Source organism: Vibrio sp. 10N.247.311.49 (genome assembly GCF_041467655.1).
Lineage (GTDB): Bacteria > Pseudomonadota > Gammaproteobacteria > Enterobacterales > Vibrionaceae > Vibrio > Vibrio crassostreae_C.
In genome coordinates, this window is sequence record NZ_JBFSVA010000002.1 from 1 (window position 1) to 57,671 (window position 57,671).

The window sequence follows — 57,671 nt, forward strand, 5'->3', positions numbered from 1 at the left end:
CACCATCGTAGGTCACACCTTCAACCGTTAGGTTATCACCTTCAATGTCGGTAGCACCAGAAAGGAGGTCAGCGTCGGTGAATACAAGAGTTCCGTCTTCCTCGATTTCAAACGTTTTATCTTCAGGAACAGGCGCGTCATTAATCGGGCGTACCGTTAAATCAATTGCGCTGCTAATCGTTTCTTGGCCGTCACTGATGTCGAAAGTAAGGTCAAGTTCACCATTAAAATCAGCTGAAGGAACAACGGTGAAAGTACCATCACCATTGTCTTGAACTGTTGCATCATCACCAACTTGAACGTTAGAAGCAACAAGCTCGTCCCCATCTACATCACTTGCGTATTCGAGTAATTGTTCTTGAGTGAATGTTATGGAGCCATCTTCATCCATGATGTAAGCCAGATCTTGTTCAGCTTCTGGCGCATCATTTTCACTTTCCACTTTGATTTTAAACGTTTCGCTTACCGTTTCAGAATCAAAGTCATCCTCTACTTCGCTAATGGTCTCTTCGTCAGAAGCTTGAACATCAACTGCAAACGTCTCTTCTACTGTTTGTGAATCTAGCTCATCACCAACTTGTTGGTCACCCGACTCTGAAGATGTCGCACTCGGCGCTGCTGAAGTACGCGCAGCTTGGCCTTGTTCTTCATTACCTTCAGCATCTGCTCCACCTGTCGCAGACTCTGCGTTATCGCCACCTACTGCTTGAGCGCCAGCACCTGCTCCGCCACCACTGCCAGCAGCATTGTCCGAGCCAGCTTCCGAAGCCGCACCACCGACTACATTGGATTGAGCTGCATCAGAATCTCCATCGCTTTCTGGCGTCTCTTCTTGAACAGCCGCACCAGAAGCCGACGCATCTTCAGCATTACCTGCGCCACTCGGATTGTCTTCTAAAGCCTGATTAACCTCGTCGGCCGCATCCGTGTTTTCAGCACCCGTCGCTATTGTCGACGCAATCGTATTTTGTTGATTTTGTTGATTCTGCTGTTGGGAGGGCGTACCCGCGTCGTTCGTGTCCGTTTGTTCTACCGCGTCATTGAGAGCTTCATTTTGGTTGTTTTGGTTATTTTCGCCTGCCATTACAGCCTCCGTTGCTACTAGCTAACTGATCGTATTTAGAGGCATTAAAGGACACCATTTTGAAAAACCAAGTTTTTATACAACATTTTTCATAATTTCTTTTTAAAGAGAAAGAATCAAAAAAAATTTGAAAACTGCCTTTAAAGATCCTTAGTTATTGTGATTAAAGCAATTAAGGGAGTGGAGCGATGATAGACATGACGAATTTGTTGCGCTCGGTCGACAACAACCACAAAGGGCTGCAATTGCTATTAGGCGACTTTTACAATGACTTTTCTGACGCAGCCCTAAATATAGAAGCGCTTCATAAAGGTAATCGTTTTGATGAACTCAACAGTTACTCAAAACGATTGAAGACCATCTTAACGTTGCTTTGCGACCAAGACCTTCCGCCAAAAATGGCCAAATTGGAACACTTGAGTAGACACGAGTTTCCTGCGCCGGAAGATCTAATAGAGGATGTAAAAACTGAATTGCACAACGTCAATCGACAAATCAACCACTTGTTGGATATTAAGGAAGTAATAGATGGCAAGTAACCGAGGTCAGTCATGAGCAATAACCAAATAGAACATCACCTCCGAAAAGCACTCGTTTCCAATAACGAGGCTTCTAAGGTCACAGCTGATGACACTATTGTGCTTGCTAGTGCCATGACCAGCGTTCACAAAACGTTGCTCATTATATTCTTGCTCGCTTTGGTCGCTATTGCGGTGGCGTCACAAGCACGTATCGATATTGTTGTTTCTGTACGTGGAGAACTGCTATTGGAATCGGATGTTGAGAAAGTTCAACATTTAGAAGGCGGGATATTAGAAGAATTGTTAGTCAGAAAAGGGGAAGTCGTTTATGAGGGCCAACCTATCGCTCGAATACGCTCACTTGACCGTAACACTCAACTTGATACCGTCAATACTGAAATTATTCAGATAGAGCTCGATAAGATTCGTTATGAAAGCTTACGCGACATGATAGAGCCTAACTTCGACGCTTTCATTGAGAAATACCCTGAGCAAGTTCAGGTCAACATGAATACCTGGAGACAAGAATTCTCTAAAAACCGTTCAAATGAAGAACTCATTACACACGATATTAAGCACAAGAACTCGTTGATCAGTTCAATGTTAAAGCGTCGCAAAAGTTCAGAGAATCAACTCTCTCTGATACGTAAGCAGCTCAACATCAAAAACACCCTCTATAAAGAAGAGATGGCGTCTTATGTCGACGTTCTTAACATGAAAGTACAAGAGTCGAATATGGTGCGTGAGATTGAGAACCTTGACGAATCTGTGATGAATGAGCGTTTCCAACTCGACAAACTGGAAAAGCAACACCGTGACTTGGTTGAGAATCGAAACTCTGAGTACCAAGCACAAATCATTCAAGCGAACAAAGACCTCAAGCTAAAGCGAATCTTACAACCGCAGCATTCCGACAAGGTTGATCGCCTAGTCGTCTACTCGCCAGTCGATGGTGTGGTCGATAAACTTCACTTCAATTTCCGTTCTGCTGTGATTCCGCCAGGAGAAAGTATCGCCGATATTGCCCCAATAAATAATTCGTTACACGGTGAAGCGAAGATCCCACGTAAAGACATGGGATTTGTCGAAATTGGTCAGGCAGTGAAAGTAAAAATGGATACCTATAACTTTGCAAAATACGGGTTTGTTGAGGGAACCATCGCCTCAATCAGCCGTTCATCATACGAAGAAGAAGACGCTGAATTCTATTTAGCTGAGATTGAAATTGACCGAAACTTTCTTGAACGAGGAGGCACTCAATACAAGTTATCACCTTACATGGAGTTTACCGCTGATGTGAAAACAGGCTCGCGTCGCGTGATCGAATACGCTGCGAAACCGGTGATGTCAGCCATCGAGGATGCTTTCGATGAGAGATAATCAATGAGCGGTAAACCTTCGTACAATATTTCCATACCCGCCCTACGTCTAAGCATACTATTTAGCGTGGTATTGGCTGCGCTCGCTTTCTATTTATACTTTTCTTGGTCAAAAATAGATTCAGTCGCACAAGTGCAAAGCGCCCCACTGCTCATACAAGCCCAGAAGCTTAATCAGACCATAGAACAAGATATTCAAACTCTGCAACAGTGTTTAAGTACCAACACTTGCGGCACTAACGAATTCAACCTGGTTAACTTGAAGCTTGAAATTGATGAATTTCGCTCTTTAGCCTCGTTGAACAAAACCGAGTTCAGCTTGGTTGGGGCAACTGAATACACACAACTGGAATTGGCGATTAATCGTTTCTCCGATAGCGCAAAAACACGTAACGACGTATTAGGCTTGTACCTTTCATTGACCAATAACTATCTGCAGATGGACGACAACTATCGCACCATGTTTAACAACCATGCAAATGACTTAATGTCAGAAAAAAACGAGTTCTTTATCTGGTTGTTTATGGTGGTCGTGATATTGGCTGTGATTACGATTCTATCCAACTCAGTTGCTATGTTGAAGCTAAAGAAATCCAGTTCTAACGAACGCGAAATCGACTATGAATTCGATGCCCTGTATCAAGAGCTGAAGCAGCTAGATTTACAACGTCTTGAAGAGCTTCTTAATGAAGTTAGCATCAACCCCAAGCAGCGTCAGATTTACTCTCATCTCAAACTTATTTTCAGTAAATTAGAAGACCAAAAGCGCAATAACGATCTCTACAAACAGTTGTATGCGCTGATCGGTTATGAGATTCGCGGAATTACAAACACCATCAACGGTGGCGTCCAATATCTGGTTCAAGAAACCGATGAAAACGGCGTGTTGATGGCGAACGATATTACCTCTGCGTGTAGCACACTATCTGAGTTAGCAGAAAACTATAATCGCTTGATATCACAGGGTACGGAAAGCAAGTCGAAAGAGTTCTCTTTACTGAGTGTGTTATCTGAATTAATGATTCATATCAGTGCCAAAGTACAACGTAATGAAAGCCAACTTGACTGTTTTATCTCTGACAACTTACCCAATCGTGTAGAAGGTCAATCCACCAGCTTGTTCTGGATATTGTTCCTGCAGCTTTCCAATGCCATTCAACTCAAATCAAATAAGAAACTGTTTGTAACGATTGAATCGGGTGCGGCTTCAGACATGGAAAATACCCGTGTCACCATCAACCTCAACTTCTTATCAACACTGGATGTTTCTGTTGCCAAGCTCAACAAACTCCATTGGAGCGCACACAAAGACCATACAGCCAGCACAGATGACTTAGCGAAAAGCGTTCTGAAGGATTACGGATATTACGAGAGCCACTGGTTCCAGTCAGGGGCTCAGGAACGTTTTCAGATCGAGCTTGATCTTAAGGCTAAGAACTTCCACACAGAGAAAACTCGCTTTGATGGCAAGCGTTTACTCTTGTGTGCTAATACTCAAGTTCGCATCGATGTGATGAAGAAAATGCTCAGTAACTTGGGGCTTGATATCACCGAGATTCGCACTGCAAATGAGCTTTTCTCAGCGGCGAAAACGTTCGGTGATTACGATGCGATTATGCTCACCGATACCTTTGAACCCAACAAGCTGCCGTCGTTGAGCAAGACGGTGAAATCTCAGCTTAAGAACCACCCAAATACCAAGTTACTGTTGTCAGTGACCAACACTCAGCAAGCACAAGAGTGTCATAGCTTCGTCGACAAAATCATCAACGCTCCTGCTATCCCTTACGAGTTCATTCCAAACCTACTCACCATTATGGAAGCGGAAGCATCGGAAGAACAGATGGAAAACAGCTCATTCCTTATCGTAGAGGATGACCGAGTTCAACAAATTTTACTGAAACGAATCTTGACCAAACAAGAATATGAACCAGACATGGTTGGCGATGGCGCCGATGCCGTGAAGCACTTTATGAACAAGCGTTCTGACATCATCTTCATGGATTGCATCATGCCGGGTATGGGTGGCATCGAAGCCACAAAACGCATTCGCCAATTCGAACAAGAAAACGAGAAAAACCCTTGTACCATCATAGGTGCAACCGCATTGACCAGCAGTAACGAACACCAGGCTTGTATTGAGGCCGGAATGGATTACGTAATCAGCAAACCTTATAAAAGCGACCAAATCATCAAGGTGATCAACAAGTATGTGGCGGTACAAAAACTTAACTAGCAGCATCATAGCTGCGCTTACATTAAGCACGACACCTTCAGCATCGGCGACTACCCTGCTTGAGGCGGTAGAACTCGGTCTGCAGAACAGCCTTTCTCTTCGGGCGAGTGATAAAGGGGTCGAAGAGAACGAGTACAACATTGGTATCAGCCGCTCAAAATTTCTTCCTTCCCTCAATGGTGCTGCCGATACCACATGGAATGAAAATGAAACCTTGCTATCAAGTGTGCCTGATGAAACTTCAAGCTATAACTCGAACAGCTACAGCCTTTCCCTTTCTCAATCGATCTTCAATCTGGGCGATATTTTCAAATATGGGACGGCAAAGCTCGACTTCAACATTGAAGAGATTAAACACGAGAACAAAATCCAAAGCACTATTTCAGAAATCGGCTCTCAATACTTTGAGTATTTGAAAAACAACGCACAAATTAAAGCGACCAAGGTAGAGCTTAAGTCGTCTGAGACGCGTGAACATCAAATGCGACGCAATGTGGAACTCGGCAATACAGCCGCCAGTGAGCTTTACGAAGTGATTGCTCAGAAAGAAGGTGTGTCGAATCGATTGAGAACCTTGCAGAAAGACCGTCGCGTCATTCTCAACGGGCTATCGATTCAGATTCAATACCCTATCACTCCGTCTCAAGATATCTACGAAAGTGTGCCTTTAAAAGAGATAAACGAAACCGAACAACGATCAATCATGGATCAAGCGTTAAAGCTCAACAACGACTTGTTAGTGGCTAAGAAAAACGTCGAGAGAAGCCGCAGAAGCTTAAAAGAGAGCGGTTCGAACTTCTTACCGACCGTATCGCTTTCAGCCAGCTATCGACACGATGACGCCAATAACTTCGACAAAACCGACATTACAGCGACAGGCGAAAGTAACTCAACCAGTGTTGGGTTAAACCTAGCAGTTCCTATCTTGTCTGGTGGCTCTGATTACTACGGCTATCAAAAATCATCGACGGCCATCGAACGTACTGAGCTGCTTTACCAAGATTCGCTTTACACCACACGTAACAGTGTGAATACCTCCGTGCTCAACATTAACGATTTCTCGCAGTCTATAAGCAGTTACGAAAACATCATTCGCGCCAACTACGCGTCTTATAAAGGGATCCAAAGAGCCTACCAATTGGGCACGCGTACTATCACCGACTTGCTGGCGGCGGAAAGTAAACTATTCAGCGCCTTAAGAGACTACGAAAGCGCACGATACGACTACATCATCGAGACCATCAAGCTTGAGCAAATTAAGGGAATACTCTCAATTCAATCTATCGAAAGCGTGATGCAATTAATGAGCGATATTGAGGGACGAGACAATCAAGATTTGGTGCCTAAACATCTTCTCTCAACGGAGTCGTTGAGGAAAGGAGGTCGCAATGCAAACTGAGCAGTTTTCGCAAAAGATCAACATGGCAGATAAGTGTTATCTGACTTTCTCAACGATAATATCGACCCTGTTTGGTTTGGTACTGCCCTTCTCCATTCTGATCATTTTTGACCGAGTGTTACCCAACCAAGCACAAGATACTCTGTTCTTATTGTTCGCGATTATCTTGATTTCTATCTTCCTCGACTATCACTTAAAAAATCAGGAAGAGAAGATTTCCTCTGTCATCATGAGGCAGTTTGAGACCAACTTAACCAATAAGGTATTTCAATCCATCTGTTTGGCGGAAATCTCTAAGTTCCGACGTTTGGAGCCAGGCGAATACCTAGAACGAATCTCAACCATTCCTGAATTGAAAACCTTCTTTGGTGGCGAATCGGTTCGAGCGCTTATCAACCTTGCCGTCAGCGTGATCACTATCCTCATCATAGGACTCATCAACATATGGGCTGGCATTATCCTTCTGATTGCCTCTGTCATCTTGGCTATTTTTGCGTGGAGCCTTTCCAAACAAAAGATTGGTAGTTTGCAGAATAAGTCAGACATCGAAGGGTTAACTACCTCCAAAATCATTGAGATCATCTCTAGCCCGCTTGATATCAAAGCTCGAAATATGGAATACCGCGTTGAAAGCCTGATGACACAAATGGTCGAAGAGCGCGAAGTTGAGAACATCAAATATGAGCAAATCGAGTCGAACTTTGGCTTGATTTTGGCGCTCATCCAACAGCTATCCATTGCTTGCGTTGTTGTGGTACTGGCAACGGCCGTTATCAATATGGAATCTAGCCAAGGCATCATGGCCGCGATCATCATGCTAACCAACCGTTATTTTGCGCCTTACCAACAAGTGATGCGCACCGCGAGCCGTTGGGAGTTAAACAAACTCCATATTCAGCGTATCGTTGACCTCCTTGAATTGGCCGCCTCTGTTAAACACCAACATGAAACAACAGAAGTAGAACGTATCTCGGTTAAGTATTCTGAAAAGCAGCGTATCGAGTTCGAACTCGGACAAGCCTATTTGCTGACAGGGAAAAGTGGTTCAGGTAAGACCCACCTCGCTAACTGTATTACGCGTCAGAACAGTGATAGCAAACTAGATATCATGATTAACGACACGCCTTTGGATGACGTCAATTACAACGTTTGGCGTAACAGTGTTCTGATGGTTGATAAGACCAGTTCGTTCGTAGAAGGGACGATTATCGATAACCTCACCTGTTTCCGCCCAAGCTTGAATAACACGGCGTTTGCACTGTGTGAAACCATGAACATCAAAGCCCAAATTGATGGGCTTCCTGCCGGTTTTTATACAGAACTCAAAGGCCATATGCGTAACCCATTCTCACGCCAAGTTGGCTACGCCCTATTATTAGTTCGCGCCCTGCTCGCCAGTAAGCGCGTATTGATATTTGATGACATCGACTGTGTGTTTGATGAGGAATTTGCACGAATGGTTCTCACCAGTACGGCTTATCGAGCCAACGACAAAATCTTGATCATCGCCAGTAATAAAATGGACAAGCTTAACCATCGCCTCAAACGCGTAAAACTTACCGGAGGTGACCAATGAGTATCTTAGTCGACTTCAATAATGTACCGCAACGTGTCTTGGATTTTGAATCCAGCGGATACGACGAACGTTACAGTCAATCGCCACTTATCCGCGGTTTGGCCTACACCTTGATAGCACTCGAATGGGAAGGCACACCCGCGATACTCAGCGATGCTTTTATTCCGAAACACAAAGACAGCGACAGCTTTACAGCAACCATAGAGCGTCTTGGGTATCGCTGTGATGTGACCAAATTAAAGACACTCGAGAATATAGATAAACACCCTCAGCCATGCTTTATTGAAATAGAGAATCTAAGTGCGATTTTCTTAGGCACCAAAGATGGAAAGTTGCTGCTGTTTGATTACACGAACAACAACACCATTGAATACCCAATGTGCAAAAAGCCCTGTTTGCTGATTGCGATTAGCGAATATTCTCGTCTGTTCCGCGAGCCACCTCCAGAATCGCAAGACAGAAGCAATTGGATTAAATACGCTTTCTATCGTTATAACAATGAACTTAAAAGCCTGATCATTCTCAGCTTCGTCATCAGTATTCTCGGTGCATTGCAGCCATTCTTTATTATGAGTGTATATAACTTCGCACTGACTTCGAGCTCCGAAGCCACACTCTATTGGCTAACCTTATTCGCCATTATTGTCGGCTTCTCTGAATACTTCTTTAAGAAAATGCGGGTCAACATCATTGCCACTTCCGGTAAAGACCTCGCCGTGCACATCTCGCAAGCCGTTATATCTAAGTTGCTTTGGCTACCCTATGCGATGACATCTACTGCTGGGGTCTCTTCTCAGCTAGCACGTTTGAAAGATATCGATACCTTCCGACGCTTGGTGACTGCCGAATCGACGCTCAGCTATTTTGATATGCCGTTTGTGATCGTATTTATCATCGCCATTGCTCTGATGTCTGGTACAGCGGCATTAGTGGTGATGGGTGGTTTAATCCTGATGTTAGTGTTCTGTATTTACTCTCGCTATATCTACTCGCAAGCCACATCCAAAAGTTCGCGCGCCAATGCGATGGTCTCGTATCAATGGAACGAAATCCTTCGTGGTATCAAAACAATCCAAGGCCTGCCTTTACTTCGTGTCGTTCAATCTCGATTCAGTGCATCGCATATGCAAAGCACCAGCGATGCAGAGAACGTTGCCGTGACTAACAGTAAGATTCAGGCCGCTGGCGGTAGTTTGATCCAAGTGATTGGCACAGCAAGTATCGTGACCGCGGTAATCGGCGTGATGGAAGGTACTTCTGATGCGGGTGCCATGCTCGCAACCGTTATTTTGGTTTGGAAAGCGTTAGGCCCAATCATGGGTATCTATAACTCAATTTCCAAGTTCCAATCGATCAAGGCTTCATCAGCACAGATAAACAACCTGATGTCGATGAATGACGACAAATTGACCTTAGAAAAAAGCCCACCTATTCGCCTGTTCCAAGGAAGCATTGTGGGCAGCGGAGTCAGTCACCGATATGCAGGAGCCGCAACGGGTTTAACTAACTTGGGGTTCAAAATCCCACCCAGTGCCAAAGTGGTCATTTGTGGCCCTACGGGCTGCGGTAAAACCACCTTAATTTCAATCATTGCTGGGCTAGAAGACCGCTATCAAGGCGCTGTATCTGTCGATGGTTACAACATTAAACAGTTCAATAGCTACCGTTATCGCACGTCGATTAACTACATCCCTTTCAATTTGCATATTTTTGAAGGCTCACTTGAGACCAACTTCATTTTACACAACGGACTGATTCCAACAGACAAGATGCAAGAGATGATCAGCTTCTTCGAATTAGATGAATGGCTTCCGGAAGGCTTGGCTACTCAGTTAAGCGTGGATAAATGCAAAAGTCTTCCGAATGGAATTCAACAAAAACTGCGTCTGGCACTTGGCCTAGGTAACTGTGAGCAATCTCTGATTATCATTGATGAACCGTTCAACGGTGCAGAGCAAGAAAACGCTCAATACTTTAATCGCCTGTTCTCCGATAAATTGTTGAATAAGACCGTGATTTTTTCTACTAACGACCCAGGTTTGATCGCAACATCAAACATGAGTTTAGTGTTAGAGCCGGATGGAAATTTGAAATATTTTGGCTTAACAGACAAATACTTAAACAGCTTAAGCTAAAACCTCAACGCTTAATCACAATTCGCTATTTAGGGAAATGGATATAATTGACAAATTCATAAGCGAGAGGGATGATTCGCCCCAATACCACAGGTAACAAGGAAGAATATGTACACATTCGTTGCAGACAAGCTTGATGTAGCTTACTTATCCGCAATTCCTGAAAACCACCAACTTCAGGAGTGCGATGTACCTGAAGAAGAGATGGAGCTTCGAGAGATCGTTGAGGTTTGGTATGAGTCTGCCTTCCTACCCGCTTTCAATCTTCAGAAAATAGACATTGAGAACAAAGCAGAGCTCACCATCGTACAAATGCACGTATTCAGCAATGATACGAGCACACTCGCCTTCCTACTAAAAAACAGAGTGTATCGCGCCGCACTTAACAGAATGCTCGGTATTTGGACATTAGAACCCTCTGCAAAAACCGTATTAGAGCAACTTCTTTTCGAATTAAGCCTCGATAACAATCGTCCTCATTAGTAAGCTTTTTAAGTGATTCATCAATAAGCATAAAATTAAACAAACTGCCAAACGCTATAAATTACTAATAAAAGAACGCATTTCAAAATAAGCTCTGGAATCACAAGAACTTATACCTCTCCCACACTTACGTAAAATTTACCGTTTCAAAGTTTCCATATCGGCATTTTTATTCTACTGTTTTTATATAACGACAGTTGGATGGATCCTTATATGGCGATTACGGTTTGGAATAACCTTTCAGTCAAACATAAACTCTTTGGCTTAGTTCTACTTCCCATTTCATTATTACTCTTCCTAGCAGGTAGACAGGCTTATATATTAACGACTCAGTTAACCGATTTTGAACGAACCAATCACTTATCTGTCTATCTTCAAGATATTTCTATTTTGTATAGAAGTACCTTAACCTCTAGCCCTGAAGAGTTTGCTACTCAAAGCAACCAAGTAAAGGCAGAACTTAAAAACCTGTCTCCCATCATTTTTTTAGACGCATCTGATGAAATGAATCAACTTGTTGCCGATTTCAGCGAAGCGACCTTATCGACGATGCAAGTGACTGACACTTACGATAAATTGGATGCCCTCGAATGGCAGAGCGATTTATACAAGCAACTGTTACTTGAAGTAGAGAAAGTCCCTTTTGAAAACACTAAACGTGAAATTCAACAGCACCTCACTGCCCTTCAACAACTTGAGTGGTTGATGTTTTGGTCGAACGAAGAGTTCAAGCTTGGTAGTTCACTGATTGAGATCTTCCAAATCAGCCAAGAGTACGACCCAGAACTCGCCGAACAGATCAAAACCTTGAGTGAAAGACAGCAATTGTTCTTAGAGCGCTTTGTTTCATTGAACGCCAACGAACATCAAGTTTCTTTGATGGTTGAAGTGTTTCGAAATGATGTGTTTGCTCAAAGCCAAGAGATAAGAAGCGCGCTACTCGACCTAAATACAATCAGCCAACTGACGCCACAAGAAGTGTCTGTCGGCTTAGAAGCGATGAGCGCACGGCTCAACTTATTACAAAGCCTTGGCGGCGTAATCAAGCAAGAGTTTCAACAAGAAGTTGAGCAAGCCATCTATGACGCGCAAATACAACGAACCCTGTTTATTTCAATCGTCGCTTTGCTGGCAGCGATTGTTATGGGTTTAACTCTTAGCTTGGCGAGACAAGTCACTAACAACCTTAATTTGGTGTTAGCTTTCTTAAAAAGCGAAAATGATGACACGCGCCCTTCTTTAGATAAATTAATCCAAGGTAAAGATGAACTCAGTCTGTTTGCTCAGCAAGTTGAACGATTGACCATCGAACGAGAGCTCGCGAAAGAGAGATTGACGGTAGCAAAAGAAGACGCAGAGAGAGCCAAAGAGGATGCCGAACACGCGAAAGACCACGCAATACAAGCCAGCAAAGCAAAAAGTAGCTTCTTGGCCAACATGTCTCATGAAATTCGCACCCCGCTCAATGGTGTTATTGGTATTTCGGAAATCCTCGCAGATACGCCGCTTACACCGACACAACGTGACTATGTTGATACGATCGAAACTTCATCCCAACTGCTCCTTAGCTTAATCAACGATATCTTAGACTTCTCTAAAATTGAGTCTGGCATGCTATTAATCAGCCCGCATTCTGCATCGATTAGAGAGTCGATATACGACATCGCCTCTATTGTGGCACCAAAAGCGAAAGAACAAAGAATATCGATTAACGTTGATATCAGCCCAGATACACCAGCACGCGTGATGATAGACGATCACCGTTTAAGACAGATCTTGATGAACTTTATGTCGAATGCGGTGAAGTTTACGGCTGAAGGTGGCGTCACATTATCAATTCAAACGCTCAACAAAGCAGATAACAATGCCACCATTCGATTTGCTGTACGAGATACGGGTATTGGTATCGATTCACTGCAACAAAAACAGATATTTGAACCGTTCGCTCAAGAAGACGATTCAACCACACGTCAATTTGGTGGTACTGGTCTTGGTCTAGCCATCAGTACACAGTTGGTAGAGCTGATGGGTGGTCAAATTCAACTCGACTCCGTCAAAGGTGAAGGAAGCTGTTTCTACTTCGACTTGGTATTGCCTGTTGACTTGATACTGCCAAAACCAAGTACAGCAACGGCTGATATTTATGTGCTGGGTAACGAAAACATGCTCTCCGAGCGAATAGAGTCCGACCTTAACCTTTATGGTTTGAAGGTTACCGATAAAACGAATGATATAACGGCAATTACAGAGCAGCTCTCCACTCAAAAACACACTAAACCTATTACTGTTGTTTTCGCCGAAGATGACGCATTCCTAGCTAATACCCACGCAGATAACTTAGAAAAGCTGCACCAAAACGGCATCACTATCTGTTTGATACGTTCCTTCTTAAGTGAGCCAGCGGATCTTGGTGACAGCGTTACTGCACAAGTCGCACAGCCCCTACTCGGCTTGCGTTTAATTAAAGCTATTGAGCTTTGTGATACTCGAGGTTTGGCGGAACTATCAGAAGCAAGCCAGACATCAGTCGAGATCCAACACAAAATCCTCATCGTTGAAGACAACAAGATCAACCAAAAAATTGCTGGTCTTCATGTCGGTAAAAGTGGTTTTGAATTCGAGTTCGCTAATAATGGTCAAGAAGCTGTGGACATGTTCACCGCTAATCCTCATTACGCGGTGATACTCATGGACTGCATGATGCCGGTTATGGATGGCTTTGATGCAACAAGCAACATCCGAAGAATTGAAAAAGAAACAGAAGCGACGCGACGCATCCCTATCATTGCATTGACCGCCAGTGTCATCGATGACGATATTCAGAGGTGTTTCGACGTTGGTATGGATGACTATGCACCAAAACCATTCAAGTTCGAAATGCTTAAAGAGAAAGTACTCACCGCGGTAGAAGCTATGCCACTACCAGCTTCCTATAAAGCTCAACCTAAGAAACAACCTGCAACTGTCACTCCAATTATCAACGGGGCTGCGACCAAACGTACTTTGCCTGAAGAAGCGGAACAAAACGCAATTCCGAGCAAATCAGAGAGAATATTGCTAGTCGAAGACAACCGCGTCAATCAAAAAGTAGCTTCTATCATGCTGAAGAAGGCCGGATATGCCTTTGAAATTGCAGACAACGGACAAATTGCCGTTGATATGTACCAGAACGACAGTAGCTTCGACATTATTTTGATGGATTGCATGATGCCTGTTATGGACGGTTTCACGGCAACTAAGGAGATTCGAGAACACGAGAAAAACCAAGGCTTAAGCAAAACTCCTATTATCGCGTTAACCGCTAGTGTTATCGATGATGATATTCAAAAGTGCTTTGATTCCGGAATGGATGGATACGTAGCGAAGCCCGTAAGAAAAGAAAAGCTATTCCATCAAATAGAAAGTGCGACTTGTTAGGAGATACCTCATGGATTGGATTAGAACAATAAAAACACTTCCCCGCAGAGTCATGTTGCCAGTCGCGGTAGGGCTATTAGGAAGCTTGCTTTTTCTAAGCCCTGCTCACGCCGCTGAAGATTATGCCATATTTTCTTTAGACTCCGGATTTGAAGAGATATCAATAAACAAAGCGCGAAAGCTCTATAGAGGGAAAACTAAGCACCTCAATGGCAAACGTGTTGAACTGTCTGATTGGCCTGAGAACAGTGCCGAAAGAGAGGACTTTTATCAGCTTTTGCTTGGAAAAAATGCCGCTCAAATGAATGCACACTGGGCTGGTTTATCTTTTTCAGGAAAAGCGCGTTATCCAAGAGAAATCAAAACGGCGTCAACCGACAGCTTAGTCGACTGGCTTGATGACAAACCAAACCGTATTGGTTACTCCCCACTCTCTTCGGTTCCTCAAAATGCCAACGTTCTCTACGTTATAAGTTCGGAGAAATAATATGAAAAGAATAATTACGTCAGTGTTATGTGCCTCAATGGCCTCTCCGGCTTTTGCGAATATCGAACTTACCGATAATTTATCCTTGAGTGGCTTTGGCTCAACGTCTTGGGCAACATCGGATAACGATAATCCATTAATCATCAACCGCGGTTTTACTGATGAGAGCTGTTACGACTGTGATACCACATTTGGTGTTCAACTCGATTACTTCTACAACTCATTCAAAGCTTCCGTGCAAGTTGTCAAGCCACCCCAATATGATTGGAGTGAGCCGCAGCTAGAGTGGGCTTACTTAGGTTATGAATTTAATGACTTTGATGTCAGCATTGGTCGATTACGACTGCCACTGTTCCTTGCCTCTGAGTACTACTATGTAGGCCAAGCCTATATGACCGCGAGGCCACCTACAGAGGTGTATAACAGCGTTCTCGGAATCACAGCTTTCAATGGCATAAAAGTGAGCTGGACTCACGATGTCAGTGACGAAGCTACTCTTTTACTTACTCCGTTTATCGGCATAAAAGATAAAAATGACGTAGATTTCAACTCGACTACAAAACTGGAATTTGAAACCAATCGCATGCTCGGCGCAAATCTGCAGCTAAGCGGTGATAGCTACCGTTGGAATTTATCTTTCCTAGATTCAAATTTCGATCAGATTGTTATCACAACAATTCCCGGAGTACCGACCCCATTCAGAACTGAGCAAGATAACCAGCATATACAACTTTGGTCATTAGGAGCAGAATACGAACTGGGTCAATTTGTTTTGACAAGTGAAGGACAGATCAGTGACATCTCGTCCTCGATGTACGCTAGTTTGGGCTACAGACTAGATTTATTCACTCCATACGTCGTTTACGGAGCAGAGTTTGATTCTCACGAACACCTAACAGGAAACAGCTACCTAATTGGTGTGGATTACGATGTGTTACCTAACGTCTCCATCAATGGCGAAGTGCAATATTTTGAGGCTCGTAAAGCAAACGGTGCCTTTGTTGAGAATTTCAATGCACTTACTGGTTTTGATGACAAAGATGCCGTCCTTTATACGATCATGTTGAGTTTCGTCTTCTAACCCAAATCCTTTTCCAATTACGCCAGACGAAACTGGCGAAGAGTTTATGGTAAGTGCAACGAATCCATATGTAAGCAGCACTGGGTATTCGGTACTCAAGCAAGGAGGTAATGCAGTCGATGCAATGGTGGCGATGCAGATGACAATGTCGGTGGTTGAACCGGATATGACTGGGATTGGCGGCGGTACTTTTGCGCTGTTTTACCAAAAAGACAAAGACCAAGATTGATCGCACCAAACCTTATGACCCAACGGGTTTGCTCGTCGAAAAGAAAACCTACGCCGAAATGTTAGTACCAGAGTTCATGCAGCTCGGTTATCCGGTGCATGTCATTCCAGTCGTCAGTGGCTTGAATGCCATTGAAGTCAAAGATGGCAAGATCTATGGCGCGACCGACAGACGCCGTGCATCAAGCTCTATGGGTGAATAATAAAACGAAATGGGCAAGTAACAGGCTTGCCCTTATTTTGTCTTTAGTTACTTGAACCTCGTCTAAGCAGTTCATGGATGCGAAAAAGCCAGTCGAACGTGTCGACTGGCTTTTCATTATAGGCTTCGCTAATTACTCATTAGGATATTATGAGCTTGGCGCTACTCGTTTATCTTTCAACTGATCAATAACATAGTCAGGAGCTACTTTACCTAGCTCACCTAAGCAATCATCGGTCTTTTCATTTCCGTAGCGCACATAGATATCGCATACCGCGTATAGCTGCTCTGGAGAACCAGAGATCAAATATGCTTTCTCGAACGATTTAGTCGACTTGTCGATATCCAACTCTTCTTGTAATACCCCATTTAGGTACCAGTAGTAGCTGTTATCTTTCGCTAGCTTCGCAGCCACTTCAATCTCTTTGGCTGCCGCAGTTTTGTCTTCAAGGCGAACCAGAGTCAACGATTTCGAATAATGCAGAGCGGCGTTGTTTGGCACGCTCTCCAAACCACGATCTAATACTTCGACTGCTTGCTTATCTTTGTTCTGAGCTCGAAAATTATCTGCGTAGCTCAACCAAACTTGCGCTTCTTTTGGATGCGTATTGATCAGCTCTAGATAAACCGTTTCCGCCTTATCCCAGTCATTGTGCCAACGAAGCACATCAGCAAACAGTAATTGGTACTTTTCAGATTCTTGCGTTTCCAAGAAGCTAATAAGCTCTGTGACTGGTGGTTCAATTTGTGCTTTCTGCTCGTCATCCAATGCATTGAAGTCACGGACTAGGTTTGACGTTGCCGTATGGCGAACCATGGTATCGCTGTCTTTTAGCAAGGGTGAAACTAACGCCCAGCGATGTTCAAGTTGGTAAGGTTCAGAACCGATAACCGCCGCTTCACGAACTTCAGGGTTTTGATCTTTTAAGCCTCTTACCACCGCCACCAGCGCATTTTGGCTTGGATATGAAGCAAGCTCTTGCAGTGCACCAGTACGATTTTCAACAGATTGATTCTGATCTTGTGCCATGTAAGACAACTGTTGAATGCGGGTTTGAGTGTCCGTCATTTCAAGCACTTGATTGATATTTTGTGCTGGCGCGTCAACCGTTTGTTGTACGCTATTCGCAGCCATCGCAGACGTTGAAATTAATGCGGACGTTGAAATCAATAAAGCAACAGCCGTCGCTAAACTCTTCTTCATCATAGTATTACCTTAAACTGGAGAACTTAGCCTGTCCTTAGACTCGTATCTGATTAAATTTTTCTTGGACCTGTTGATCCAAAGAACGAGTTAAAACTTGGTCTCGAACGTGGCTTGTTGCGCCTGTTTTGCTCGGTGCGCCATCAATACTGAGTCGCTGAATTTACCATGAGCCACTGGGTGCCCCATTGCACGAGCGATGTACGCCATCGACTTATCGACATGAGAAAAGAACTTATGCCAACCTGCACATAAGTAGTTCAAGCCCGGTTCGCCTGCACGAGTTTTGATAAAGCGGTTCTTAGGGCACTCACCATGACAAGCGAACTTGTAATCACACTGCTGACATTGACTGGTCAGTGTGCGGGATTTAGCAAAACCAAACTTTTGCTGTGGTGCGCTGTACGCCAAATCATCAAGTTTCTCGTGATGAATATTACCAATCTTGTATTCAGGGTAAACATAATGGTCGCATGAGAAAACATCGCCATTTGACTCCATTGCTAAGCCCTTTCCGCATATCTCGTTCAAGGTACACAGTGGGTTCGGACGCCCAATCCATGTTTCTACGCTCGCTTCAAAATACTGAACAAACACCTTACCGATGTCGTTCTTAGCCCACTCATCAAATACAGAAATAAGGAAATTACCCCAAGCCAAATCCGACACACACCACGATTCCATGATCGAATCTTTATGGCCGGGGATCAGGCGTTTGTCGCCTTGTTTGAGCTGTTCGCTCACTTGGGATGTTTGGGGTGCAACCGTTCGGAACGTTTTCTGTTCAACGATAGGAATAAACTGCATTTGCGGTGACTTCACAACATCACGTAGGAAGCGATAGACCTCAAGTGCATTTTGACTGGTGAGGTTATTCACACAGGTAAGCGTTGCGAACTTCACTTGGTGTTTGTGCAGCAGCTCCACAGCCGCCATCACTTGTTTGAATGTGCCACGGCCAGCTCTGTTAACACGATAGGCATTGTGCAGCATTTCGGGACCATCAATACTCAAACCGATCAGGAAGTTGTTCTTCACAAGAAACTCCGCCCAATCATCATTCAGCAAGGTACCATTGGTTTGTAAATCGTTTGAAATCAATACACCTTCAGGTTGGTACTTTTTCTGTAGCTCAACCACGCGTTCAAAATACGCCAAACCTAGCATTGTCGGTTCACCGCCCTGCCATGAGAAGATAATTTCTGGCGTGTTTTGACCTTCGATGTATTGTCGGATGTAGGTTTCTAACGTCTCATCATCCATTCTTGGAGAACTGCCTTTCTTGTACTCCAACAAATCTTGCTTACTTAGGTAGTAACAATATTTACAGTCAATGTTGCATGCTGCGCCAATCGGCTTAGCCATGACATGCAAGCGCTTAGACGCTTTACCGTTATATTGTGGACCTTGAGTAATATGCATGATTTACCTACCTATTTTAGTATTCTGGACCCATCATAATTCCTATTCGAACAGGTGACATGTTATACCCTTTATAACCAATAGGAATGACCTTAAACGTTAGAATTAGACCCTATTTCGAACATCTGAGGCACGTGATGAAATTTCTTAATTACAAACAGTTAGCAACAATTAGCAGCGTCACCATGACTATCCTTCTGAGTGGCTGTGCAAGCGTGCCTACACACCCCATCGCCCAACAAATTGACCAAGAGATGGTGTTGGTTGAAGGCGGCACATTCACCATGGGGTCGAACGGTCCAGAAGCGACCAAAGCAGAGCGTCCTGCACGTAATGTAACTGTAGATAGTTTCTATATTGCGAAGTTCGAGGTGACTCAAGAATTGTTCGAATCGGTGATGGGTTCATCTCTCAGTTATTTCCAAAACCCACAAGTTCCGGTCAATAACCTTAGTTGGCAGCAAGCAAACTATTTTGTTGAGCAGTTGAATGAATTAACGGGTGAAGAATACCGTCTGCCTACTGAAGCTGAATGGGAATTTGCAGCCAAAGGTGGCAATAAAAGTAAAGGCTATACTTACAGTGGTTCCAATAACTTAGATGATGTTGCGTGGTACTCAGCAAATTCTAAAAATAGCGCACATCCAGTCGGGCTAAAGAAACCAAATGAACTAGGCTTATATGACATGACAGGAAACGTGGGCGAGTTTGTTATCGATGCCTTCGATGACACCTTCTACCGATTCGGTCCAACAGACAACCCTAACAACGCAAAACACAGCGACGTCGGTTTATCACACAAATCGGTTCGCGGTGGCAGCTTTGCTTATGACGAAAATGAATCTGAAAGTTACCGTCGTGACTTCGCAAGCCAATCGATCACTATGTCAGATATGGGGCTGCGTTTAGTTAAGGATGTGAACTAGCTAACGAAGCGAACTAACTAAAGATGCCGAAGGTTATGGTTCACTAATCGTCACCAACAATACTAAAAATACGATTCGCACTGCACACACGTTACAAATCTGGCCAAACGTTGGAAACCTGACCAAACGTTGGAAACCTGACCAAACATTAGAACTCAGCGGCAATAGTGAATAAGGAAACTCTATGCAATACACCAAGCTTTCAGGACTAACCCTCGCGTTACTCTGCGCTCTCCCAGCTTCAGCTGAGGAAAAGCCAAATCTAGTCCTTCAAATCACGGTAGATGGCCTGCGCGCAGATCTAATCGAACGATATAAGCACAACTTCGGTGAAGGCGGTTTCCGGTACTTAATGGATGATGGTACCTACTACACCAACGCAAACTACCAACATGGCAACACGGAAACGATCGTGGGCCATGTGTCGCTTGCAACAGGTGCTCCACCGAGCGTACACGGCATGGTAGGTAACGTTTGGTATGACCGTAGCGAAGAACGTTTGGTGTATAACGTAGAAGACGGTAACTACCAAATGCTGACCTCTGGTGCAGGTGTCGATAAAGCAACAGAGATCGACCCAACGCAGAAGACAGCACAAGGCGATGGCCGCTCTCCAGAGCCAATACTCTCCACCACGTTTGGTGACGAACTGACGATTTCCAATAGTGGCAAATCAAAAGTATTCGGTGTATCAGTGAAAGACCGCGGCGCAATCTCATTGGCAGGACACAGTGGTAAAGCCTTCTGGTTCTCCAAAGCACAATCGGAGTTTGTCACCAGTAACTATTACTATGACGAGTATCCAGATTGGGTATCACGCTGGAACGAGAAAGCGATTGCTGCTCAGTATTCCAAACAGAAATGGGAGCTCTCATTACCGCGTGATAAGTACACGTTGCAAGAACACGATACCGAACACAAAGTGAAACTCGGTGACTTCCAACGCACCTTCCCTCATCCTTATGGCCCGGCAAGTTACAAGTACTACAGCACAACGCTAACCGTCAGCCCTGCTGGTGACGAAATCACGGAAAACTTCGCTAGCACCTTGTTGATGCAAGAGAAGCTTGGCCAAGGCGACGTGACCGATTATCTGTCAGTGAGTTTCTCATCAAATGACTACGTGGTGCACCTTTACGGCCCTGAAAGCCTAGAAACAGAAGACAACCTTATCCGACTTGATAAGACTCTCGCTAAGCTTTTCAAAACCGTGGATAACCAAGTCGGGCTAGAAAACACATTGATTGTGCTGTCTGCCGACCACGGTGTACCTGAATCTTCACCTGCGGCAAATGCGCTTGGTTTCAATCAAGCTCAATACTTCAATAAAGACACACTACTCTCGAGTGGTGTTGAGAAACGATTGAAGGATGAATTTGGTTTAACCAAAGACGCGATTCGCTTGTACGCACAACCTTACATCTATCTGAATCATGATCTGATCGCTGAGAAGAAGCTTGATCTGGCTAAGGTCCAAGAAGCTATTGCGGATGAAATTGCAAAAGTGAAAGGTGTTGCGTTTGCTGTATCAAGTAGTGACATTGCGGCTAACCGAGTACCGGATACGCATGTGATGCAGCTAATTAAAAACAACTACCACCCTGCTCGTTCTGGCGACGTGTACGTAGTATTTGCACCGCGCAGCTACATTAACGACATGGAAGGCCTCCAAATTGCCTCTACACATGGTTCTCCGTGGAAATACGACACTCATGTGCCTGTGATCTTTGCAGGCTACGACGTTGAAGCTAAGAAGGTATCGCGAGCAGTGACGCCATATGACATTGCGCCAACGCTTTCGAACAAACTGGGTATCACCCAACCAAGCGGGTCAATCGGAGAAGTGCTGCAAGAGATCACTGAGTAGACTCAATCTCTAAGGTTTCGTGAGCTAGATTTCGAATCCAGCACCCACTCAATAAAAGAGCCGTTTATCTGTTTCTGACTCACTAGGTCGAAACAAATAAGGTTCATCGCGCATTAGCGGGAACTAAAAACAAAAACGGTAGTAAGTGACATGGTTTAGTCGCCAAACAAAAATCATACACAAACTACCGTTTTCATGCCGAATCATACTTTCCTATCTTCATTCTGGGAAGGTTTTCAAATAGTAAAGTCTCACCAGACAGCATCACTTATTACCCTGACTCTTAAACCTAACTCTGAGGCTAAGTGCCTTTGTGGTCTTGAAGCCGAAGCTATCCATGAGTATCAATGGCGTCATGTGAAAGAAGCCATGTTGCTCGGTGTTCCTGTTGAACTTTCCGTTCAAACTCGAAGAATTAAGTGTCGTGACTGCGGCATAAAAACAGAGTCTCTATCTTGGCTAGAGCCTTATGCTCGCATCACGAAGCGCCTAAAAAGTTATATAGAACAACTGCTGCCTCTTCTTCCCATTAAGCATATCTCCCAGTTAACGAGCGTACATTGGCACACCATTAAAGAGATAGATAAACGCCGACTTCGACAAGTTGTACCGTCAGTGAAATGGGAAGAGCTAAGGCAACTCGTCATGGACGAGTTCGCTATCTTTAAAGGGCATAGGTATGCCACGGTCATTGCTGACGCTAAGACTCATCAAGTCATTTGGATAGGGTTAGGCCGTAGCCGCAAGGACATACGACCGTTCTTCGAGCTGTTAGGCAAGCATGGCAATAATATCGAAGCGGTCGCGATGGACATGAATACGGCTTTTGACCTTGAAGTTCAAGCGCATTGCCCGAACGTAAAAATCGTTTACGACTTATTCCATGTTGTCGCTAAGTTCGGTCGTGAGGTCATGGATAGAGTCCGAGTCGACCAAGCCAACAAACTCAAGCAAGATAAAAAAGCGAGGCAATGGGTCAAGCGCTCACGCTGGGTGTTGTTGAAAAATAGAGGCAACTTAAATCCACGGCAAGACAGCTATCTTACAGAAATATTGAATATCAATAAGGACTTAATGACCACTTATATACTCGGGGCTCAACTCAAAGAGCTTTGGTATTGTGAATCAGAAGCACATGCTAAAGGGCTCTGGGAGGCGTGGTGGGCACAAGTACAAGAGAGTGGAATTAAGCCATTGAAAGAGTTCGCACGAAAACTGAGTCCTTATCTTCACGGTATTATCGCATCGGCAAGTTATCCGCTAAACACCTGCACCCTAGAAGGGATAAACAACAAGATAAAACTAATCAAGCGAATGGGGTATGGGTATCGAGATACCGACTACTTCTTGGAAAGCCGCGATGAACCACAAATAAGCGGCTCTTTTTTAGCCCAACTTTCTGCTCTTAAACCTTATCGACTGTATCCGCCCCATGAACCCACGGGACGATATTGTTAATACGTGAGCGCCGCAATCACACTGTTAGCGCTAAGGAACCTTTGAAACCGTCATCAAAGCTCACTCATAATAAGCTATTATTTACAGTAGATTTCGGTTAATTTTCCAAAGGCCATTATGAAAAACAAACTGAGTTTAGCAATTCAAGCATACTGCAACTGGATTGATTCAAACATTATTGAAATTGCTTATGTCGGTTCCATTCTAGTTGTGATTCTAACGCTCATCATCAATCTTATTTAGGCTTCCATTTCCTAAATATTAGTTTCCTTTACTCATTACCGAGCTTTTCTAAAAGCCTCAGAGTTAAATCAATCACCTCATGGATTTGGAGTTTTACGCCTTCAAATAGCTGCGTGAGCGGATCTATTTTTGAGGTTGCAGCTTCAACAATGACTGATTTACCTCAACGATAAACTGATAACCTCTCATTCAATGAATCCTATCTTTTTAACCATTGCCTTGTTCGTTTGTAGGGGCCCGTCCTCTATACACGACTATTGGTTACGCTTGAATGAGGATACTATTGAATTAGAATGCCCCTCAAACATATATCGCCTTGGTGATTGAGAAACAAACAGAATGAAACAAACAAATCATATCGAACAATGCCAGCAAGAAATTTTGAGCTTTTCGGACCGATTACATCAATCTGGTTGTGCGCCTTACTCGGTAGCTCAATACACTCAAGCTTATGCAAAACGCCAGAACATTGATGTCTCTATTGATGTGACCCCGACAAAAGTCATCACTATTTTTGAGCAACCCACGCAAAAAGTCGTGATGGAAAACAAAAAACCACCCTCGGTTAACTTACGTGATTTAGTCGCAACGCTTAAAGGGTTTTCGACTCATTCCCATTACGAAGGTTCAGAAACCTACTCGAATCGTACCTTGTGCTTTGCCAATTTATTGCTTCCGCCATGTTATTTAATGTTAGTTGGCAGTACTTATCTGGCGGTCGGTTTATCCATTATTCTGGGCGCTATAGCCTGGCTAGCACAAATTTTCCTGACTGGGCCAAGAAGCATTCTTGTCGAGTTCTTTGTCGCCTTAGTAGCCAGTTTTTTAACCGGTATGATAGCGGCACAGGTTCCCGGCTTACCAACATTGGCACTGTGCATTTCTTCCATTGTCCTTTTTATTCCTGGGTTAACCGTCACCAACGGCTTAGCCAGTCTTGCTCTCAATGACTTTCGGTCAGGTATCGAACTGCTTGCACAAAGCGCACTCATAGTAATGAAAATATTCATCGGCATTGTTATGGGGTTAGGCTTAGCCAACATAATCAATCAACCATTATCGGTACCGGTATTTATTGATGAAATCCCATTCGTTCTTCATGTCACCGCACTGATCGGGATTTCTGTCGCTATTGGCCTTATTTTCAACGCAAGTATGACAGAAATTCTCTTAGGCCTTCCTGTCGCGGCAATTGGCATGTGGGGGCCACATTGGTTTACTTCCGATTGGGTTGTAGGTACATGGGTAAGCACAATACTCATTACGCTTTACGGGTTGGGGATGGGAAAATTGCGTCACGTTCCACCACTCATATACATTATTCAAGGGATCATCATTCTTGTCCCCGGTAGTCGAATCATTGTCGGAGCAAGTGAGTCCTTCTTTGCGACCTCCATTTTACCCATTCCGAATATTGGTCTGTCCGCCTTGCTGATGTTTGGCGCGATTATGGCGGGACAAATCATGGTTTATTCTATATTTAGTCGTCATTTTGATTCCATCATTGAGGACTAACCATCGAGCTAACAATCGCTGATCAACACGCCCCAATAAGCCACGATTGAGTCTTTATCTGCTTTTTGACGTTAACCGATTCTGAGAAGGTACTGATGAACAGAGTCTCGAAAATCGATAAGACTATTTTGTTTCAGATGGCGAGGGGAATGAGCAATATGGATTTGGAAAAACCGAATAGAATCGAAAGTAGCCAATAATTCAATAAGATAAGGATGCTTAGGATGAGTCAATGCAAAGTAGGCAGAGGTAAGCTAGGTATAGGCAAGCGCTAGGTTGATAGGCTTGCCATCTACTCCATTTCCGCTCTAACTACGCCACCAGTGCGTTCAGTTTTTTACGCATACTCTCTTTATCAAGGCCACCTTTAGGTCCAATGAAGACTAACCGTGACGAACGAGATTCATCATCTTCCCATGCATCTCCAACCGTCACATTGGCTCGCTGGCCCGTGCACTGAAATACACAGCGATGATCAGGACGATCGGTTAAATTTAAAATACCTTTCATGCGATAAGCATCAATTGAAAACTGTTGCAGTAGAGGATACAAACTTTGTAGATTAAGCGGTTGATCAGTTTCAAAGCTGAATGTTTCGAAATCATGGTTCACGTGATGACAGTGCTCATCATGACAATCATGGTGCTGGCATTCCCTTTGATCAGCCGCTATTTTGTTAGTGACAAAGCGCGTACTTTCAGGGGCATCAAATAAGATAGGTAAATCCACTTCGCCGAATGAAATATCAATCAATTTAGCAAACGGAGCTTGTACTCGGCACCATGCTTTGACTTGCTCTAGTTTATCAGCATCGACTAGGTCAACTTTATTAACCAGAACAATGTCAGCCACTTGAATTTGCTGCTTCGACAACGTCTCCATTGGGCCTTCTAGCCCTAAAATGTTTTCCGCATCGATCGTCGTCACGATTGCATTTAAAGGTGCGTGTGCTTGCAGTTCCGGATCTTCAAATTGAAGTGCCACTTCTTTGGGTTCTGCGATACCTGAAGTTTCAACAATAATATGGTCTGGGCGTTCCTCTAATGCGAGTAAACGCATTACCGAAACGACTAGTCCTTCTGCAAGGTTACAACAGATACAGCCATTCTCTAGGCTGATCATATTTTCACTTTCAGATTTAACTAACTCCGCATCAACATTGATTGATCCAAAATCATTGACGATCACAGCCATGCGCATTCCATTTGCATTGGTTAATATATGGTTTAGTAGGGTCGTTTTCCCTGCTCCTAAAAATCCGGCTAAAATTGTTACTGGAATAGGCTTCTTGCTCATAGCATGCTCTCTTTCGATTTTCGTTGTCTATATTTACTCGGTAAGCAATAAAAAAGGTTGAGCTAATGCCCAACCTTTTAAGTCAGGATAACTTAGCCAGTAACTTTGTTGCGAACCGCTTCACCTGGGTTTGAATCTAACAACATTTCACCAGCTTCAATGATAGGTGTCCCGTTTACAAGTACGTATTTCATGCCTGTAGAAAGGGCATTTGGTTTATCAAATGTTGCAACGGCTTTTACTTCATCAAGTTTGAAAATAGCTAAATCAGCATCTTTACCTACTTGAATACGACCTTTATTTGCCATTTGTGGAACAGCATCCTCAAGAATACGACATGCGTTTAAGCTAGTTCTTTCCATCGCTTCTACTAGTGTTACCGCTTTGTATTCCTCGACATATTTTTCAATAAAACGAGAGAAACAAGCAAGTGAGCGAGGGTGAGCTATTGCGTTGCTTGGAAGTGGCCATACATCACCTTCAATTAATACGCCTTTATCATCCATCCAAGGCATTGCATCTGAAGCGATAGCTGCACCTGGGAATAATACTGAACGGTCCATTTTAGCGCGATCTTCTTTGTTCTCATCGGGTTTTAAGAAGTGCATGACAACCACGGTACCGGGCGCTGATGCTTGTAGTTCAGTGACTTTTTCTTGGTTTAGTGCTTTACCATTCGCTTCCATGTAGCTAGCGCTTGGTACACCCCAACGTTGTAACCAATCGTCACCACGGAAAACTTCTGCGCCAATAACGGAAGAGCCAGCACCATAAGGATAAGCTTCAGTAGTAACGGCTAAACCTTGATCAATGGCGGATTGAACTAAATCGGCACAATCTTCGATATCTTGTACTGACGTGCTGTTGAGGTGACAAATGTGCATGTGTGCACCCGTTGTCGCCGACAGGCTAATGAGTTCTTGGTATGCTTCAAAGCTTGATTGTGGCTCTGCGCTGTTTAGGTAACGAACGTGAGTGTAGGTTGGTACTTCATAGCGTTTTGCTAGTTTAGCAAGATCATAGTACTCTTTGTGGCCATAACCTGGTGCGTAACCCGCGTTAATACCAATGCCTAAGCCCCCCTCTTTAAGACCTTGCTCAACCGAGCCCAGAATTTGTTTTAATTCATCTGGGGTTGCTAGGGTATTTTGCCAATTGTTTTTAGAAAAAGCTTTCTGGAACCAAACAATCGTACCATCAGGAGCAGGCATCGTAGGTTCTTTTGCTTGAATACGAGCGTAAGTCCATGCTACAGAAGCGCCGTAATTAATCGGGCGACCTTCAGCAGCAGTAATATCGTAGTACGTTCCGATTGGGAATAGACCAGATTCCATCTCAAGAGCGGTGGTTACGCCATCGAATGCTTGAGCACGGGCAGCAGGAAGTTGTTGTCCGTGAGCGTGCATATCGATAAAGCCAGGTGCAACCACGAGACCTTCAGCATCGATGATTGTTTTGCCTTGCAGCTTTTTGTCTGAGATTGCAGCAATACGCTTACCTTTAATACCGACGTGACGAATTGCGTCGAGTCCAGTTTCAGGATCAACAACACGGCCATTTTCGATAACGATATCAAATGGCCCTTTCTCGTTAGGCATCAGTTTGATGTTTTGGCCAACCAGTTTTTCAGGGGCTGCATGTAAAACAGAGGCAAAAGGCAGTGCCGCAGCCCCAACCGCTAACTTAGTCAAAGTCGAACGTTTATCTGTATCGACACCATCAAGTAATACTTGCGTAGCGTCCAATTCATTTGGGTCGTAATTTTTCATATTGATACCTGTTATGTTTGTTGTAAAAAAATACTAGTTCATGATTGCTATGAAAACTATGCTGCATGTAGAAAAATCAATCGATTGACTAACACCCACCTTTCCATCATTAGAATCCACTGCCAACCGTTATATAAAACGCGCTGTCAACGTCACTAAAAGCGAGGTCTACCCCCATGTGTAACCCATATCGGCAAGCTATCTGATAGCGAAATCCAGCACCATACGCATCGACACTTTCATCGTCTGACAGACTGCCCTCTACTGTCGCTTTACCCAGGCCATAAAACGCAGAAACGGTCCAACGATTATCAATCGCATTATCGTATTCCGCGACAACACCCAGCCCAGAGGTCACCGAGCTTTCGCCCATAAAATATTGAATAACGCCATTGATAGCGTTATTCACATCTTCATTACTGGTCTCAAACTCTACCGAGCTCTGGCCAATAATCTGTTTCACACCCAGCATCAATGGTGTGTTTGCCACTCGAAACTGGAGCTGCTGAAGCGCAGCGACTCCCGAGTTTTTTGTGCCGAATTGAATCGTTTTGTTGTACGACGCACCTATACTGAACTCTTTGAAAATATCGAGGTTCGCCTTTCCAGCGCCAACGCCACCCGTATATCGAATGGTATCTTTTAGCCACGACGGTATCACCGTTAATGTCGGTATCAGAACCTGCGCCATATTCAAAGTCCCCACCATGAATAAAGACATACACGGGTAATGACTCTGAACCATTGATCTCCGAAGGACGCCAAATATTAAGATTCAAGCAATCTTCAGATTGCTCTTGCTGGGTTATTTTAAGCTGTGGGCACACGACGCCAAATTGTGTCGCATCTATAGCGCTATCAGCATTGTCTTCTAATTGACGGAGTGACTGTGCTGAAAACGTTGTTGATCGGCGTAAGTGATTCCTTTAAACGCTTCAATGGATACGCGTTGCTCGTCACCTGCTAAGGTATTGATCACAACAGACTCTCTATTTGCGAAAAGAGTCGCGTCCCCGATGGATACTGAAACCTGCTCTGTTGGTAATGTCTGAAGCGGTTCTGGCTTAATAGGACGTGAGCTGGTTTCATCACTACCCCACGCAGAAAGAGCAACAGTGATAGCGATAACCATGAGTGAGCGATGCGTTAAATTCATGGTTGTACCCATAAATGTGTTCGGCCATCTGACCTGATATTGGTATCATCAAACCTGAGAATCCCTATGCTCAGCCATGCTCATTTCTGGAGTATTTGAAGTATTTTTTCTTTATGGTGCGATATTAATTCACTCTTTAAATTTGAATAAATCGCTTATGCAGGACGTGACCCTACATATATTCACTACCGTGAGTGGATGTCGCTTTTTATTTATCACAAAGACTTCTTGTTGTACCTTATTTGGCTGACTATCTAGGGTTGATAAAATTTCAACGGGTTCTTGAAACAGCTCTATAGGGGGTTGCTGTGACTCTCCTTCTGAAGCTTCAAACTCATCAAAGAACCCAAATATGTTATTAGAGTCCGATGGCATAGTTAGCACCAAACGTAAGTTTCGAGGCCAAAGCCAATATTGTTGAGGTCTGTTTTGACTTGACCCGAAGAGGTCCAAGGTAGAAGTGCGTCGATATCAGGCTCTGCTTTCGCCAGCTCTTTCATGCACTTGACCATGTAGTCTTAGAGGATAAGACCGTTGGCTTTCGCGGTCTCGATGATGCTGTAAAGCATCGCGCTCGCATCAGCACCGTTTGGTGTGTTGGAGAACAGCCAATTTTTCCTGCCAATAACCAGCGGTTTAATTGCGCGTTCAGCGCGATTATTATCGATAGATAAGTGACCATCGTCGATATAACGAATGAGTTTAGGCCATTGCCCGAGCTAGTACTTTATTGCTTTGCCTAGTGGGCTAGAGCCTATCACCTTCTGGGTTGTCATCCATTGGTAAAGCTCATCCAGTATCGGCTTGGCATACGCTTAACGCTCTGCTTTGCGTTCTTCGGCAGGCGCACCTTTTAAGCGTGATTCTATCCCGTAGAGCTTTTGGGGTTTAGCCAGCACCTTATCAGCCTTGCCCGATTTACCTTCCCCTTGAAGCTTCTTCGCGTCCATGAACTTGCGTTAAGCACCCCACATTAGTGACGTGATGCAGACCATGATAAGCCGTGTAGCCATCGGTTTGTAGATAACCGTTGTAGTCACCTAAAAAGTCCACGGGGCACACCCTCGCGCGACTGTTTTGATAGTCGTACAAGGCGATTTTTTCACATTCGGCAGTGCCGCTTCGGGCGAGTCAGCGCCTGAGCAGTAAAGCCACATATAACACTGCTTCTCTTCTTTGAGCACATTGAGCGGCGTTTCATCCGCCTGAACCACCACTTGTTGAAGTAGGTTCTCCTTCAAGGCCGCATACAGCGGGGCGAACTTCTCACTGACTTGGATAACCCACCTTGCCATGGTGGCGCGTGATAGCTCGATACCCGACTGGGTAAACAGCGATCATCAATCAATGCATTGGGTGCTAACTCTTGTCCTCCACCCGCTAAGCGACCATTACAAAAAGCACCCACAAGGATCTCGCCGGTAAAGCTGCCTTTGTCTATGGGCAACGTGCCACTGTAGGGTTTAAAGCCAAGTGCTTTCACCACACCTGTTAGTGTATACGCACCGCCACCGAGAAAATCTTTAAGCTCGACTGGCGTTTCAGCTGTGACTTCAGCACCAAAACCCGCCGCAGCGACATTCATAAAATAGCGGTCATTCGCACGCACGCTATCCACCGCAAACGCCTTGCCTTCCAGCGCCAGTTCAAAAGCACCCGAAATATCGTTAGGTATTCCCGTTGCGGTAGCAAAATCATTCGCAGTGCCCATTGGGACAAGCGCCAGTTGTGGTCTTTCACTGGCACGGAACAGGTTGAGCGCGTTAACGGCTTCATTCACCGTTCCATCGCCACCGACAACAATCAGACGCTTAACACCATCGCATATTGCCTCGCTTACCAAACGAAACATGTCCGACGATTCCCAAGTCACTCTAACTTGCAGGTCAATATCATTGTCCCTCGCCGCAAAGGTGGCTTGCCTTAATTCCGGGATATTGGCTTTCTTTCCGTTTAAAATCACGCGAATGCTGTCCATGGCTATGTCCTTGTATAGGCTAACTTGATAACTCTTTTGCTGCCGCTTTGATCTTAGCTCGTAACCACTTATGGCTTGGTTCATTAGTACGGCTTGGATGCCAAATCATACACATATCGAGGTCTTCCAACTCGAAGGGTAATGGTAGTGTTTTTACCGCGTACTTTTCAGCAAAACAACGCACTGATGAAATAGGCATTACTCCGATGTACTCAGAGCCTTCGATAACAGGAAGCATCTCTACAACGCCCGCTGCGCGATACACGATTCTACGTTTCTCAAGGTCACTATAGTGCTCAGAGCTTAATAAGCTTTTGCGCGCATGCCACCTAGAGACCACCACATGCTCGAGTGCTAAGAACTGTTCCATATCGATGGTATCGCCAACCGTAGGATGATCACTACTACACACCACGACCAGCTCTTCTGTAGAAATCACCTCGTGCTTAAGCATGGTTCTTCCTTTAGGCGTCATATCAACAATCACGTCGTGTCTTTGCAGCCTTAAATCAGACTCATAGTCTTCGGTAAACAGAGGATGAACCTCTAACGCGATACCTGGTGCGACTTGGCTGATTAACCGGATGACTTTTGGCATCATTTCGTAGCTCGCCGCCGAGACGCAGGCAATGGAAAACACGCGGCCTGAGGTTTTAGGATCGAAGTCTCTTGATGCGGATAAGGTAGAAGTAAAGTTTTTAAGTGCAGCGGCCATTGCAGGATAGATATCAATAGCGAATGTGGTTGGCTCTACGCCTGATGTGGTGCGATGAAACAGTGGCTCATCATAGATATCTCTCAACCTTGCAAGTGCTTTACTCACTGCTGGTTGGCTTATATCCATGCGATTAGCAGCTCTAGATAAGTTCTGCTCTTCATAAATAGCGACAAATATAGGAATTAGATTTAGTTCGGTACTTTTCATACAGTTCCATATTAAAGAAACAGGTTCTCCATAGTAGAGAACCTGTCGATTATGTTCGATGCGAATGACTAAAGTTTGCTACTTAGTTCTATCTTTTAAGTCTGGCAAGGCTTTAGGGATTTTCAAGCGAGCAGCAATTGAACGAGAATTGCTTGAGTTTGATGTGTCACTGGGCAAGTTACGTAACCCTTTCCATAAACGAGTGAATACGTTTTTATCTTCACATCCTTGTTGAAGGGCTTTGCTATCTTCTAGCCAACGCTTTTGTCCATTTGATTTACCATGTTGCGCTTTATCCAGTTGCACTTTATTCAGTTCTAACTGAGAGGTTTGGTTTCGCAATTGACGGTAGATAAAGGTTCTTAATGCAGCCCAATTACCTTGCTTAACTAAACGACGTAGTACCAGCCAACTCGGTGTTGGGCGGTTTGCGTAGTAACGCTTAACCGAAACAATCAACGCAATGCAGACTAACAACACCAAACCAACACTAATAAACACCGACATGTAGGCTTTGATGAAAGATTGGACTGTGTGTTTGGCTTCAAACACTTCGCCTTTTATCACCACGTTTTCAAGGCGTTGATTTTTGCTGTCCCACCACTGAAATGAAAACTCTGGCAGCGTAAACTCACCACCCTGCTGAATCACATATACAGTCTGTTCAACTCGGCTTGAGCGATAATCACCACGTTCTTGAGTGTCATCCAAACGGTTGGGCTGTGGGTAAGCTTGGAAATGCTTAGTGGACTTATTGGTTAGCACATCTGGCAGCAACACAGAAAAGCTGTCTTTTGCCTTAATCGTGATAGTTCGAGTAATAGCATCGCCAACTTTTAGCTCTTCACTTGAGCGTTGCCATTGTTGCTCTATATCTACTTCTGTCGCAGAAAACCAAGGCGTTTCATTATCGAGTAAACCTGAAGGCAACGAAGCTTCAAACTTAATCGGCTGCGTGTAAAGCGTACCGCCCACGTTTGAACCATCAGGAGCAGAAACTTGGATACGAACCGGTACGGTTGGAATAACAAACTCACCGGAAGTCATCGGATAAAGCGTCACTTCCCAACGCTGACGTGACCATGTAGTACCACCGACTCTTTCTGTGTAGTTCGTCGCGAGTTGGTTACGCTGCTTAGCGATAACGTTAGGGATTTCGATACTGCCGATTCGAGTGCCGCCCGTTAACCAGCGCGGTGTCGCCACCTCAATGTTCAGAATGACCTGCTCATTTACGCTGACTTTGCCCGGCGTTATCTTATCGCCTGACTTTGGCTTTTCCCCTACCCAAGCGATAAGCTCAACGTCACCACTTTTTTGCAGATCGAAGATATCTGCAGCAGAAACAAAAGTAGGGAAAACAGTGCTAATCAATAGAACCATCGACACAAGCAAGGTCTTGGTTAGTTTAAAGGACTCTGAGCGCCCTACCTTTACTTGAATCGATTCAAGAGCTAAATCATATCGACTCATTGCGTTTGCTCCTGTTTTGACGCTTGTTCGATGGAAGGCGCAGGATCTCTTAACTGAATTTGGAATTTGGATTTCAAGAAGAACTTAGGATCGGCTTCTACTCGCTTTAACCACTTGTCGGCAAGCTCTTGGCTGCCCAAAATCTCATTCGCGTTAAGTGTTTCCTTAAGCATCAATTCCGCTACCGTTTCTTCTTCAGCGCCATCACCCGTTCGCGGCTGATCGTCTTCGAGTTCTAAAGATTCTTCAGGGCCATCTGTGGTTCCAGACTGGCTTTCACTGGTTCGGTTTACCTCTTCGACAATTCCACTAAGCACAGCAAGATTGTTCTCCACATCCGTTCTTAGTTCTGGTGACAGATCCTCTTTCTCACTTAATGATTTCAAGAGGTCTCGTGCGGCAAGGTATTCACGCTGCCTAGCTAACGCACTCGCTGCATTGTACAAACCAAGGTCAGTTTTGGTTTGCAAAAACGCACTGTGAGCGAGCTTAAAATCACGAGCATAGTAATAAGCCGCGCCCTTTCGCATTGGGTCAGTAAAATGTTTGGCAGCTTGAAGATATTCTTTCTGATTCAACAGGCGTTGACCTTGCTGATCGGGCGTTAACCATAAGTCCCACCACCATTGAGCTGTTTTGTCCCAAGTAGTAACCGACTCCACCACAACTGGTTTCTCAGCGGTTAAGTTGACTGTTTTCGCCAAAGTGTCTGGTGAATACATGCTGCTTGTGATCATCAAACCAACGACACACCACTGCACCAACCACCCTTTTCTGAACCATAGCAACATAATGAAAGCCATTGGAATAAGCAGTCCATAGCCCATGTCTTTCCAAGGCATTGAAGATTCGCCGTTGAGCTGCATGTTTCTTTCAACCGCTCTGTTCAGTTGTTGGATATCCGAATCATCAACGGTCACTTCAATCACTCGTCCACCCGTCTTACTCGCTAAGTTACGCAGTGAATCTAGGTCGACAGGGTTATCGCTCACCACATTACTGTTTCCTGCGGCGAGAATGAGCAACTGATACGGATTGTCGTTAAAGAAACTCTCGTACGCCCTAATGGTGCTTGGGTTTACACCATCTGATACCAACAGTACAGAAGAGCCTAACTCACCAGACAGTTGCTGATTAATCAGTGGCAGTGCTTCCTCTGCTGACTTACCTGAAACAGGCATGATATCGGGTGTGATAGCCGCTAGAAACGGTTCAAACACCTTGCTGTCTTGCGTGATGGGCATCGCCACGTGTGCGCTGCCTGCATAAACCACTAAGCCCGTATTACCGCCTTTGCGAGCTGCCAATAAGTCTCTAATTTTCTGCTTAGATCGTTCCAAGCGACTTGGAGGCAAATCTTTAGCAAGCATAGATTCACTATTATCAAGCACAACCAACATCGACGCTTTGTCTTCACCAAAAGGCGAAGCCTCACGCTGCCATGTTGGGCCAGAACAGATAATGATGGCGATAGTCACAATCACCACCAATAGCTTCAACGGCAGTTGCTTGCGCCAGCCTGTTTCGCCAATCGTCAATGCATCACGTAAATGTGTAGGTAAAATGTCTTTCCACGTTGGTTTGGTCTCTTCTCTCCAACGAACCCATAACAGGAAGAACATCGGAATAAAGGCCAACAACCACAAAGGTCGGATAAAATGAAACTGGGTAAAAAACTGTTGTATCGTGAGAGAATCAGGCATCACTCTCTCCTTTCAAATTCTTAACAGAAGAAGCGAGCAGCGATCTTCGGCGTATCGTTGCTAAGCTGAATGCGGTCAAATACATCACTACAACAATCGCCATCAAATAGTGGTGCAGCCCCTGTTTAGGGCGATAAGTGGTACTTTCATATAACTGAGGTTCAAGCTCACCAATCTGAGCATAGGCTTTGGTCAGTTCGTCGCGGTTAAGTGCTTCAAAGGCTTCGCCACCTGACTCTTGAGCGACACGCTTGATGGTTTCCATATCCAGAGCAACCTCTCCAACGGTTTGCGGATCGCCCATCGCAATAACGTGAATTCGAACGCCTTTAGCCTTGGCGACTTTTGCGGCATCGATAGGCTCAACAAAACTTCCTGTATCATTACCGTCTGTTAATACGATCACGACTTTCTCTTTTTCGTTGGTGTCGACGTTTGAATCTTGAACGGCAGCACTTTGCTTTTCACTTTGTTCAAACACCTTGATCGCCAAGCCAATTGCATCGCCCAAGTGCGTACTTTGCCCTGCCATCGCGACATCGGTTTGATTAAGCAGTTCAAGCCATACATCTTGGTCCGCGGTAAATGGCGTTTGTACAAACGCTGCATCACCAAACAAGATCAAACCGAGTCGGTCTCCTTTTCTGGTTTTCGCAAAATCGGCTAACACCTCTTTGGTCGCATCTAAACGAGAGATTTTATCGCCTTGTTTAGAAGTGAAATCTTGCTCCGCCATTGAGCCAGACAAATCGACCACCACCATCACATCACGACCCAATTGTTCGCGAACCTGTGGCTCACCAAGAATGGTTGGTTTCGCTAACGCACACACGACCAATACCCAAGTAATAATGAGCGTGGTTCGTTGCCACCAGCTTGGAGTTAACTGGCTTGCACCTTCTGACGGTGCTTCCCCAATCGCTTCTACCAATTCTCGAAAAAATGGCACCTTAATCGCCATTTGCTTAGTTCGATAAGCTGGCACCGCAAAGTAGACCAACAACGGTAAAGGCAGCGCAATAAACCACAGCGGATGCGCAAATTCAAAACTGGCAGATAAAACATCAAACATTGTCTTGCCCCTCAACCGTTACCTGTACATTCGGCTTGTGAAGTTTTAGCCACATCATCGCGGTTTGAATTACCTCTAAACGCTGTTCAAAGCTCAAACGCACATTAGAGTCAATTAGGCTTTGCATCCATAATTCCGAAACTTCATCGGCAAAGAACGCATTGCTGTTTTCACTCGTGTTGGTGCTAACAGGCAGATAAGCGTTCAAACGGTTCACATAAGCTTGGCCAAACAACTTGGCATTACTGCTGTCTAGGTAACGAAGCACCACTTTGAGGACTTTAAAGGTTCGTTCGGTTGAGTTCTTGTCTCTTGCATCCAGTACCATGAGTTCTTGAAGCGCTTCTTTGCGATAACGGTTATTCCACCACCTTAACGCCAAGCGATAAGCCAGATAGATAGCGACCAATAACAGAATAACGCCAAGGATCTTCCAGCCGATCGTTTGAGGAGCCCAGCTCACACTGTCAGGAATCGCTACATCGTGCAGTTCGCGGAGGATATAGGTACTTGGGGGAGTATGTTCAACAGCCATTTAGCGCCCTCCCACTAGTTTCTGCAGCTGTGATATGTGATTGCCCGACGTGTCTAATTCTATATAAGGGAGGTTTTTCATCGCCATCAATTTAGCAAGGGACAGTTTCTGAAGTGCCGCTTTTTGGGCAAGGCTTTCACTTGCGAGGTTAACCTTAGATTGGCTATCCAGATTAAGTTGAAAGCGACCATCACCCACCACCCAGTTTGCGCTTGCAAGATCTTGAGGCAATGACTGTTCTAATGAATCGGTGACCATAATGGCCAAGATATCGTTGTGTTGTTGCAGTTGCTTTAGTCGGTCAAGATGTTGCTCTTGGCAATCTCGCCAATCACTAATAAAGATTAAGGTCGATTGCTTTAATCTCATTCGTTTTATCAGTTCAATCCACTGGCTAAATCCAACACCTTCGCTATCGCTCACACTGACACCTAAGCTTTGATTAGCCTTGGTAAGATGTTTTAACTGAGCCAACAAATCAGATTGAGAACGTTGAGCTTTGGTATGAAACAGTTTTTGGTGCGAGGCCAAAACGAAGCCGACACGATCACCATCTTTCAGCACTCGCCATCCACACAATGCCGCCACTTCGGCAGCCACAACAGATTTCATGCTGTTTTGAGACGCAAAGAACATCGAACTGCGCTGATCGACACAGATCATCACATTACGGTCTTTCTCTTCGGTATAGCTACGAACATGAGGCTTACCCGTTCGCATCGTAACTTTCCAATCGAGATTACGGATATCATCACCCAATTGGTAATGACGTAATTCTTCGAAGTTCAAACCACGACCACGGAACAAAGAGTTATGTCTGCCCGAAAGTACGCTGCCCGCTTTTAAATGAGGTAACAGTGAAAACGACTCAGCTTGAGCCTGAATTCGCACTAACCTTGAATAATCACAATACAGTCGTGGATCAAGGCCTTGCGATTTGGGAGCTTGTGTTGGCTTCGCCATGACGCCCCCTAGTTATCCAATCTCAACATTATCGAGCAGTTCTTCAACCACTCTTTGATGGTCAACACCATCGGCCAATGCGTCGTAAGACAACGAGAATCGGTGACCTAATACGGTTGGTAACATGGCACGCACATCGTCCAACGTGACATGGTCACGTCCTTGCAACCATGCATAAGCGCGAGCACATTTATCCAACGCGATGGAAGCACGCGGACTTGAACCAATCTCAATCCATTTAGACAAGTTTGATTCTGGGTAACGCTCTGGCTTACGAGTTGCCATCACCAAGGCCACAATGTAGTTCTCTACTAAATCGGAAACGGCAATGTCTGGAAGTTGGCGGCGCGCTTCAAGCACTAATTCAGGTTCAATATGCTGTGGAGTGACTAATTCCGAACTCGTCTCGCTACCGAGTTCCTCACTGCGCACAAGTCGAATGATGTCGCGTTCAGCTTCATCTTCTGGATAGTCGACCGTGACTTTCATAATGAAACGGTCCATCTGTGCTTCAGGCAGTGGATACGTACCTTCTTGCTCTACTGGGTTTTGCGTAGCGAGCACCATGAATAGATCAGGTAGGATATGAGTTTGACCACCCACCGTAATCGTTCCTTCCGCCATAGCTTCAAGCAGAGCCGCTTGTACCTTTGCAGGAGCACGGTTCACTTCATCGGCTAAAACAATACTGTTGAAAATAGGGCCCGGTTGAAAGTGCAACTGAGGCTTTCCATCTAGCTCTTGATACACTTCTGTACCGGTTACATCTGATGGCAGCAGGTCAGGCGTAAACTGAATTCGACCAAAACTGGTGTTCAGTAGGTTCGCCAGTGATTTCACTGAACGAGTTTTCGCTGTACCGGGAAGTCCCTCTAAAAGCACATGCCCATTAGTCAATAACCCTATCACCAGAGCCCGAACGACGTGGCTCTGACCGATAACACTTTTCTCTGTTTGTTCAATCAGTTGGTTAATTGCTTGTTGCGCATGGTTCATAGGTCTTCCCTTAATTCAATCTGGCTGCGTACATCCTACTCACAAGCTCCATAACTATTAGTTATAAACGCGATAATTGGTTACAAGCGGAATAAGCAGCAAGCTCGATAGCCAAGCTCACCTCATCGCTTTATTTAAACCTAGCTTTCAATTGGTTAATGGCTTCCGGCGGTGCCACTTTGCTCAATGATGAAATACATTGCTCAAACGCCTTTGGTACGCCCGGTATATGGCTGTTTCGCGCCAACACTTCACACTGAGCATACAGGTGCTGTGGGTTGCGGCTAAATTGGTAAGCCTTGTGCAGTGATTGACTTGCCGCAAGCACATCAGATTTCTCCAAAGCCAATCCGTACACATACCAATATTGTGGGTCGGTTTGCGCAGTTTCAGCGGCTTGTTTAAGGTAGTGCGTTGCTTGTTCGTAATCTTTCACACGAAGCAGAGACAATCCTGTGCTGTATGGCAAAACACTCGATTTAGGCTGAGCTTCAATACCTTGCTTCAAGGTCGACAACGCTTTTGCCTCGTTACCTTGCGCTCGATACAAATCCGCTAAATTGGCGTAGCTGTTTTCGAAATAAGGCTCAATCTCGATAGCGCCTAGATAAAACTCAATCGCTTTGTCGTGCTGGCCTAAATCTCGGTAAACGTTGCCTAGGTTAGTACGTCCAAATCCTCTGTCGGCATTAAATTGCTGTATTTCAATGTACTCTTCTAATGCAGGCTTGATTTGGTCTTTCTGCAGAGGGTTCATTTCTCCCCAATAACGCACTAATGCGCCTGCGGTTTCTGAACGAATCGACAATACAGGGTCTTTCAGTAGCGGCTCTAGAATTTGCCAACGGTCAGTGAATGGGAAACCAGACGAGCCTTGTACCACACCCAAACGGATCATTTCATCATCATGTTTCACCGCTCTTGCCAGCGAAATAAGCGTATTCTTACCCGTATTACCGCCCAAACGTTCTAAGCTCGATGCACGAATGATATTGCTTAAGCTAGAGTCCTGAGCCGAGTATGCCAACGCATCCTCTGCACCTCTGTGCCCTATCGAGTCAGCATAAAAGGCAACGGCAAAGTGCTGCTGATTACGATACTTAGAATCTGGGAACCACTCACCGATTTGCTTATCTGCCCACTGGTCGGTTTGATCTTCATGACAGCTAGTACACACGTTCGGCGTCTTGATGTGTTGGCTAATATCAGGGCGTGGGATATGCCAACTGTGGTCACGTCTTGGGTCGACCTCCATGTAAGTCGTCTCTGGCATGTGACAAGTCGTGCATTGTGAAGCTTCAGTATTCGCTTCGTGGAATGTGTGCTTTTCAGGCGTGTATTCTGATGCAATATGACATTGGCTACACACGGCTTCTTCCGCAATTTTTAGTTTAGCGGTATGAGGATCGTGGCAGTTAGTACATGTGACGCCTTTTTCAGCCATCACGGATTGAAGGAAAGATCCGTAAACGTAATCTTCATCGTAGATTTGACCATCGTTGTGGTAAAGCTCTGGGGTAATCAAGCTCAAGCGATACTTATCAAAGAAAGACCCGTTAACGTGATCACCCGTTTCATTTAACTGAGTACGACGGCTGTGGCATTGAGCACAGGTTTGAACTTGATTGGTATGGATGATGTCTTTTGGTTGCAGGGTTGAATTACCCTCTTGATAGATCCACTCTTTGACCGACTTCGACAAGTCGCGGTCAAAACTATAATGCGCCGAGACTGGAGCATCCTTTCCACCGTTAGCTTTTGCTAGCTGAGCCTTTTCAACGTGCTCACTCGCAGGGCCATGACACGCTTCACAACCGACATTAATCTCAGACCAAGTAGTGTTGTAGGTATTACTCGCGCTGTCGTAGTTTTTCTCTAGGTTCGTTGAATGGCAATCAGCACACATGAAGTTCCAGTTTTGACCGCTATTGGTCCAGTAGAATTCATCGGTGTTGGTGGTATCAGGATAGAGGTGAAACCAGCGTTGACCGCCTTCGCCCTCAGTGCGAGAATCCCAAGCGAAAGGAATCAACTGTACACGGCCGTCTTCAAATTCAACCATGTATTGTTGTAGTGGTTCAAAGGCAAAGGTATAGCTGATTTTGTAATCTTTAAAGTGGCCGTCTTGCCCTTCAATATTGACCCAGAACTCTTCGCCCTTGCGGAAAAATCGGTTGGGTTTACCGTCATGAGTGAATGTTTGATCGTTGAAATCGCCTAATACAGATTCGTCTGTAGCGTGCTTCATCGCCATATCATGATGAGAGCCCTCCCACGCTTCGACTTCTGCACTATGACAATCAACACACGCTTCCGAACCGACATACGTGGCTTTAGAGCCGATAGGTAAAGCATCAGAGCTAACGTGCGAAGCTACAGAGTTGGCCTTTGAAATATCAGAGTTGATATTAGGGTCTTGCTCGTTGGCATAGGCGTTCAGACTGAACAGCGACAACATCAGTGAAGACAAGATTGCGGATAATACTGCGACTCGCTGGTGTTTCAATCCGTTTACCAGTGAGCACAACCATGCAGACATAACATTCCTTGTTTTTATACATCCTTATGCTTAATAAGGTAGACGTAAAAACAACGAATTTACAATTATTTAGTGGCAATGAGCTCGATAGTTGTGACTCATATTCACGACCGGGATTTACTCATCGGTATGCGCATAAAAAAAGAGCTCCTAAGAGCTCTTCAATCTGTTCAGTTTCACTCAAACAATCACTTACTTGTTATGAGATTCCTGAAGTTTTTCCATTACCTGATCCAAGCTAAAGCTCGCGGCTTTTTGGCGTGGCGGGTATTCAGCAAAGGTTTCTAGGAACTTGCCGACATACGCCTGTGCTGGAACGAACATATAAGCATGGTCTAACAACCAATCGTAGTATGTATTCGATGTAATGTCTGCGTTTTCGTATGGGTCCATACGCAGGTTAAACAGCTTAGGAAGACGTAACGTCACGAACGGTTCAGCCCAAATTTGCATGGTACCCGTCGCACGCTGCTCCATGAACACCGCTTTCCATTGGTTGTAACGAAGCGCCGCTAGATCACCATCATCGGTAAAGTAGAAGATCTCCGAACGACGGCCTTTCTCTTCTTCACCCGTTAGGTAAGGAAGGAAGTTGTAACCATCTAAGTGAACCTTAAACGTTTTATCACCGGCAGTATGACCTTTGAGTAGCTTCTCTTTGATTTGGTCATCACCAGCGGCGGCAACGAAGGTTGGCATCCAGTCCATATGGTGCATGATTTCGTTAGATACGGTTCCTGGTTCAATCTTACCAGGCCAACGAACCATTGCTGGTACACGGTATGCGCCTTCCCAGTTGGTGTTTTTCTCACCACGGAACGGGGTTGTACCCGCATCAGGCCAAGAGTTCATGTGAGGGCCGTTATCCGTTGAGTAGAAAACAATCGTGTTGTCTTTGATACCCAACTCATCCACTTGCTTCAATAGTTGCCCAACGTGTCGATCGTGCTCAACCATACCATCAGCGTAGTTACCGACACCGGTTACGCCTTTACTGTCGGCTTTCACGTGCGTTCTAAAGTGCATACGTGTCGCGTTCCACCACACGAAGAATGGTTTGTCCGCTTTCACTGCGCGATCCATAAAATCAAGTGCCGCGTCTAGTGTTTCTTCATCAACCGTTTCCATACGCTTACGCGTCAGTGGACCGGTATCTTCAATCTTGCCATCAGCGAATGACTTAATGACACCACGAGGGCCAAATTTCTTACGAAACTCAGGATCGGTTGGGTAATCTTCATTCTCTGGTTCTTCTTCAGCATTTAGGTGGTAAAGGTTGCCAAAAAATTCGTCAAACCCGTGTGCTGTTGGAAGGAATTCATCTTTATCGCCAAGGTGGTTTTTACCAAATTGACCTGTCATGTAACCCATAGGTTTCAGCATTTCTGCGATTGTCGCGTCTTCTGCTTGTAAGCCAATGTCTGCGCCCGGCAAACCTACTTTACTCAAACCCGTTCGTAATACACTTTGTCCCGTGATAAAGGTAGAGCGACCCGCAGTACAAGATTGCTCTGCGTAATAGTCCGTAAACATCATCCCTTCTTTCGCGATGCTATCAATATTCGGGGTTTTGTAACCCATGAGACCGAAGGTGTATGCACTCACATTGGATTGACCAATATCGTCCCCCCAAATAACCAATATATTTGGCTTTTCAGCCGCAAAAGTGGCGCTGGACGCGGCCATCATCGCTGTACCCAAAATCGCTAATCGACGTTTAGCGCCATATTTCGCTGTCATAGAAACCTCTTCGTAAGTTATTTGCATCCTGCCCTACAACGTATAGTCCATTTTTTACACATGCGCGAGATACCCTAAGCTATTAATCTTTTTGTCATTTTTATTGAGATACGGATACAGAAATCATCGATAAGGTTTACGCCAACAAACATGATAAGGATCACACATACAAACTAAGGCTTTATTCTACGTACCCACTGGAGCTGATATTAATCAATAGGTTACCTAAGCATCATAACGATTGGTTATAAGCACTATAAAAGGACGTAACGGAATTTTGAGAATAACATTTGCTCATCGATGCGTTGTTCTAACGCATTAATCTTAAAAGTGAATCGGAGTCCTTATGGGTACTAAAATTAATAAACTAGCATTAGGTGTTGGCTTATTAGCAGCTTCTTCAGCGGCAACAGCAGCAGAAAAACCAAACATTCTTGCTATCTGGGGTGATGACATTGGTGTATTCAACATCAGTGCATACAACAACGGTATGATGGGTTACGAAACACCTAACATCGACCGTATTGCTAACGAAGGCGCACTATTTACTGACCACTACGGTCAACAATCGTGTACTGCTGGTCGTGCTGCATTCCTAACAGGTCAAGAACCTTTCCGTACTGGTCTATTGACTATCGGCATGCCAGGTTCGGACCACGGTATCCCTGATTGGGCTCCAACGATCGCAGACCTTCTTAAAGAACAAGGCTACATGACAGCTCAGTTCGGTAAGAACCACATGGGTGACCAAGACAAACACCTTCCAACGAACCACGGTTTTGACCAGTTCTTCGGTAACCTGTACCACCTAAACGCCGAAGAAGAGCCAGAAACATATTACTACCCTAAAGACCCAGAGTTCCGTAAGAACTACGGCCCTCGTGGTGTAATCAAGTCTACTGCTGACGGTAAGATTGAAGATACTGGCCCAATGACGCGTAAGCGTATGGAGCATGCGGATGAAGAGTTCCTAGAAGAATCTCTAGCATTCATGGAAAAAGCGGTAAAAGCTGACAAACCATTCTTCATCTGGCACAACACCACTCGTATGCACGTGTGGACTCGCCTACAAGAGAAATACCAAGGTAAGTCAGGTATCAGTATTTATGCTGATGGTATGTTAGAGCATGATGACCATGTTGGTGTGCTTCTAGACAAGCTGGATGAACTAAAAATCGCTGACAACACTATCGTAATTTACTCTACCGATAACGGTGCTGAAACGGTTTCTTGGCCTGATGGCGGCGCAACTTACTTCCACGGTGAGAAAGGTACAACTTACGAAGGTGGTATGCGTGTGCCTCAGCTAGTTCGCTGGCCTGGGACTATCAAACCTGGAACAAAAATCAACGATATCATGGGCCACCAAGACTGGATTCCTACTCTACTAGCAGCCGCTGGTGATGATAAAGTGGTTGAGAAGCTAGCATCTGACAAAGGTGCAACTTACAACGGTAAAAACTGGCGCGTACACCTAGATGGTTACAACTTCCTGCCTTACTTCCAAGGTAAAGAAGAGAAAGGCCCTCGTGACAGCATGCTTTACTTCTCTGCTAACGCTGAGCTAAACGCAGTACGTTGGAATGACTTCAAGATTTCGTTTGCTGTGATGGATGGTAACATTGTGGATGCAGTTCGTTTCCAACCAAACTGGCCTCAAGTTGTTCACCTACGTGCTGACCCATTCGAGAAAGCACCGCACGAGTCTGGTATGTACCTACGCTGGATGGCAGACAACATGTGGTTATTCGTTCCAGTAGGAAATCAGGTTCAAGAGTTTATGACGACGCTACCAGATTACCCTATGCAGAATAGCCAAGTACTGAACCCTGGTAACTTCAACCAGAATGCATACATGCTTCAAGGTAAACTTAAGCAATTAGAAGCGGCAGCAGCGCAAGCTAAATAAGCTTAGATAGGCGGTGTAGATTGTTCAAACTGTATAGATGTGTATTGCACTAAGATTGATAGTAAATACATAATCTAGTACGAAAGCCGTGATAACTCACTTGAGTTACCACGGCTTTTTTCGTTTAACGCCATTCGGCTTAAATTCAATTGAAAGAGCTTCATTCAATTCTGACTAAGATCTCCCGATCAATCCCCGCTAGACAACTACCTAAGCGATTTAATTTCCTACCACTTGTCTTGCAACATCAAGTATGCGCAACTAGGTTTATAAATAACACCTATCATTGGAAAGTGAAATGAAGGTGATATCAGAAGGATTCTGAATTGCCATAATTGTCAAAACTAGATGGACTAATGTTATGAAAACGCCATGTTTAGCAGGAATAAGCATCACTGTCATTGTCGTTTCAGTCGCTATGCTAGTTTATGACGCGGCCTCTTCAAAAATGCACACCTCGCTCGAACACCAAGAAGATCACGCCCATGAAAGCGATCATGATGACTCTCACTCTTCAGGGCACTCCGCACATTCCGAAGAAAAGCACGCACATAAAACCGTCGCTTCAAGCCAACCCATATCCCCGATTCCAAACTCTCCCGAGATAAATCATGAACTGGCCAAAATTGGTTGGGTGCTATTTAAAGACCCGAACCTTTCTTCTAACCGCAGTGTGAGCTGTGAAAGTTGTCATAGCCTGCAAACCAACGGCGCAGAGGTGATTCCAGTTTCGATTGGCGTAAACGGCGCAGGGATGAGAAATTCACTCACCGTTTTTAACGCAGTCTTTAACTATCGGTTCTTCTGGGATGGTCGGGTGAATAATCTCGGCGATCAAATTGATGGCCCAGTGCACAACGTCGATGAAATGGATTCAAACTGGCAACATATTACGGATTATGTGTCTCAATCGAAAACTTACATCGACTTATTCCAAGAACAATCAACGCCCATTGACGAAGCTTCAATTAAGGCTGCTCTTATTGAATTTATGCAGGGTTTGACCACACCAAATGCCCCTTTCGACCTGTATTTACAAGGTGACAACGCAGCACTTTCTGAAACCGCCAAACGAGGTTGGGAAACCTTTCAAGAAGAAGGCTGTATTCGTTGCCACCAAGGTACCAACATTGGTGGAGGCATGGTGATGCGATTTGGTTACTTCGGGTTATCGAAAACAGGAACCGAACGAAGTGAAGACCAAGGTCGCTTTATGTTTACCGCGCAACCACAAGATAAGCATCTATTTCGTGTTGCTAGCTTAAGAAACGTGGCGATCACTGCACCCTATTTTCATGACGGCCAAACAGCCACACTCGAAGAAGCGATCAAAATCATGGGTGAAAGCCAACTCGGTAAAACGTTTGAGAAACAGACCATCAACGATATCAAGGTCTTCCTCGAATCCCTTACCGGTAACCGTCCTCAAATGTTAATGGAGTTTGAAAATGAATAAGATCAGACTCATATTTCTACTGTTTGTATCGCTTTTCATCGGCTTAATTAGCTTCATTATGCTGACCTACTCCGAGCATGAAAAGGTCACCGAATATGGAGTGCCTATTCGGGAGTTAGGCCATGAAGTATTAGAAATGCGTGATCACATCACCAATGCAGCGCTTGCGGGTATTTCCAACCCTTATCAAATGTCTGCAGATTTGGTGGCTTTAGAAAGAGAGTTACAACTGCTCAGAGAAAGTTATCAAAGCGAGAATATCCACTCTACGTTCTTTAAACACTTACCAACAGCGCAATTATTGGAGCGCTTCTACGATGCTTCAATGTCGAACTTAGATACGCTAGACAACCTAGTAGGACTTAGTGTGGCTCGTCAGTTTATTTTGCAATCTTTAACTCTACAACTCACAGAGAGCAGCTCAACTGATGCTGAGATAAACAATGCAAATATCGACATTCAAAGCGCGCTTCTTGCGAGTGTGTTGGTTGGGGGAATCGAAATTAACCATTCTGGTGTCAACTCCGAGCTGGCGAACCTTTATAAAACGTTTACCGAACTCAACCAGCAACAAAGTCAGCTGTTATCTCAAGTACTTTCAGCACACAGCATGGAGTACATTGAACATATTGAGCATGAGTTTACCGATCTGCAAGACCAACTTAAAAGTATCATCGTTAAGCTTATTATCGTTTTGGCGTTGCTGACTTTAGCGTTCTCATTCACCATGTTTTTCTTCCGAGTCTTCGAACTCAAAAGAAACAACCTCTCCTATCAAGAAGCCGCAGACAAAGCAGAAAAAGCCAGCGAAGCAAAATCTCTCTTTCTAGCGACCATGAGCCACGAGTTACGAACCCCAATGAATGGTGTGTTAGGTATCGCTCAAATCATAAAGGAAGACTCGCAAAGTTTAGATACTCGCAAACAGGCCCAAATCATCATTGATTCAGGACAACACCTTGTCACCATATTAAATGACATTCTTGACTTTTCTAAGGTGGAACAAGGCAAGATGGCGTTGGAATATAGCCCGTTCTCTGTCACCGACGTCGTGACACACCTTGATAAAACATTGACACCTCTTGCAGAAGACAAAGGCCTAGCTTTTATCATTAAAGATAACATTCCTACCAATATTCAGTTGATTGGTGACTCTGCACGTACACGTCAGATCTTATTTAATTTAGCAGGCAACGCAGTCAAGTTTACTGAGTCAGGAAAGGTTGAAGTGGAATTCTTGATTGCACCGACTACCCCACCAAGCGTGAATATATTAGTGACTGACACAGGTATTGGCATTGCAGAAGACAAAATCGACCATATATTTACCGCCTTTGAACAAGCCGAGCTCTCAACAACCCGTAAGTTTGGTGGCACAGGGTTAGGGCTTTCCATTGTTCAGCAGTTAGTCGAACTGATGGGCGGAACAATTAAGGTTTCCAGCCAGCTTGGTTTGGGCACTCAATTTAAGATCTCTTTGCCGTTGGAGATGCATGAGCTTGAAGAACAAGTCATCGACCAAACGCCAACCAAAACCAATGAGACTCTCGATGACTTCTCAGTATTGTTAGTCGAAGACAACAAGATCAACGCAATGGTGATTAGGAAGTTCTGTGAGTCGATAAACTTAACGGTTGAGAATGCCTACGACGGTTTACAGGCCTTAGATAAGTTGGCGTCAAACCAATATGACCTGATCATAATGGACAACCATATGCCCAACATGAGCGGTATTGAAGCGATTCAAAAAATCCGTGGCGAACTCAAGCTGACTACGGTTGTTTTTGCATGTACCGCCGATGTATTCAAAGAGGCCCACGATGAATTCATCGAATCAGGCGCAGACTTTGTACTCACCAAACCGTTACAGAAAAACAGCTTACAAAACGCCATCAACGAGTTTCACCAACAGTTTGAGGTCAACCGCCATCACTCCGTTAACGCACACAATCTTCCAAACAAGGAAAAAAGTAACATCACGATGTTAACGCGTCACCCTAAGAACAAATTGCCACTCACAGAGGAAGAACTGTCGCGTAGCCAATTTTTAGCTAATGATGAGCTTAAAACAGACGAGAAACTCAAATGCTTAACTTCTCTCGTTGATGAGCTAGAAAACGAAATCGATGAGTTAATAGAGCTATTTTCGGACGCCAAGCAGGATGACCTCTCCAGAACATTGAAGGCGGTTAAAGAGATTGCAGCAAGATATGAAATGAACGAAGTGCTTGAACTCGCGAGCTCAGCCGAACAGATAGCCGTTCAACACATCATGCCCGAAGCAGAATTGCTTCAACAACTGATCAATCGATTGATGGTCAATAGTCATCAAGCCACTCGATTGATACACAAACTCCACCAGCAACGCAAAATGGGGTAAAGGAAGGTATCACATGCTATGGAATTTGAACTTACCTAGCACCGGCCCACACTTGTTCTTGGCTCTTGGTGCAACCATCATTTTTGTGGTCGACTATCATGTACCTTTGGGCATTGCTATGGCCGTTCCCTACGTTACGATCGTATTGCTTGCGGCAACAACGAAAGATCCAACCTCCACTGTGATGTGGGCTATCACCTGCACCTTGCTAACGCTCATTGGCTACTACACATCTAGTACGGGCAGTGAAACCTGGTTCGTCGCCTTCAATCGCGTAATTACCATCTATGCTATTTGGATTTCGGCAATCGTTCCTATTTATGTCTCTTTAAAACCACATCAAGCGCCAACGAACGTCGATGAAGATGCTTTAACAGAAAATAAGGCAAGTCCACGCTCTCACCTGACTAGAAACCGCACAATAAACACGTTCAAAAACTAGGCTTAGGTTAAGTTTCGGTGAATTTTACCAAATCGAGACAAGGCAACTTGAAATACTTCTTTATGCATGCGAGTGTAGAACTACTCACCTAAATAACTGTATGACTATGAAAACATTACAATCCATTGCGCTGCTTTCGACAATTATCGCAGCACCACAAGTGTTAGCTGACGTAACAATTGAAGTTCCTTCTAGCGCAGATGCTTTAGTCGAAGTCTTAGCTGTAAATGAAGCTAAACCCGATCTTGACGGTGGTTTCTTCTCTTCGAGCAAAACGATCACCGTTCCAGATGGCGTAAACCAAATCGTTTTCAAATATCAAGTTGCTTTCAGCCAAGGCAACGACCGTGAGTTTGTCGACAGCGATACCATTATTGCTACTTTTGATGCGACAGACACAGCATTGACGTTTGACATGCCTAAGTTCCGTAACACCAACGAAGCGAAAAAAGGCCTTCAAAACTTAGATTGGAAACTGGTTGATGAAAACCAAAATGCAATCAGTGTTAAGCAAGACAAACTTATCAAAGATGGCATGCAGATTGGTCGTAAGTACCCGCAAGAAGCGAAGGAGTACAACCAGAAAGGCGGCATCGCTGCACTTACAGTAGGTTCTAGCGCGGGCGTAGCAGCTGCTGTCGCACAACCGGTAACGCTTCCAACAAAGATTGACGGAAATGCAGCAAATACAGCTGAAGAGATGCTCTATTTCTGGTACGAAAAAGCGGATGCTGAAACCAAGCAGAAATTCAAAGACTACGTGAACAAGTAGCTCAATGAGCTTAATTTAAAAATGAAAGAAGCTGGCAAACTGCCAGCTTCTTTTTTGTCTTCATCTAGATGATTTAGGCTTATAGAGATTAAGCAGACTCAGTCGATAACACTTTACCATCCACTTTAGTTGGCCATCCTAGCGCTTTATACTCAGCTGCTAGTAAATGGGCACAGCGGCTAGAAATTCTGGTCAAAATCAGCTTTAGCTAAGTAACCTTGAACAAGCTCTCGATATTGCTGCTTCAATGGCGCTTCAATAAAGCTCGCGTCTATCGCATTCAAACTAAACAGCGCTAACTCCTGATGCGTCATCTCATGAGCTTTGCTCACCGCATTAAAGTTATCCGACATGTAACCACCAAAATAAGCAGGGTCATCCGAGTTAATCGTTACAGCCACACCCTTTCTGAGCAGTTCGACAATGTTGTGGTCTTCCATCACATCGAATACACGCAATTTAATATTCGACAGTGGGCACACCGTCAGTGGCATTTTGGTTTCAATCAGCTCTTCGATTAGAGCTTCGTCTGTCATGCACTGGACACCATGATCCACTCGACTCACGCTGAGCATTTCAATCGCATCGACAATGTTTTGAGCCGGCCCTTCTTCTCCTGCATGCGCCACCGTCAAGAAGCCCGCTTGTTTTGCTTGTTGGAATACACGCTTGAACTTCTCTGGTGGGTGTCCTAATTCAGAAGAGTCCAGTCCAACCCCGACGATCTTATCTTGATGCTTCAATACCTCTGCGAACGTTTGAATGGCGCTCTCTTCAGATAAATGGCGCAGAAAACATGCGATGATTTGAGAGGTAATGCCCAACTCTTTATGACCCTGTTCAAGCGCACGATGAATGCCGTTAATAGCGGTGTCGAATGCAATGCCACGATCGGTATGTGTCTGAGGATCAAAGAAAATCTCAGTATGGATAACATTGTCGGCTTTACAGCGTTCTAGATAAGCCCATGTTAAGTCGTAGAAATCCTGTTCTGTGCGCAGTGCATCAGCACCTTGATAATAGATATCCAGAAATGACTGTAAATCATCAAATTCGTATGCGCGTCTTAGTTGCTCTGGGGATGAATAAGGCAGCTCAATGCCATTGCGTTGAGCAAGCTGGAAAAGTAACTCAGGTTCGAGCGAACCTTCAATGTGTAAATGCAACTCTACTTTTGGGAGCCCTTGAATAAATGCGTTCATATTTCACCTACTATGGATTTTAGGTGTGCACTTACTCTGAATAATAGACAGGAGGTTTTCTTGAACGCCATTACAAAGAGTAAGAACACAATTGTGATCTAAACCCTTCGTAATCAGCACTTTGCGGGAGCTGGTAGAGACCCCCAAACCATATCATTGGGGTTATACGAAGCAAACGGTTGCTACTATACAGAGTTTAATGGGAATTTCACTAATCAATTGCTCATTAACCGATTTCTAAAGCAGGAACCTGTTTGGTTCGATCTCAACGGTAATCTGGTCGTATTCTCGACATCAGCAACATATCGATGTACTTACCCGCTTTGAACGTACTGAGTCTTTTTGTGCCTTCTAACTGAAAGCCTACACGTTCATACAAAGCAATAGCGGCGTGGTTATCGGCATGAACCTCTAACTCAAGACGCACGAGATTAAGCCAGTTATCCGCCTGATTGATCGCTTCTTGCATTAACGCCTTACCGACCCCTTTACCATGCATATCTGGGTGAATAGCAATACCAAGACCAGCGCAGTGCCTGTCTCTTACCTTGGTGGTCATGAATAAAGTAATGTGACCCACTACTTTGCCGGAGACTTCCGCAACCAGAGTGAAATGGTCTGAATGACCAAACAGTCGCTCCACTTGTTCAGAACTAAGATAAGGCTTTTGTGAGGTGTTTTCTGAAACTGAAGGGCGGCGATAAATATCGAAAACATCTTGGCTATCCGTTGCTTCTAAATGTCTAATTTGTATTTCCAAAGCGCTTCCTTATCCTATTATTTCTATCCATAAGCTAATTTTCATATTACGGATAGCAACGGGAACCTACAACCTTTAAAGGTGTAAGTGCCCGAAATAATTAAACAAATAGTAAGACTGAACTTAAACTTCTGCTTTGATGAGTATTTTTAAAATAGTGTGAATATCAGAATTTATAATCCACACCCACACTCGCTAATACTTGCTCGGAGTTATAGAAATCGATATTAGAATCTATGCTTCTTAAACCCAGTAAAGTAATGAACGCCCAATCTTTATAGCCCATCAAACCACCAAACTCATAAGCTAAGAATGCACCGAATTCATTCTCTTCACGTACTTGCCCGTAAATTGGATTCGACTCATCATATTCACGATCACTTGCATCTAGGGTGACAACAAAACCATGACGACCGATTCTCTTCGCGTAGTTTAATTCAATACCATAACTATCGAAGCTGAGTGCTCCTCCTTCTGCGTCTGAGTGGAAATACACCATTGAAGGAACAAATAGACCTGCGTGGTTTGGTAAGATAAAGCGGTATCCTGCTTTGGCGTACACATAGGTTCTTTCCCTATCCAGCAGCACAGTATCTTCCGGAGATAAGCCTTGGCTACCAGATAGCTCTTCATCAACATCTGATTGCCCAAATGCGAGATCCGTTCGAAAACCAGTTCCACCGATATTAGTGAGCTGCAGTCGTCCTACATTACCTTTCACATCCGTTTCATTTCGATTAACGCCAACAGCATACGGATCCGTCCAAGCCTTACCCGAGATAAGCGTAGGAATAACAGAAAAATCCAATATGGTGCCACCAGAAAGTTGATATCGATAACCGATCTCAAACGCAATGGTACCTGTTGCAATATCCTCTCGTGTCGTACCCGCATACACTTGGTGAGTCAGCGATTCGCCAAAAGTATATTGAACAGTACCCAAAAAGCCGAGTAGCCCTTGGTTTTCACTCTCCCCTTCCTGGGTGTTGGTGGCTTGATTCGAATCTTGTTCAGTACTCAAATTACTACTGTCAGAGTAGAAACCGGCCAATACACTGAAGTTACCGCTGAAGCCTTCACTTGGAGCAAGGCCACTGTATGCAGGCATTGAAGCCAATGCAGAAAAGACTACTGGTAAAACAAACCTCATATTCACATCCATTACTTGAATAATCACCAAATAACTATAAGCATCAAATAACTATAAGCATCAAAATGGAATTATAACAAGCATTTGACAACATAAATTTATTCGCTTGACGCTGTCGATATCGCTAACCATTCACTCAAAGACACAACAAATTGATCTATCACGATTGGGCTTTCGTAATACCTCTCGAAAATAACGGACAAAACTCAAAGGAAGACAATATGTTTAATAAATTAATCAAAACCATGTCAGTGCTAGTTGCGACGCTTCTTTTTACGGCTTTTGCTCACGCTGATCACCACGGAATGAAGAAAGATATCGTTGACGTGGCGGCTGAAAACGGCTCTTTCAACACCTTGGTAGCAGCGGTAAAAGCGGCAGGCTTAGTTGAAACATTGAAAGGTGACGGTCCCTTCACAGTGTTTGCGCCAACGGATGAAGCGTTCGCTGCGCTACCAGAAGGAACGGTTGATATGCTGTTGAAGCCAGAAAACAAAGACAAGCTGATCGCAGTACTGACCTATCATGTGGTGCCAGGGAAAATAATGGCGTCTGAAGTGATGAAACTTGATAGTGCCGTAACAGTGCAAGGCGAAGCGGTAATGGTAGGAATTGATCACGGCAACGTGATGATCAACAAAGCGCAGGTCGTGATGGCAGATGTTGAAGCAAGCAATGGTGTTATCCATGTGATTGATGCTGTATTACTGCCCAAATAATAAAGATGAACACAAATCAAAGCTTCTTAGAGGGTGTGACAGGTTCACACCCTTTTGACGTTTAAATACCAAGTTAAGATCGGTATCAAACTAGCCAAGCCTGCCTTGATATAAGCAAGAACCCGGATTACATAAACAAGCGCCCGAATATCAGAAAGGCCGCCATCGATACCACCTTCGTGAAGACCACCACCCAGATGCAGTCACCAATACTAGAGTGCGTCGCTTTCCCGAGTAAGAACACAAACAGAATCAACCCTAACACCCAGCCTACTGTTGGAATCAATGACACTAGAGCAACGATAACAGCAATAGTAAGAAGGGATTTAAAATCTGCGACCACGAAAGACATTTTAGAGGCGATGTGCATACAACATGCGGTGATTAATGCGTCCATCACAAACACTAAAGCTTCAATTCCCACGTTACTTCCTTCACTCAAATTAGTTGCAGTGAATATTATCGCTAAAGTGATGATTTTTCTTGAATAAGAGAACAAAAAGCAGGTGAAAACTGTGTCAAAAATGAGATTACCGTTCGTCTGAAGGCATAGGTTTATTTGTTCGAGTCTTCTAAGCCTTTGACCAGTGCTCGCGACCGAGTCTGATTTGCTTTTTGATAGGCATCAAAGCCATCTTCGCGTTTACCTCCGAACAAACAAAGAAACGAGTTGATGACAAATGAAAAGAATGAGATGACGACAACAAAGAGAGGAAATAGCCCCGACACCCCAGCATCTAAGGCAAGAACGCCAACAGCGAAGGACAACATCGACACCAATGTATATAGTTTAGATCTACTCACATGACTCATGAACAACACTCCTTGTATTCATTCAATGTTTAGATTAGACAAATTATCTTGCACACAATTTGAACTCATCGACAATATCAATAGATCAGGAAAAGTTATCCTTAAAAAGGTTCATTAATATTTCAAACTCGGTTTCTGTAGCCCTACGAACACTAGCCCGCCTATTCAACTGACTTTTCTATCTTCAACTACCTTTTCCATCACGTAATTGGTCAGCTTTACACCACGCATTTCGACTTCCTGTTCATTCACCACCTTAAAACCAAGATGCTCATAGAAAGGCCTTGCGGTAATACTTACTTCAGAGAAATATCTCGATATACCACGAACTCGACCCACAGTGAAAACATGTTCCATCAACGCTTTCCCTACCCCCTTCCCTTGATATTCGTGGTGACAGAAAAAGTGATCAATCAAGCCACTTGGTTGCAGGTCAGTATAGCCAACTACGCAACCATCGAGTTCAGCCACAAAGGGTTGTAACCCATTCATACGCTTTTTCCATAACGCAAAGTCAAAGCTACTGGGTGCCCAAGCTTCGACTTGCTGTTGAGAATAATCTCGAACATTCACGTTACGTACCGTATGAAAGAAGATCTCCCACAGTGCTTTGTCATCATTCGCTTGATAGTTTCGAATTCTAATCACAACATACTCCTTTTTGTCTTAAGTCCTTTCTGAGGTGAAAATAAACAGCTGAATCAGCAAGCTTTATAACCTAACAGCCTCAGCTTTAGAGCAAGATATCAACGATAAAACACAGCGAGCCAGATCGTCACCGCATCTTTATCCGTCCTCAGCACCTTGTGTTTTTCACCTGCGGAAATATTGAGATAATCCCCTTTAGACAAGGTAACAATGCGACCATCTTCAAACTCAATCACTCCTTGCCCATCGATCACCATTACCCATTCATTCTCATCTTGATCATACCAACCCTCGTCTGGTGAACTGTGACCATATGAGAGTATTCTCTCGATTCGAATGTTGTCGTTGGCAATCAGGTCATTGAATATTTCATTGGGTATTGATGAAGGAACATCATTGTAAATGTTTGGCATCAAGCTCTCCTAGCTAGCATTGAATTGATTAACAACTTGGGCCTTAGCTGTACTGTAAACCTAAGCAGCGGCACTCTTTTTGAAGTAAAAACGGTAATAGCCCACCAAGTTACTGCAGATAAACAGCGCCTCCATAACAACCGCTGTTGGCGAACCAACTAAATAATTGTGAACCAACCAAAAGCTGGTTCCGATGATCATCAATTCTCTTAATCGACGGTCATCTTTATTGAAGGCTGCAAAGGTCTGAAATACGGAGGCAAAGCAACTCAATATGCTGGTCAGCCCTGAGTAAGTCACTGCGGTTGCGACCACCGACATCGAAGAAAACAAATATTTAAACTTAGACGAGGTAGAAAATACGCTCGTCAAATAGCGAATCGTGGCAATCGTCATTAAGCTCGCCGCTGTCCATTGTTCAAGAAGGATAAAGTGACTCGAAATAAGAACGCCAGCAAAGAACAGACAAGTGACGATTTTCTTCCTTTCCTTGAATTGGAATGACAGAAGATCAAAACAAATGGCTATCGCGACTAATACTTGGGAAAGATAAAAGGCAGACACGGTGATTCCTTCAATAATAACATTCCGCCCTAGCCGCTTCTTTCACGGTGAATAATCGAATAAAACATACTAGGCGGTTACAACAAAACAGAGCAAACAGCGCTCTAAAGCTTCTATAAAAATCTAAAGCTTCAACACACCACTAATCACAGTGGTCGCAGAGCCGATTAACTTTATTCGCCCATTAGCCAATAATTCAGTCGACATATAGCCACCACGACGAGACGCCTGATAAGCACTGAAACTGCTTTTGTTGAGCTTTTCTGCCCAGTGTTGCGTCAATGCGCAATGTGCCGAGCCAGTCACAGGATCTTCATTAACCCCAACCCAAGGTGCAAAGTAGCGAGAAACAAAATCAAGTTCCGTATTTGCTGCCAATGCTGTCACCACTACACCTCGCCCTTGAATACCTTTTAACGCATCAAAGTTTGGTGAAAGCTCCAATAACACTTGTTCGTTGGAAACTTCGATTAACTGCTTAGAGTCAAATTCTCTGAATGAAACTACTTGATGCGGATCTAAACCTAGGTGTTCAAGCAGCGTGAGGTTGGGTTCAGAACGCAATGATAGCTGTGTACTAGGAAAATCAAGCTCGATAGACGATTCACAAACGGCGGCAGATAATTCCCCAGATAAGGTGTTAAACACGACCTTATCACCTGTCTCAAGCAGTCCTTGTTCTTTCATCACATGAACCGTTGCCAGTGTGCCATGTCCACACAGCTTCACTTCGACTTCGGGAGTGAACCATTTAAGCGTCATAGTGTTAAGCGCGAGAAAAGCCGTTTCAGATACCGCCATCTCTTCAGCGATTGAAAACATTAACGACTCATCCAACGGCTCTTTGGAGATACAGACCCCGGCAGGGTTCCCTTTAAACGCTTGAGTTGTAAACGAATCTACTTGATATATCTCTAAATCCACAATGGCTCCTAAATGCACAACATTTCCCAAACCGGCAATCATGGCTCGTTGGGACATAACCTAGATATTGCTGCCCACAATAAGCACAATCACCTTGTGCTACAAGTCTTTAGCAACAACTTTATCGATACTTATTGAGAAACGAAACAAATGATAAACAAAACGTTATAGAAGTGTTTTTAGGGATAAAAGAACATTGAACATAAGAGTAAATCGCGATGGCAAAACAAAGGAATAACGACGATTAATACGAGCGAAAACCCGAAAAAGGTAATCACCGCATCATTATTTAATGCTTAATAACTTGTAAGAATGGATATTATGATGAATATTAATTTAAATAATCCATTCACGGACAATAAACTGGAATACGTACTTGTGTTGAATACGATACGACGGAGTCATCCTTGCCTCACACGATAAAGGTTCGGTATCAAGTAGGAGTAGCAAGTTGCTATTTGCATGAAATGCATGAAGTTGAAGTTAAATTAAGTGCCTAAATTTAAATCAT

At 44.3% G+C, this 57,671-nt stretch carries 47 protein-coding genes, 3 pseudogenes and 1 riboswitch; of the genes and pseudogenes, 22 read left to right on the top strand and 28 right to left on the bottom strand.

The window, feature by feature from the left end; all coding sequences use genetic code 11:
• On the bottom strand, nucleotides 1-1,084 hold a 1,084-nt coding region (locus tag AB6E54_RS02810), incomplete at its 3' end, for a cadherin-like domain-containing protein (RefSeq protein WP_372168741.1).
• Between the two features lie 188 nt (nucleotides 1,085-1,272).
• Between AB6E54_RS02810 and AB6E54_RS02815 the strand changes: the two genes are divergently transcribed.
• The 12 genes and pseudogenes from AB6E54_RS02815 to AB6E54_RS02870 form a co-directional block, all read left to right on the top strand.
• Nucleotides 1,273-1,623: a hypothetical protein gene (locus AB6E54_RS02815; RefSeq protein WP_065584860.1), complete on the top strand. Its 351-nt coding sequence runs from the start codon at nucleotides 1,273-1,275 to the stop codon at nucleotides 1,621-1,623.
• A gap of 12 nt (nucleotides 1,624-1,635) precedes the next feature.
• Entirely contained in the window at nucleotides 1,636-2,985 is a 1,350-nt protein-coding gene (locus AB6E54_RS02820; protein ID WP_017060459.1) for an HlyD family type I secretion periplasmic adaptor subunit, read from the top strand.
• 3 nt (nucleotides 2,986-2,988) lie between these two features.
• Nucleotides 2,989-5,220: a response regulator gene (locus AB6E54_RS02825; protein ID WP_102332850.1), complete on the top strand. Its 2,232-nt coding sequence runs from the start codon at nucleotides 2,989-2,991 to the stop codon at nucleotides 5,218-5,220.
• On the top strand, nucleotides 5,195-6,619 hold the full coding sequence (locus AB6E54_RS02830; protein ID WP_017064679.1) for a TolC family protein: 1,425 nt from the start codon (nucleotides 5,195-5,197) through the stop codon (nucleotides 6,617-6,619). The genes AB6E54_RS02825 and AB6E54_RS02830 overlap by 26 nt, the downstream gene beginning before the upstream one ends.
• Nucleotides 6,609-8,195 (top strand): ABC transporter transmembrane domain-containing protein, encoded by a 1,587-nt coding sequence (locus tag AB6E54_RS02835; protein ID WP_102332851.1) that lies wholly within the window; start codon nucleotides 6,609-6,611, stop codon nucleotides 8,193-8,195. The genes AB6E54_RS02830 and AB6E54_RS02835 overlap by 11 nt, the downstream gene beginning before the upstream one ends.
• On the top strand, nucleotides 8,192-10,330 hold the full coding sequence (locus tag AB6E54_RS02840) for an ATP-binding cassette domain-containing protein (protein WP_017064681.1): 2,139 nt from the start codon (nucleotides 8,192-8,194) through the stop codon (nucleotides 10,328-10,330). Before AB6E54_RS02835 ends, AB6E54_RS02840 begins: the two co-directional genes overlap by 4 nt.
• A gap of 108 nt (nucleotides 10,331-10,438) precedes the next feature.
• Nucleotides 10,439-10,813 carry a hypothetical protein gene (locus AB6E54_RS02845; protein WP_017060464.1) on the top strand — a complete coding sequence of 125 codons (375 nt, stop codon included), beginning with the start codon at nucleotides 10,439-10,441 and terminating at the stop codon, nucleotides 10,811-10,813.
• A 213-nt stretch (nucleotides 10,814-11,026) separates the two neighbouring features.
• Nucleotides 11,027-14,230, top strand: coding sequence for a response regulator (locus AB6E54_RS02850; RefSeq protein ID WP_102332852.1), 3,204 nt, complete (start codon nucleotides 11,027-11,029; stop codon nucleotides 14,228-14,230).
• Nucleotides 14,231-14,240: 10 nt separating this feature from the next.
• Nucleotides 14,241-14,717 (top strand): hypothetical protein, encoded by a 477-nt coding sequence (locus AB6E54_RS02855; RefSeq protein ID WP_017060466.1) that lies wholly within the window; start codon nucleotides 14,241-14,243, stop codon nucleotides 14,715-14,717.
• Between the two features lies 1 nt (nucleotide 14,718).
• A complete protein-coding gene (locus AB6E54_RS02860) occupies nucleotides 14,719-15,798 on the top strand; it encodes a sulfate ABC transporter permease (protein ID WP_102332853.1) in 1,080 nt (359 codons plus the stop codon).
• A gap of 145 nt (nucleotides 15,799-15,943) precedes the next feature.
• Nucleotides 15,944-16,027 carry a hypothetical protein gene (locus AB6E54_RS02865; protein ID WP_371726260.1) on the top strand — a complete coding sequence of 28 codons (84 nt, stop codon included), beginning with the start codon at nucleotides 15,944-15,946 and terminating at the stop codon, nucleotides 16,025-16,027.
• A pseudogene (locus AB6E54_RS02870) lies at nucleotides 16,017-16,229 on the top strand (gamma-glutamyltransferase); the annotation flags it as partial. The gene AB6E54_RS02865 and the pseudogene AB6E54_RS02870, both read left to right, overlap by 11 nt.
• Nucleotides 16,230-16,376: 147 nt before the next feature.
• Here the strand turns inward: AB6E54_RS02870 and AB6E54_RS02875 are convergent.
• A complete protein-coding gene (locus tag AB6E54_RS02875; RefSeq protein WP_102332854.1) occupies nucleotides 16,377-17,435 on the bottom strand; it encodes a HEAT repeat domain-containing protein in 1,059 nt (352 codons plus the stop codon).
• 87 nt (nucleotides 17,436-17,522) lie between these two features.
• Entirely contained in the window at nucleotides 17,523-18,854 is a 1,332-nt protein-coding gene (locus tag AB6E54_RS02880; protein WP_102332855.1) for an anaerobic sulfatase maturase, read from the bottom strand.
• A gap of 137 nt (nucleotides 18,855-18,991) precedes the next feature.
• Here AB6E54_RS02880 and AB6E54_RS02885 point away from each other — a divergent pair, with 137 nt between their 5' ends.
• The 4 genes from AB6E54_RS02885 to AB6E54_RS02900 all read left to right on the top strand — a co-directional run bounded on the left by AB6E54_RS02885 (nucleotide 18,992) and on the right by AB6E54_RS02900 (nucleotide 24,863).
• Nucleotides 18,992-19,780 carry an SUMF1/EgtB/PvdO family nonheme iron enzyme gene (locus AB6E54_RS02885; protein WP_017060470.1) on the top strand — a complete coding sequence of 263 codons (789 nt, stop codon included), beginning with the start codon at nucleotides 18,992-18,994 and terminating at the stop codon, nucleotides 19,778-19,780.
• Nucleotides 19,781-19,964: 184 nt separating this feature from the next.
• Nucleotides 19,965-21,647 carry an alkaline phosphatase family protein gene (locus AB6E54_RS02890; RefSeq protein WP_102332856.1) on the top strand — a complete coding sequence of 561 codons (1,683 nt, stop codon included), beginning with the start codon at nucleotides 19,965-19,967 and terminating at the stop codon, nucleotides 21,645-21,647.
• Between the two features lie 195 nt (nucleotides 21,648-21,842).
• Nucleotides 21,843-23,105, top strand: coding sequence for an ISL3 family transposase (locus tag AB6E54_RS02895; protein WP_372105994.1), 1,263 nt, complete (start codon nucleotides 21,843-21,845; stop codon nucleotides 23,103-23,105).
• A gap of 582 nt (nucleotides 23,106-23,687) precedes the next feature.
• Nucleotides 23,688-24,863, top strand: coding sequence for a threonine/serine exporter family protein (locus AB6E54_RS02900; RefSeq protein WP_017064690.1), 1,176 nt, complete (start codon nucleotides 23,688-23,690; stop codon nucleotides 24,861-24,863).
• Between the two features lie 312 nt (nucleotides 24,864-25,175).
• Here the strand turns inward: AB6E54_RS02900 and AB6E54_RS02905 are convergent, their stop codons facing one another.
• From AB6E54_RS02905 to AB6E54_RS02980, 16 genes and pseudogenes are all read right to left on the bottom strand, one after another.
• The gene (locus AB6E54_RS02905; RefSeq protein WP_032548688.1) at nucleotides 25,176-26,159 is read right to left on the bottom strand and encodes a GTP-binding protein; all 984 of its coding nucleotides are present in this window, start codon (nucleotides 26,157-26,159) and stop codon (nucleotides 25,176-25,178) included.
• A 92-nt stretch (nucleotides 26,160-26,251) separates the two neighbouring features.
• A complete protein-coding gene (locus tag AB6E54_RS02910; RefSeq protein ID WP_017062008.1) occupies nucleotides 26,252-27,928 on the bottom strand; it encodes an amidohydrolase family protein in 1,677 nt (558 codons plus the stop codon).
• A 109-nt stretch (nucleotides 27,929-28,037) separates the two neighbouring features.
• Nucleotides 28,038-28,673: a hypothetical protein gene (locus AB6E54_RS02915; RefSeq protein WP_017064692.1), complete on the bottom strand. Its 636-nt coding sequence runs from the start codon at nucleotides 28,671-28,673 to the stop codon at nucleotides 28,038-28,040.
• Nucleotides 28,633-28,755, bottom strand: a pseudogene (locus AB6E54_RS02920) (carboxylesterase family protein); the annotation flags it as partial. The gene AB6E54_RS02915 and the pseudogene AB6E54_RS02920, both read right to left, overlap by 41 nt.
• A 44-nt stretch (nucleotides 28,756-28,799) precedes the next feature.
• Complete coding sequence (locus tag AB6E54_RS02925; RefSeq protein ID WP_017062010.1) at nucleotides 28,800-29,084, bottom strand: hypothetical protein; 285 nt, start codon at nucleotides 29,082-29,084, stop codon at nucleotides 28,800-28,802.
• Nucleotides 29,085-29,461: 377 nt separating this feature from the next.
• A pseudogene (gene tnpC, locus AB6E54_RS02930) lies at nucleotides 29,462-30,421 on the bottom strand (IS66 family transposase); the annotation flags it as partial.
• The gene (locus AB6E54_RS02935) at nucleotides 30,322-31,062 is read right to left on the bottom strand and encodes a YegS/Rv2252/BmrU family lipid kinase (protein ID WP_102332858.1); all 741 of its coding nucleotides are present in this window, start codon (nucleotides 31,060-31,062) and stop codon (nucleotides 30,322-30,324) included. The pseudogene tnpC and the gene AB6E54_RS02935, both read right to left, overlap by 100 nt.
• Nucleotides 31,063-31,081: 19 nt before the next feature.
• A complete protein-coding gene (locus AB6E54_RS02940) occupies nucleotides 31,082-31,987 on the bottom strand; it encodes a LysR family transcriptional regulator (RefSeq protein ID WP_102332859.1) in 906 nt (301 codons plus the stop codon).
• Nucleotides 31,988-32,065: 78 nt separating this feature from the next.
• Nucleotides 32,066-33,460 (bottom strand): BatD family protein, encoded by a 1,395-nt coding sequence (locus AB6E54_RS02945; RefSeq protein ID WP_102332860.1) that lies wholly within the window; start codon nucleotides 33,458-33,460, stop codon nucleotides 32,066-32,068.
• Nucleotides 33,457-35,163 carry a VWA domain-containing protein gene (locus AB6E54_RS02950; protein WP_102332861.1) on the bottom strand — a complete coding sequence of 569 codons (1,707 nt, stop codon included), beginning with the start codon at nucleotides 35,161-35,163 and terminating at the stop codon, nucleotides 33,457-33,459. Before AB6E54_RS02950 ends, AB6E54_RS02945 begins: the two co-directional genes overlap by 4 nt.
• Nucleotides 35,156-36,235: a VWA domain-containing protein gene (locus AB6E54_RS02955; protein WP_102332862.1), complete on the bottom strand. Its 1,080-nt coding sequence runs from the start codon at nucleotides 36,233-36,235 to the stop codon at nucleotides 35,156-35,158. The genes AB6E54_RS02950 and AB6E54_RS02955 overlap by 8 nt, the downstream gene beginning before the upstream one ends.
• Nucleotides 36,228-36,770 carry a DUF4381 domain-containing protein gene (locus AB6E54_RS02960; protein WP_372104284.1) on the bottom strand — a complete coding sequence of 181 codons (543 nt, stop codon included), beginning with the start codon at nucleotides 36,768-36,770 and terminating at the stop codon, nucleotides 36,228-36,230. The genes AB6E54_RS02955 and AB6E54_RS02960 overlap by 8 nt, the downstream gene beginning before the upstream one ends.
• Nucleotides 36,771-37,733, bottom strand: a complete 963-nt coding sequence (locus AB6E54_RS02965; RefSeq protein WP_372105992.1) for a DUF58 domain-containing protein — start codon at nucleotides 37,731-37,733, stop codon at nucleotides 36,771-36,773.
• A 12-nt stretch (nucleotides 37,734-37,745) separates the two neighbouring features.
• A complete protein-coding gene (locus AB6E54_RS02970) occupies nucleotides 37,746-38,729 on the bottom strand; it encodes a MoxR family ATPase (protein ID WP_017060007.1) in 984 nt (327 codons plus the stop codon).
• A 130-nt stretch (nucleotides 38,730-38,859) separates the two neighbouring features.
• A complete protein-coding gene (locus AB6E54_RS02975; RefSeq protein ID WP_372105990.1) occupies nucleotides 38,860-41,268 on the bottom strand; it encodes a tetratricopeptide repeat protein in 2,409 nt (802 codons plus the stop codon).
• 192 nt (nucleotides 41,269-41,460) lie between these two features.
• On the bottom strand, nucleotides 41,461-43,008 hold the full coding sequence (locus AB6E54_RS02980; RefSeq protein ID WP_017060009.1) for an arylsulfatase: 1,548 nt from the start codon (nucleotides 43,006-43,008) through the stop codon (nucleotides 41,461-41,463).
• A gap of 346 nt (nucleotides 43,009-43,354) precedes the next feature.
• Between AB6E54_RS02980 and AB6E54_RS02985 the strand changes: the two genes are divergently transcribed.
• The 5 genes from AB6E54_RS02985 to AB6E54_RS03005 all read left to right on the top strand — a co-directional run bounded on the left by AB6E54_RS02985 (nucleotide 43,355) and on the right by AB6E54_RS03005 (nucleotide 49,967).
• A complete protein-coding gene (locus tag AB6E54_RS02985; RefSeq protein ID WP_017064704.1) occupies nucleotides 43,355-44,917 on the top strand; it encodes an arylsulfatase in 1,563 nt (520 codons plus the stop codon).
• Nucleotides 44,918-45,278: 361 nt separating this feature from the next.
• Complete coding sequence (locus AB6E54_RS02990; protein WP_372105988.1) at nucleotides 45,279-46,373, top strand: cytochrome-c peroxidase; 1,095 nt, start codon at nucleotides 45,279-45,281, stop codon at nucleotides 46,371-46,373.
• Nucleotides 46,366-48,753, top strand: a complete 2,388-nt coding sequence (locus AB6E54_RS02995; protein WP_372105986.1) for an ATP-binding protein — start codon at nucleotides 46,366-46,368, stop codon at nucleotides 48,751-48,753. The genes AB6E54_RS02990 and AB6E54_RS02995 overlap by 8 nt, the downstream gene beginning before the upstream one ends.
• Before the next feature lie 13 nt (nucleotides 48,754-48,766).
• On the top strand, nucleotides 48,767-49,195 hold the full coding sequence (locus AB6E54_RS03000; protein WP_102332869.1) for a hypothetical protein: 429 nt from the start codon (nucleotides 48,767-48,769) through the stop codon (nucleotides 49,193-49,195).
• Nucleotides 49,196-49,301: 106 nt separating this feature from the next.
• Complete coding sequence (locus AB6E54_RS03005) at nucleotides 49,302-49,967, top strand: DUF2057 family protein (RefSeq protein WP_372100647.1); 666 nt, start codon at nucleotides 49,302-49,304, stop codon at nucleotides 49,965-49,967.
• A gap of 179 nt (nucleotides 49,968-50,146) precedes the next feature.
• Here AB6E54_RS03005 and AB6E54_RS03010 read toward each other — a convergent pair whose 3' ends face one another.
• From AB6E54_RS03010 to AB6E54_RS03020, 3 genes are all read right to left on the bottom strand, one after another.
• On the bottom strand, nucleotides 50,147-51,169 hold the full coding sequence (locus AB6E54_RS03010) for an adenosine deaminase (RefSeq protein ID WP_136979512.1): 1,023 nt from the start codon (nucleotides 51,167-51,169) through the stop codon (nucleotides 50,147-50,149).
• Between the two features lie 90 nt (nucleotides 51,170-51,259).
• A riboswitch (purine riboswitch) is annotated at nucleotides 51,260-51,359 on the bottom strand.
• 75 nt (nucleotides 51,360-51,434) lie between these two features.
• Nucleotides 51,435-51,929, bottom strand: coding sequence for a GNAT family N-acetyltransferase (locus AB6E54_RS03015; RefSeq protein WP_017066469.1), 495 nt, complete (start codon nucleotides 51,927-51,929; stop codon nucleotides 51,435-51,437).
• 166 nt (nucleotides 51,930-52,095) lie between these two features.
• Nucleotides 52,096-53,079, bottom strand: a complete 984-nt coding sequence (locus AB6E54_RS03020; protein WP_102332872.1) for a DUF2860 family protein — start codon at nucleotides 53,077-53,079, stop codon at nucleotides 52,096-52,098.
• A 221-nt stretch (nucleotides 53,080-53,300) separates the two neighbouring features.
• Here AB6E54_RS03020 and AB6E54_RS03025 point away from each other — a divergent pair, with 221 nt between their 5' ends.
• The gene (locus AB6E54_RS03025; RefSeq protein WP_017060018.1) at nucleotides 53,301-53,798 is read left to right on the top strand and encodes a fasciclin domain-containing protein; all 498 of its coding nucleotides are present in this window, start codon (nucleotides 53,301-53,303) and stop codon (nucleotides 53,796-53,798) included.
• Between the two features lie 127 nt (nucleotides 53,799-53,925).
• Here the strand turns inward: AB6E54_RS03025 and AB6E54_RS03030 are convergent, their stop codons facing one another.
• From AB6E54_RS03030 to AB6E54_RS03055, 6 genes are all read right to left on the bottom strand, one after another.
• The gene (locus AB6E54_RS03030; protein ID WP_372105984.1) at nucleotides 53,926-54,222 is read right to left on the bottom strand and encodes a hypothetical protein; all 297 of its coding nucleotides are present in this window, start codon (nucleotides 54,220-54,222) and stop codon (nucleotides 53,926-53,928) included.
• Between the two features lie 131 nt (nucleotides 54,223-54,353).
• The gene (locus AB6E54_RS03035) at nucleotides 54,354-54,611 is read right to left on the bottom strand and encodes a hypothetical protein (protein WP_017060020.1); all 258 of its coding nucleotides are present in this window, start codon (nucleotides 54,609-54,611) and stop codon (nucleotides 54,354-54,356) included.
• Nucleotides 54,612-54,776: 165 nt separating this feature from the next.
• Nucleotides 54,777-55,259, bottom strand: a complete 483-nt coding sequence (locus tag AB6E54_RS03040; RefSeq protein WP_372168744.1) for a GNAT family N-acetyltransferase — start codon at nucleotides 55,257-55,259, stop codon at nucleotides 54,777-54,779.
• A 98-nt stretch (nucleotides 55,260-55,357) separates the two neighbouring features.
• Nucleotides 55,358-55,672, bottom strand: coding sequence for a cupin domain-containing protein (locus tag AB6E54_RS03045; RefSeq protein ID WP_065584628.1), 315 nt, complete (start codon nucleotides 55,670-55,672; stop codon nucleotides 55,358-55,360).
• Between the two features lie 60 nt (nucleotides 55,673-55,732).
• Nucleotides 55,733-56,236 (bottom strand): YgjV family protein, encoded by a 504-nt coding sequence (locus tag AB6E54_RS03050; RefSeq protein WP_017060023.1) that lies wholly within the window; start codon nucleotides 56,234-56,236, stop codon nucleotides 55,733-55,735.
• Between the two features lie 123 nt (nucleotides 56,237-56,359).
• A complete protein-coding gene (locus tag AB6E54_RS03055) occupies nucleotides 56,360-57,160 on the bottom strand; it encodes a PhzF family phenazine biosynthesis protein (RefSeq protein WP_065584627.1) in 801 nt (266 codons plus the stop codon).
• Nucleotides 57,161-57,671: the final 511 nt, after the last annotated feature.

Excerpts from the sequence above, each read along its gene's own strand:
- AB6E54_RS02815 (WP_065584860.1), top strand. The coding sequence starts at position 1,273 with ATGATAGACATGACGAATTTGTTGCGCTCGGTCGACAACAACCACAAA.
- AB6E54_RS02820 (WP_017060459.1), top strand. The coding sequence starts at position 1,636 with ATGAGCAATAACCAAATAGAACATCACCTCCGAAAAGCACTCGTTTCC.
- AB6E54_RS02825 (WP_102332850.1), top strand. The coding sequence starts at position 2,989 with ATGAGCGGTAAACCTTCGTACAATATTTCCATACCCGCCCTACGTCTA.
- AB6E54_RS02830 (WP_017064679.1), top strand. The coding sequence starts at position 5,195 with ATGTGGCGGTACAAAAACTTAACTAGCAGCATCATAGCTGCGCTTACA.
- AB6E54_RS02835 (WP_102332851.1), top strand. The coding sequence starts at position 6,609 with ATGCAAACTGAGCAGTTTTCGCAAAAGATCAACATGGCAGATAAGTGT.
- AB6E54_RS02840 (WP_017064681.1), top strand. The coding sequence starts at position 8,192 with ATGAGTATCTTAGTCGACTTCAATAATGTACCGCAACGTGTCTTGGAT.
- AB6E54_RS02845 (WP_017060464.1), top strand. The coding sequence starts at position 10,439 with ATGTACACATTCGTTGCAGACAAGCTTGATGTAGCTTACTTATCCGCA.
- AB6E54_RS02850 (WP_102332852.1), top strand. The coding sequence starts at position 11,027 with ATGGCGATTACGGTTTGGAATAACCTTTCAGTCAAACATAAACTCTTT.
- AB6E54_RS02855 (WP_017060466.1), top strand. The coding sequence starts at position 14,241 with ATGGATTGGATTAGAACAATAAAAACACTTCCCCGCAGAGTCATGTTG.
- AB6E54_RS02860 (WP_102332853.1), top strand. The coding sequence starts at position 14,719 with ATGAAAAGAATAATTACGTCAGTGTTATGTGCCTCAATGGCCTCTCCG.
- AB6E54_RS02865 (WP_371726260.1), top strand. The coding sequence starts at position 15,944 with ATGTCGGTGGTTGAACCGGATATGACTGGGATTGGCGGCGGTACTTTT.
- AB6E54_RS02875 (WP_102332854.1), bottom strand. The coding sequence starts at position 17,435 with ATGATGAAGAAGAGTTTAGCGACGGCTGTTGCTTTATTGATTTCAACG.
- AB6E54_RS02880 (WP_102332855.1), bottom strand. The coding sequence starts at position 18,854 with ATGCATATTACTCAAGGTCCACAATATAACGGTAAAGCGTCTAAGCGC.
- AB6E54_RS02885 (WP_017060470.1), top strand. The coding sequence starts at position 18,992 with ATGAAATTTCTTAATTACAAACAGTTAGCAACAATTAGCAGCGTCACC.
- AB6E54_RS02890 (WP_102332856.1), top strand. The coding sequence starts at position 19,965 with ATGCAATACACCAAGCTTTCAGGACTAACCCTCGCGTTACTCTGCGCT.
- AB6E54_RS02895 (WP_372105994.1), top strand. The coding sequence starts at position 21,843 with ATGCCGAATCATACTTTCCTATCTTCATTCTGGGAAGGTTTTCAAATA.
- AB6E54_RS02900 (WP_017064690.1), top strand. The coding sequence starts at position 23,688 with ATGAAACAAACAAATCATATCGAACAATGCCAGCAAGAAATTTTGAGC.
- AB6E54_RS02905 (WP_032548688.1), bottom strand. The coding sequence starts at position 26,159 with ATGAGCAAGAAGCCTATTCCAGTAACAATTTTAGCCGGATTTTTAGGA.
- AB6E54_RS02910 (WP_017062008.1), bottom strand. The coding sequence starts at position 27,928 with ATGAAAAATTACGACCCAAATGAATTGGACGCTACGCAAGTATTACTT.
- AB6E54_RS02915 (WP_017064692.1), bottom strand. The coding sequence starts at position 28,673 with ATGGTTCAGAGTCATTACCCGTGTATGTCTTTATTCATGGTGGGGACT.
- AB6E54_RS02925 (WP_017062010.1), bottom strand. The coding sequence starts at position 29,084 with ATGAATTTAACGCATCGCTCACTCATGGTTATCGCTATCACTGTTGCT.
- AB6E54_RS02935 (WP_102332858.1), bottom strand. The coding sequence starts at position 31,062 with ATGGACAGCATTCGCGTGATTTTAAACGGAAAGAAAGCCAATATCCCG.
- AB6E54_RS02940 (WP_102332859.1), bottom strand. The coding sequence starts at position 31,987 with ATGAAAAGTACCGAACTAAATCTAATTCCTATATTTGTCGCTATTTAT.
- AB6E54_RS02945 (WP_102332860.1), bottom strand. The coding sequence starts at position 33,460 with ATGAGTCGATATGATTTAGCTCTTGAATCGATTCAAGTAAAGGTAGGG.
- AB6E54_RS02950 (WP_102332861.1), bottom strand. The coding sequence starts at position 35,163 with ATGCCTGATTCTCTCACGATACAACAGTTTTTTACCCAGTTTCATTTT.
- AB6E54_RS02955 (WP_102332862.1), bottom strand. The coding sequence starts at position 36,235 with ATGTTTGATGTTTTATCTGCCAGTTTTGAATTTGCGCATCCGCTGTGG.
- AB6E54_RS02960 (WP_372104284.1), bottom strand. The coding sequence starts at position 36,770 with ATGGCTGTTGAACATACTCCCCCAAGTACCTATATCCTCCGCGAACTG.
- AB6E54_RS02965 (WP_372105992.1), bottom strand. The coding sequence starts at position 37,733 with ATGGCGAAGCCAACACAAGCTCCCAAATCGCAAGGCCTTGATCCACGA.
- AB6E54_RS02970 (WP_017060007.1), bottom strand. The coding sequence starts at position 38,729 with ATGAACCATGCGCAACAAGCAATTAACCAACTGATTGAACAAACAGAG.
- AB6E54_RS02975 (WP_372105990.1), bottom strand. The coding sequence starts at position 41,268 with ATGTCTGCATGGTTGTGCTCACTGGTAAACGGATTGAAACACCAGCGA.
- AB6E54_RS02980 (WP_017060009.1), bottom strand. The coding sequence starts at position 43,008 with ATGACAGCGAAATATGGCGCTAAACGTCGATTAGCGATTTTGGGTACA.
- AB6E54_RS02985 (WP_017064704.1), top strand. The coding sequence starts at position 43,355 with ATGGGTACTAAAATTAATAAACTAGCATTAGGTGTTGGCTTATTAGCA.
- AB6E54_RS02990 (WP_372105988.1), top strand. The coding sequence starts at position 45,279 with ATGAAAACGCCATGTTTAGCAGGAATAAGCATCACTGTCATTGTCGTT.
- AB6E54_RS02995 (WP_372105986.1), top strand. The coding sequence starts at position 46,366 with ATGAATAAGATCAGACTCATATTTCTACTGTTTGTATCGCTTTTCATC.
- AB6E54_RS03000 (WP_102332869.1), top strand. The coding sequence starts at position 48,767 with ATGCTATGGAATTTGAACTTACCTAGCACCGGCCCACACTTGTTCTTG.
- AB6E54_RS03005 (WP_372100647.1), top strand. The coding sequence starts at position 49,302 with ATGAAAACATTACAATCCATTGCGCTGCTTTCGACAATTATCGCAGCA.
- AB6E54_RS03010 (WP_136979512.1), bottom strand. The coding sequence starts at position 51,169 with ATGAACGCATTTATTCAAGGGCTCCCAAAAGTAGAGTTGCATTTACAC.
- AB6E54_RS03020 (WP_102332872.1), bottom strand. The coding sequence starts at position 53,079 with ATGAGGTTTGTTTTACCAGTAGTCTTTTCTGCATTGGCTTCAATGCCT.
- AB6E54_RS03025 (WP_017060018.1), top strand. The coding sequence starts at position 53,301 with ATGTTTAATAAATTAATCAAAACCATGTCAGTGCTAGTTGCGACGCTT.
- AB6E54_RS03035 (WP_017060020.1), bottom strand. The coding sequence starts at position 54,611 with ATGAGTCATGTGAGTAGATCTAAACTATATACATTGGTGTCGATGTTG.
- AB6E54_RS03045 (WP_065584628.1), bottom strand. The coding sequence starts at position 55,672 with ATGCCAAACATTTACAATGATGTTCCTTCATCAATACCCAATGAAATA.